51 protein-coding genes and 9 tRNA genes (2 of these 60 only partly in view) are annotated in these 55,362 nt (G+C 62.2%); 25 read left to right on the forward strand and 35 right to left on the reverse strand.

All coding sequences use genetic code 11. From position 1 onward, the window contains the following. Together ACW5W7_RS08580 and ACW5W7_RS08585 are read left to right on the forward strand one after the other, a co-directional pair. Window positions 1-190, forward strand: the 3' portion of a protein-coding gene (locus ACW5W7_RS08580; protein WP_456501428.1) for a LysM-like peptidoglycan-binding domain-containing protein. The gene continues 476 nt to the left of window position 1, outside the view; 190 of the gene's 666 nt are visible here — the last part of the coding sequence; its start codon lies off the left edge, out of view; its stop codon occupies window positions 188-190. Window positions 191-483: 293 nt separating this feature from the next. Further along, the gene (locus ACW5W7_RS08585; protein WP_005327092.1) at window positions 484-693 is read left to right on the forward strand and encodes a cold-shock protein; all 210 of its coding nucleotides are present in this window, start codon (window positions 484-486) and stop codon (window positions 691-693) included. 249 nt (window positions 694-942) lie between these two features. On the opposite strand, the gene ACW5W7_RS08590 is transcribed toward ACW5W7_RS08585, so the two are convergent. The 8 genes from ACW5W7_RS08590 to orn all read right to left on the reverse strand — a co-directional run bounded on the left by ACW5W7_RS08590 (window position 943) and on the right by orn (window position 2,376). Next, window positions 943-1,018 (reverse strand) — tRNA-Gly (locus tag ACW5W7_RS08590). A 24-nt stretch (window positions 1,019-1,042) separates the two neighbouring features. Next, window positions 1,043-1,118: transfer RNA gene (locus ACW5W7_RS08595), tRNA-Gly, on the reverse strand. A gap of 38 nt (window positions 1,119-1,156) precedes the next feature. Continuing rightward, a tRNA-Gly gene (locus ACW5W7_RS08600) sits at window positions 1,157-1,232 on the reverse strand. 24 nt (window positions 1,233-1,256) lie between these two features. Then, window positions 1,257-1,332: transfer RNA gene (locus tag ACW5W7_RS08605), tRNA-Gly, on the reverse strand. A 36-nt stretch (window positions 1,333-1,368) separates the two neighbouring features. After that, window positions 1,369-1,444 (reverse strand) — tRNA-Gly (locus ACW5W7_RS08610). 33 nt (window positions 1,445-1,477) lie between these two features. Then, a tRNA-Gly gene (locus ACW5W7_RS08615) sits at window positions 1,478-1,553 on the reverse strand. 24 nt (window positions 1,554-1,577) lie between these two features. Next, a tRNA-Gly gene (locus ACW5W7_RS08620) sits at window positions 1,578-1,653 on the reverse strand. A 177-nt stretch (window positions 1,654-1,830) separates the two neighbouring features. Then, the gene (gene orn / locus ACW5W7_RS08625; RefSeq protein WP_349919341.1) at window positions 1,831-2,376 is read right to left on the reverse strand and encodes an oligoribonuclease; all 546 of its coding nucleotides are present in this window, start codon (window positions 2,374-2,376) and stop codon (window positions 1,831-1,833) included. A gap of 91 nt (window positions 2,377-2,467) precedes the next feature. Here orn and rsgA point away from each other — a divergent pair, with 91 nt between their 5' ends. Genes rsgA through ACW5W7_RS08650 form a run of 5 tightly spaced genes read left to right on the forward strand, consistent with a single transcriptional unit; the run spans window position 2,468 to window position 5,316 of the window. After that, window positions 2,468-3,502: a small ribosomal subunit biogenesis GTPase RsgA gene (gene rsgA, locus ACW5W7_RS08630; RefSeq protein WP_456501429.1), complete on the forward strand. Its 1,035-nt coding sequence runs from the start codon at window positions 2,468-2,470 to the stop codon at window positions 3,500-3,502. Between the two features lie 30 nt (window positions 3,503-3,532). Beyond that, window positions 3,533-4,405: an archaetidylserine decarboxylase gene (asd, locus tag ACW5W7_RS08635; RefSeq protein ID WP_456501430.1), complete on the forward strand. Its 873-nt coding sequence runs from the start codon at window positions 3,533-3,535 to the stop codon at window positions 4,403-4,405. Then, window positions 4,402-4,668, forward strand: a complete 267-nt coding sequence (locus ACW5W7_RS08640) for a VF530 family protein (protein ID WP_456501431.1) — start codon at window positions 4,402-4,404, stop codon at window positions 4,666-4,668. Before asd ends, ACW5W7_RS08640 begins: the two co-directional genes overlap by 4 nt. After that, a complete protein-coding gene (locus ACW5W7_RS08645) occupies window positions 4,658-4,909 on the forward strand; it encodes a DUF2960 domain-containing protein (protein WP_349919346.1) in 252 nt (83 codons plus the stop codon). Before ACW5W7_RS08640 ends, ACW5W7_RS08645 begins: the two co-directional genes overlap by 11 nt. A 2-nt stretch (window positions 4,910-4,911) precedes the next feature. Continuing rightward, on the forward strand, window positions 4,912-5,316 hold the full coding sequence (locus ACW5W7_RS08650; protein ID WP_456501432.1) for a hypothetical protein: 405 nt from the start codon (window positions 4,912-4,914) through the stop codon (window positions 5,314-5,316). A gap of 165 nt (window positions 5,317-5,481) precedes the next feature. Here ACW5W7_RS08650 and ACW5W7_RS08655 read toward each other — a convergent pair whose 3' ends face one another. Further along, a complete protein-coding gene (locus tag ACW5W7_RS08655) occupies window positions 5,482-5,811 on the reverse strand; it encodes a carboxymuconolactone decarboxylase family protein (protein WP_102948417.1) in 330 nt (109 codons plus the stop codon). A 112-nt stretch (window positions 5,812-5,923) separates the two neighbouring features. On the opposite strand from ACW5W7_RS08655, the gene ACW5W7_RS08660 reads away from it, so the two are divergent. Beyond that, window positions 5,924-6,838 carry a cupin domain-containing protein gene (locus ACW5W7_RS08660; RefSeq protein WP_456501433.1) on the forward strand — a complete coding sequence of 305 codons (915 nt, stop codon included), beginning with the start codon at window positions 5,924-5,926 and terminating at the stop codon, window positions 6,836-6,838. A 66-nt stretch (window positions 6,839-6,904) separates the two neighbouring features. Here ACW5W7_RS08660 and ACW5W7_RS08665 read toward each other — a convergent pair whose 3' ends face one another. Next, entirely contained in the window at window positions 6,905-7,399 is a 495-nt protein-coding gene (locus ACW5W7_RS08665; RefSeq protein ID WP_349919350.1) for a hypothetical protein, read from the reverse strand. 168 nt (window positions 7,400-7,567) lie between these two features. Between ACW5W7_RS08665 and ACW5W7_RS08670 the strand changes: the two genes are divergently transcribed. Next, window positions 7,568-9,541, forward strand: a complete 1,974-nt coding sequence (locus ACW5W7_RS08670) for a putative bifunctional diguanylate cyclase/phosphodiesterase (RefSeq protein WP_456501467.1) — start codon at window positions 7,568-7,570, stop codon at window positions 9,539-9,541. Window positions 9,542-9,702: 161 nt separating this feature from the next. Here ACW5W7_RS08670 and rraB read toward each other — a convergent pair whose 3' ends face one another. Beyond that, window positions 9,703-10,038 carry a ribonuclease E inhibitor RraB gene (gene rraB, locus ACW5W7_RS08675; RefSeq protein WP_456501468.1) on the reverse strand — a complete coding sequence of 112 codons (336 nt, stop codon included), beginning with the start codon at window positions 10,036-10,038 and terminating at the stop codon, window positions 9,703-9,705. 477 nt (window positions 10,039-10,515) lie between these two features. Between rraB and ACW5W7_RS08680 the strand changes: the two genes are divergently transcribed. From ACW5W7_RS08680 to ACW5W7_RS08690, 3 genes are all read left to right on the forward strand, one after another. Continuing rightward, complete coding sequence (locus ACW5W7_RS08680) at window positions 10,516-12,747, forward strand: immune inhibitor A domain-containing protein (protein ID WP_456501434.1); 2,232 nt, start codon at window positions 10,516-10,518, stop codon at window positions 12,745-12,747. 193 nt (window positions 12,748-12,940) lie between these two features. Further along, a tRNA-Phe gene (locus tag ACW5W7_RS08685) sits at window positions 12,941-13,016 on the forward strand. Window positions 13,017-13,021: 5 nt separating this feature from the next. After that, window positions 13,022-13,097: transfer RNA gene (locus ACW5W7_RS08690), tRNA-Asn, on the forward strand. 63 nt (window positions 13,098-13,160) lie between these two features. Here ACW5W7_RS08690 and ACW5W7_RS08695 read toward each other — a convergent pair. Then, entirely contained in the window at window positions 13,161-13,382 is a 222-nt protein-coding gene (locus ACW5W7_RS08695; protein ID WP_349919355.1) for a hypothetical protein, read from the reverse strand. A gap of 550 nt (window positions 13,383-13,932) precedes the next feature. On the opposite strand from ACW5W7_RS08695, the gene ACW5W7_RS08700 reads away from it, so the two are divergent. The 3 genes from ACW5W7_RS08700 to ACW5W7_RS08710 all read left to right on the forward strand — a co-directional run bounded on the left by ACW5W7_RS08700 (window position 13,933) and on the right by ACW5W7_RS08710 (window position 19,795). Next, complete coding sequence (locus tag ACW5W7_RS08700) at window positions 13,933-15,210, forward strand: alpha/beta hydrolase (protein ID WP_456501435.1); 1,278 nt, start codon at window positions 13,933-13,935, stop codon at window positions 15,208-15,210. 95 nt (window positions 15,211-15,305) lie between these two features. After that, on the forward strand, window positions 15,306-18,869 hold the full coding sequence (locus tag ACW5W7_RS08705) for an ATP-binding cassette domain-containing protein (protein ID WP_456501436.1): 3,564 nt from the start codon (window positions 15,306-15,308) through the stop codon (window positions 18,867-18,869). Between the two features lie 137 nt (window positions 18,870-19,006). Continuing rightward, window positions 19,007-19,795 (forward strand): helix-turn-helix domain-containing protein, encoded by a 789-nt coding sequence (locus ACW5W7_RS08710; protein ID WP_456501437.1) that lies wholly within the window; start codon window positions 19,007-19,009, stop codon window positions 19,793-19,795. Here the strand turns inward: ACW5W7_RS08710 and ACW5W7_RS08715 are convergent. The 7 genes from ACW5W7_RS08715 to trmB all read right to left on the reverse strand — a co-directional run bounded on the left by ACW5W7_RS08715 (window position 19,765) and on the right by trmB (window position 25,730). Further along, entirely contained in the window at window positions 19,765-20,400 is a 636-nt protein-coding gene (locus ACW5W7_RS08715; RefSeq protein WP_456501438.1) for a LysE family translocator, read from the reverse strand. The two genes, ACW5W7_RS08710 and ACW5W7_RS08715, sit on opposite strands and share 31 nt — an antisense overlap. Further along, window positions 20,387-21,691 carry a hypothetical protein gene (locus ACW5W7_RS08720; protein WP_456501439.1) on the reverse strand — a complete coding sequence of 435 codons (1,305 nt, stop codon included), beginning with the start codon at window positions 21,689-21,691 and terminating at the stop codon, window positions 20,387-20,389. The genes ACW5W7_RS08715 and ACW5W7_RS08720 overlap by 14 nt, the downstream gene beginning before the upstream one ends. Window positions 21,692-21,897: 206 nt before the next feature. Continuing rightward, window positions 21,898-22,170, reverse strand: coding sequence for a YgdI/YgdR family lipoprotein (locus ACW5W7_RS08725; protein ID WP_349919369.1), 273 nt, complete (start codon window positions 22,168-22,170; stop codon window positions 21,898-21,900). Between the two features lie 142 nt (window positions 22,171-22,312). Next, the gene (locus ACW5W7_RS08730) at window positions 22,313-23,605 is read right to left on the reverse strand and encodes a rhodanese-like domain-containing protein (RefSeq protein ID WP_456501440.1); all 1,293 of its coding nucleotides are present in this window, start codon (window positions 23,603-23,605) and stop codon (window positions 22,313-22,315) included. A gap of 34 nt (window positions 23,606-23,639) precedes the next feature. After that, a complete protein-coding gene (gene glsB, locus ACW5W7_RS08735; protein ID WP_349919372.1) occupies window positions 23,640-24,560 on the reverse strand; it encodes a glutaminase B in 921 nt (306 codons plus the stop codon). 94 nt (window positions 24,561-24,654) lie between these two features. Then, on the reverse strand, window positions 24,655-24,987 hold the full coding sequence (locus tag ACW5W7_RS08740; protein WP_349919373.1) for a YggL family protein: 333 nt from the start codon (window positions 24,985-24,987) through the stop codon (window positions 24,655-24,657). Between the two features lie 29 nt (window positions 24,988-25,016). Continuing rightward, window positions 25,017-25,730, reverse strand: coding sequence for a tRNA (guanosine(46)-N7)-methyltransferase TrmB (trmB, locus tag ACW5W7_RS08745; RefSeq protein WP_349919375.1), 714 nt, complete (start codon window positions 25,728-25,730; stop codon window positions 25,017-25,019). 260 nt (window positions 25,731-25,990) lie between these two features. On the opposite strand from trmB, the gene ACW5W7_RS08750 reads away from it, so the two are divergent. After that, window positions 25,991-27,058 (forward strand): M28 family metallopeptidase, encoded by a 1,068-nt coding sequence (locus ACW5W7_RS08750; RefSeq protein WP_456501441.1) that lies wholly within the window; start codon window positions 25,991-25,993, stop codon window positions 27,056-27,058. Between the two features lie 249 nt (window positions 27,059-27,307). Further along, window positions 27,308-28,489: an aminotransferase-like domain-containing protein gene (locus ACW5W7_RS08755; RefSeq protein WP_349919377.1), complete on the forward strand. Its 1,182-nt coding sequence runs from the start codon at window positions 27,308-27,310 to the stop codon at window positions 28,487-28,489. 94 nt (window positions 28,490-28,583) lie between these two features. Here the strand turns inward: ACW5W7_RS08755 and ACW5W7_RS08760 are convergent, their stop codons facing one another. After that, window positions 28,584-30,119, reverse strand: coding sequence for an EAL domain-containing protein (locus ACW5W7_RS08760; RefSeq protein WP_456501442.1), 1,536 nt, complete (start codon window positions 30,117-30,119; stop codon window positions 28,584-28,586). Between the two features lie 288 nt (window positions 30,120-30,407). Here ACW5W7_RS08760 and ACW5W7_RS08765 point away from each other — a divergent pair, with 288 nt between their 5' ends. Beyond that, the gene (locus ACW5W7_RS08765; RefSeq protein ID WP_349919381.1) at window positions 30,408-31,313 is read left to right on the forward strand and encodes a TIGR01777 family oxidoreductase; all 906 of its coding nucleotides are present in this window, start codon (window positions 30,408-30,410) and stop codon (window positions 31,311-31,313) included. Between the two features lie 114 nt (window positions 31,314-31,427). Here ACW5W7_RS08765 and ACW5W7_RS08770 read toward each other — a convergent pair whose 3' ends face one another. Together ACW5W7_RS08770 and ACW5W7_RS08775 are read right to left on the reverse strand one after the other, a co-directional pair. Next, window positions 31,428-33,869 carry an ABC transporter permease gene (locus ACW5W7_RS08770; protein WP_456501443.1) on the reverse strand — a complete coding sequence of 814 codons (2,442 nt, stop codon included), beginning with the start codon at window positions 33,867-33,869 and terminating at the stop codon, window positions 31,428-31,430. Beyond that, a complete protein-coding gene (locus ACW5W7_RS08775) occupies window positions 33,866-34,579 on the reverse strand; it encodes an ABC transporter ATP-binding protein (RefSeq protein WP_456501444.1) in 714 nt (237 codons plus the stop codon). Before ACW5W7_RS08775 ends, ACW5W7_RS08770 begins: the two co-directional genes overlap by 4 nt. Before the next feature lie 240 nt (window positions 34,580-34,819). On the opposite strand from ACW5W7_RS08775, the gene ACW5W7_RS08780 reads away from it, so the two are divergent. Beyond that, window positions 34,820-35,443, forward strand: coding sequence for an arylesterase (locus tag ACW5W7_RS08780; protein ID WP_456501445.1), 624 nt, complete (start codon window positions 34,820-34,822; stop codon window positions 35,441-35,443). 107 nt (window positions 35,444-35,550) lie between these two features. On the opposite strand, the gene ACW5W7_RS08785 is transcribed toward ACW5W7_RS08780, so the two are convergent. From ACW5W7_RS08785 to ACW5W7_RS08795, 3 genes are all read right to left on the reverse strand, one after another. Continuing rightward, on the reverse strand, window positions 35,551-36,495 hold the full coding sequence (locus ACW5W7_RS08785; RefSeq protein WP_456501446.1) for a chemotaxis protein CheV: 945 nt from the start codon (window positions 36,493-36,495) through the stop codon (window positions 35,551-35,553). Between the two features lie 342 nt (window positions 36,496-36,837). Continuing rightward, window positions 36,838-37,938: a porin gene (locus tag ACW5W7_RS08790; protein ID WP_349919388.1), complete on the reverse strand. Its 1,101-nt coding sequence runs from the start codon at window positions 37,936-37,938 to the stop codon at window positions 36,838-36,840. Between the two features lie 324 nt (window positions 37,939-38,262). Beyond that, window positions 38,263-38,673, reverse strand: coding sequence for a CBS domain-containing protein (locus ACW5W7_RS08795; protein WP_434663945.1), 411 nt, complete (start codon window positions 38,671-38,673; stop codon window positions 38,263-38,265). A 154-nt stretch (window positions 38,674-38,827) separates the two neighbouring features. Here ACW5W7_RS08795 and ACW5W7_RS08800 point away from each other — a divergent pair, with 154 nt between their 5' ends. From ACW5W7_RS08800 to ACW5W7_RS08810, 3 genes are read left to right on the forward strand one after another with little or no spacing between them, the layout of a single operon-like run. Beyond that, window positions 38,828-40,738, forward strand: a complete 1,911-nt coding sequence (locus ACW5W7_RS08800; protein WP_456501447.1) for an ABC transporter ATP-binding protein — start codon at window positions 38,828-38,830, stop codon at window positions 40,736-40,738. Beyond that, window positions 40,731-41,192, forward strand: a complete 462-nt coding sequence (locus tag ACW5W7_RS08805) for a DUF2390 domain-containing protein (protein ID WP_456501448.1) — start codon at window positions 40,731-40,733, stop codon at window positions 41,190-41,192. The genes ACW5W7_RS08800 and ACW5W7_RS08805 overlap by 8 nt, the downstream gene beginning before the upstream one ends. Then, window positions 41,186-42,040 (forward strand): 23S rRNA (adenine(2030)-N(6))-methyltransferase RlmJ, encoded by an 855-nt coding sequence (locus tag ACW5W7_RS08810; protein WP_456501449.1) that lies wholly within the window; start codon window positions 41,186-41,188, stop codon window positions 42,038-42,040. Before ACW5W7_RS08805 ends, ACW5W7_RS08810 begins: the two co-directional genes overlap by 7 nt. 15 nt (window positions 42,041-42,055) lie before the next feature. Here ACW5W7_RS08810 and ACW5W7_RS08815 read toward each other — a convergent pair whose 3' ends face one another. After that, a complete protein-coding gene (locus tag ACW5W7_RS08815) occupies window positions 42,056-42,346 on the reverse strand; it encodes a hypothetical protein (protein WP_456501450.1) in 291 nt (96 codons plus the stop codon). A 179-nt stretch (window positions 42,347-42,525) separates the two neighbouring features. Between ACW5W7_RS08815 and ACW5W7_RS08820 the strand changes: the two genes are divergently transcribed. Together ACW5W7_RS08820 and ACW5W7_RS08825 are read left to right on the forward strand one after the other, a co-directional pair. Beyond that, window positions 42,526-42,888: a DUF2061 domain-containing protein gene (locus ACW5W7_RS08820; protein ID WP_349919396.1), complete on the forward strand. Its 363-nt coding sequence runs from the start codon at window positions 42,526-42,528 to the stop codon at window positions 42,886-42,888. Between the two features lie 106 nt (window positions 42,889-42,994). Further along, the gene (locus tag ACW5W7_RS08825) at window positions 42,995-43,588 is read left to right on the forward strand and encodes an MliC family protein (protein ID WP_456501451.1); all 594 of its coding nucleotides are present in this window, start codon (window positions 42,995-42,997) and stop codon (window positions 43,586-43,588) included. A 76-nt stretch (window positions 43,589-43,664) separates the two neighbouring features. On the opposite strand, the gene putP is transcribed toward ACW5W7_RS08825, so the two are convergent. From putP to ACW5W7_RS08865, 8 genes are all read right to left on the reverse strand, one after another. Continuing rightward, window positions 43,665-45,173, reverse strand: coding sequence for a sodium/proline symporter PutP (putP, locus tag ACW5W7_RS08830; RefSeq protein ID WP_349919398.1), 1,509 nt, complete (start codon window positions 45,171-45,173; stop codon window positions 43,665-43,667). A 272-nt stretch (window positions 45,174-45,445) separates the two neighbouring features. After that, entirely contained in the window at window positions 45,446-46,372 is a 927-nt protein-coding gene (locus tag ACW5W7_RS08835; RefSeq protein WP_349919400.1) for a L,D-transpeptidase family protein, read from the reverse strand. A gap of 159 nt (window positions 46,373-46,531) precedes the next feature. After that, window positions 46,532-47,788, reverse strand: a complete 1,257-nt coding sequence (locus tag ACW5W7_RS08840) for a mechanosensitive ion channel family protein (RefSeq protein ID WP_456501452.1) — start codon at window positions 47,786-47,788, stop codon at window positions 46,532-46,534. Between the two features lie 133 nt (window positions 47,789-47,921). Then, window positions 47,922-49,121 carry an acetate kinase gene (locus ACW5W7_RS08845; RefSeq protein WP_456501453.1) on the reverse strand — a complete coding sequence of 400 codons (1,200 nt, stop codon included), beginning with the start codon at window positions 49,119-49,121 and terminating at the stop codon, window positions 47,922-47,924. A 219-nt stretch (window positions 49,122-49,340) separates the two neighbouring features. After that, complete coding sequence (locus ACW5W7_RS08850; protein ID WP_456501454.1) at window positions 49,341-49,811, reverse strand: YhcH/YjgK/YiaL family protein; 471 nt, start codon at window positions 49,809-49,811, stop codon at window positions 49,341-49,343. 298 nt (window positions 49,812-50,109) lie between these two features. Next, window positions 50,110-51,216 carry a 1-acyl-sn-glycerol-3-phosphate acyltransferase gene (locus ACW5W7_RS08855; RefSeq protein WP_456501455.1) on the reverse strand — a complete coding sequence of 369 codons (1,107 nt, stop codon included), beginning with the start codon at window positions 51,214-51,216 and terminating at the stop codon, window positions 50,110-50,112. Between the two features lie 157 nt (window positions 51,217-51,373). Continuing rightward, a complete protein-coding gene (locus ACW5W7_RS08860; protein ID WP_349919409.1) occupies window positions 51,374-51,925 on the reverse strand; it encodes a GNAT family N-acetyltransferase in 552 nt (183 codons plus the stop codon). After that, window positions 51,922-52,479: a GNAT family N-acetyltransferase gene (locus tag ACW5W7_RS08865; protein ID WP_434663960.1), complete on the reverse strand. Its 558-nt coding sequence runs from the start codon at window positions 52,477-52,479 to the stop codon at window positions 51,922-51,924. The genes ACW5W7_RS08860 and ACW5W7_RS08865 overlap by 4 nt, the downstream gene beginning before the upstream one ends. Window positions 52,480-52,829: 350 nt before the next feature. On the opposite strand from ACW5W7_RS08865, the gene ACW5W7_RS08870 reads away from it, so the two are divergent. Continuing rightward, complete coding sequence (locus ACW5W7_RS08870) at window positions 52,830-54,599, forward strand: M4 family metallopeptidase (protein ID WP_456501456.1); 1,770 nt, start codon at window positions 52,830-52,832, stop codon at window positions 54,597-54,599. A 62-nt stretch (window positions 54,600-54,661) separates the two neighbouring features. On the opposite strand, the gene ACW5W7_RS08875 is transcribed toward ACW5W7_RS08870, so the two are convergent. Beyond that, on the reverse strand, window positions 54,662-55,362 hold the 3' portion of the coding sequence (locus ACW5W7_RS08875; RefSeq protein ID WP_456501457.1) for a LysR family transcriptional regulator. The gene runs 193 nt beyond the window's last position; the window shows 701 of its 894 coding nt (coding positions 194-894); its start codon lies off the right edge, out of view; it ends in the stop codon at window positions 54,662-54,664.

Raw genomic sequence — 55,362 nt, forward strand, 5'->3', positions numbered from 1 at the left:
GGGGGCCGAGCTTAGCCGCCTGATCGCCATCGAGGGGCCGGACAGGCCGCTGACCCGATTGCAGTCCGGCAAGTCGGTGTTCGTGCTGGTCGATGCAGGCCGCCGCATCCAGCGGGTCGAGGTTCGATCCTTCGGGCAGGTGAACTACCGCTACGATCGGCAAGGGGAAGGGTTCGCGCTCAAAGAGTGAGGTCCGGCCTGACTTTATCAATGCAAACGGGAGGCGCCATGCCTTCCGTTTTTCATCCCGCCGCCCGAAATACCTCGTTGATGCGTCAATACTTTTAGCTTGCTCAAAAAATGAAAAGTGCCAAATTGACAAGGGATCGACCTTACGTACAATCGTTTGTGCTTTAAACAGGGAAGAACTACATCCGGCTGGAACACATCGACGTAGTCAGTCATGGGTAGGCCCCTGCTTTCCTAAGCAAATGCTGCCCAACAAGGCGTTAGTTTCATTTTGTTATAGATAGGACTTAGCACATGTCTGACATTCGCACCGGCCAAGTAAAATGGTTCAACGAAACCAAGGGTTTTGGCTTCATCGAGCAATCCCAGGGACCGGACGTATTCGTTCACTTCTCCTCCATCCAGAGCACAGGTTTCAAGACCCTGGCTGAAGGTCAAAAAGTCCAGTTCACCGTGACCCAGGGCAAGAAAGGCCCCCAGGCTGAGAACGTCACCCTGCTCTAAGCCGCGTCCGTGAACCCGTAGGAGGAGCCTTGGCCCCTCCTATTTTTTTGCCCGCCATTTTCCTGCCAGCACGAGCCAGTGCCCCCATCCACCGCGCAGATCGTCTTATAGACAGAGATAAGGACAGTGCTCACCAAACGCCGGATACGACAAATCATCGCGGCGCGATGTGATGTGATGTGATGGGTAATACAAATGGAGGATGGGGACTTCGAGGAGAGATTGAATTCGAAGAAATCAAAGAGAGATTGGAGCGGGAAACGAGACTCGAACTCGCGACCCCGACCTTGGCAAGGTCGTGCTCTACCAACTGAGCTATTCCCGCAACAGGGTGTCGTCTGCACATGATTGGAGCGGGAAACGAGACTCGAACTCGCGACCCCGACCTTGGCAAGGTCGTGCTCTACCAACTGAGCTATTCCCGCAACGGAATATCATTTGCAGCACTTCGATAAGACAAGTTTGGAGCGGGAAACGAGACTCGAACTCGCGACCCCGACCTTGGCAAGGTCGTGCTCTACCAACTGAGCTATTCCCGCAACAGGATGTCTTCTGCACATGATTGGAGCGGGAAACGAGACTCGAACTCGCGACCCCGACCTTGGCAAGGTCGTGCTCTACCAACTGAGCTATTCCCGCATCGGAATATCATCTGCAGTACTTCAACAATAAGCTTGGAGCGGGAAACGAGACTCGAACTCGCGACCCCGACCTTGGCAAGGTCGTGCTCTACCAACTGAGCTATTCCCGCTACACAGGTTGTCTTGAGGTGTTTGCTGATGATTGGAGCGGGAAACGAGACTCGAACTCGCGACCCCGACCTTGGCAAGGTCGTGCTCTACCAACTGAGCTATTCCCGCATCGGAACATCATCGGCAAATTTTTGGAGCGGGAAACGAGACTCGAACTCGCGACCCCGACCTTGGCAAGGTCGTGCTCTACCAACTGAGCTATTCCCGCAATTACCTTAAAACGGCCGTACAGCATTTGGTTGCTTGCGCTACTGTACGGGAGCCGAATTATAAGAGCAGTCATTCCAATTGCAAGGGCTTTTTTGTCACCCTGCGGCCGTTCGCTCAAAAGCTGGCCGAACTGCCGATTTTAGCAACCGGGCGATGGCAAGCCCTTGCTGCCGGCTCAGATTTTGAAGACGTGAGCGCGGTAGAACTGCAGCTCGGCGATGGATTCGCGGATGTCATCGAGGGCCTGATGGGAGCCGCTTTTCTTGAACTGATCCAGCAGTTCAGGCTGCCAGCGGCGCACCAGCTCCTTGATGGTGCTGACATCCACGTTGCGGTAGTGGAAGAAGGCTTCCAGATCCGCCATGTGCTTGACCATGAAGCGGCGATCCTGGCCGATGCTGTTGCCGCACAGGGGGCTGGTACGCTCGGGCACCCACTGGCGAATGAAGTCGAGGGTCTCGGCCACGGCTTTCGCCTCGTCATATTCGCTGTCCTTGACCCGGGCCACCAGACCGCTCTTGGTATGGGTGTTGACGTTCCAGTCATCCATCTTGCCGAGCTCTTCATCACTCTGGTGGATGGCGATGACCGGCCCTTGCGCCAGCACGTTCAGGTCCTTGTCGGTGACGATGGTGGCGATCTCCAGTACCACGTTTTGTTCGGGGTCCAGGCCCGTCATCTCCATGTCGATCCATACCAGGTTCTGCGCGCTGACTGTCATGATTGCTCTCTCTATTGGGAGGAATGGCGGAATTTTGCCAATTTGCATGTATCATACTGGCTTTGGATCTGTTCATAAACCGGCAAACCCCGTGGCAAAGAAAGCAAAACTCAATCTGGGTCAACAGCGACGCGTCCAGGCCAACCGCGAGCGGCGACTGCAAAAAGAGCACAGCACTGTGGTGGATGACACCCTGTTCGGCCCCGCCATCGAAGGGGTGGTGATCAGTCGTTTCGGTCAGCACGCGGACGTGGAAGCGAGCGATGGCGCCATTCACCGCAGCAACCTCCGTCGCAGCAGCATCAGCAGCCTGGTGTGCGGCGACAAGGTGGTCTGGCGTCCCGGCCTCAATGCCGCCACCGCCGGCGTCATCGAGGCGGTGCATCCGCGCCACTCGGTGCTGACCCGGCCGGACTTCTACGACGGGGTCAAACCCATCGCCGCCAACATCGACCAGATCATCATCGTCTCGGCGGTGATGCCGGAGTTCTCCACCAACATCGTCGACCGCTACCTGGTGGCGGCGGAAGACGTGGAGATCGCCCCCCTCATTGTGCTGAACAAGGTGGACATGCTCGATACCGCCGCCCGCGCCCGCATCGAGGAGCAGCTCACCGCCTATCGCAAGCTCGGCTATCCGGTGCTGCTGGTGAGCTGCGAGAGTGGCGAGGGGCTCGAAGAGCTCAAGGCGGCCCTGACCGACAAGATCAGCATCTTCGTCGGCCAGTCCGGGGTCGGCAAGTCGTCCCTCACCAACGCCCTGATGCCGGGGCTGGACGTGCTCACCGGCGAGATCTCGGAAAACTCCGGCCTCGGCCAGCACACCACCACCACGGCGCGGCTCTACCACTTCCCGAGCGGTGGCGATCTCATCGACTCCCCGGGGATCCGCGAGTTCGCGCTCTGGCACCTGGAGTCGGACCGCATCACCTGGTGCTTCGTCGAGTTTCGCGATTACCTGGGTGGTTGCAAGTTCCGCGACTGTACCCACAAGGACGACCCCGGCTGCGCCCTGCGCACGGCGGTCGAGCGCGGCGACATCAGTGCCGATCGCTTCCACAACTATCACCGCATCCTGGAAACCATGCAGGAAGCCCGCCACGGTCGGCAACAAGCCCGGCTGTGACCCATTCAACTCATTCCTTAGATGAAGATCATGAGCATCACTGACAACCTGAAAATTGCCGGTCAATACTGCCTGCCGAAACACGCCCTCTCCCGCCTGGTGGGCAAGCTCGCGGCCGCCGAAGCCGGCAACCTCACCACCAAGGTGATCGAGGCCTTTATCAAGCAGTACCAGGTCAACATGAGCGAGGCCCTGCACGAAGATCCGGCACACTATGCCAGCTTCAACGCCTTCTTCACCCGTGAGCTCAAGCCCGGTATTCGCCCCGTGGTGGACGATGTCATGACCCTGGCCCTGCCGGTGGACGGCACCGTCAGCCAGCTCGGCCCCATCCATCAGGGTCGCATCATCCAGGCCAAGGGCCACGACTACAGTGCCCGCGAGCTGCTGGGGGGTTATGAGGATCTGGTGGCGCCGTTCAAGGATGGGGATTTTGCCACCATCTATCTGGCCCCCAAGGATTATCACCGCATCCACATGCCGCTGGACGGCGTGCTGGAGAGCATGGTGTTCGTGCCAGGGGATCTCTTCTCCGTCAACCCGCTCACCGCCGAAAACGTGCCGAACCTGTTCGCCCGCAACGAGCGGGTAGTCGCGACCTTCCGCACCCCTCACGGCCCCATGGCCCTGGTACTGGTCGGCGCCACCATAGTCGCCAGCATCGAAACCATCTGGGCTGGCAACATAGCCCCAACCAAGCAGAAGGAAGTGGTGCGCTGGGACTATCGCGGCGATGAGGCCATCACCTTGCAAAAAGGCGCCGAGATGGGCCTGTTCAAGCTCGGCAGCACCGTCGTCTGCCTGTTTGGCCCCGGCATGCTGGCAGGCTTCGAGCCTCATCTGGCCAACGGCGTGACGACCCGCATGGGACAACCCTTCGCCAAGCTGGCATCTGCAGAATGAGTGACCAGAAAAGCGCCACCCAGCCAAAGAATCCACTGCACGGGCTGACCCTTGAGGCGATAGTCACCGCCCTGGTGGCCCATTATGGCTGGGAAAAACTGGGCCAGGAGATCGCGATCCGCTGCTTCACCCAGGATCCCAGCATCAAATCCAGCCTCAAGTTCCTGCGCAAGACCCCCTGGGCCCGGGAAAAGGTAGAGAGCCTCTATCTCTACGTCCAGCGCAAGCAGGCGAAACAGAAGGAAGCCCCAGATGGCCTTTAAGATCACTTACACCTACAAGAAGCAGGCCAAAGAGATTGGCTATGCCAACGACAAGTTCAACAGCATCTACGACGCCATCGCCCATGCCGAGGGGATCAACCTCGCCAGCTTCCACGCCATGGAAGCCCAGCTGGCCCAGGTGTGCCGCCGTGACAAGAAGAGCGTGAAGGATTATCAGGAGAACTACTTCAGGGAACTGGGTTTCTCCAACATCGTCATCGAACGGGATCTCAAGGAGTAAGCATGCGCACCCTGACCCTGATGGCCGCCTCCCTGCTGCTGGCGGCCTGCAGCACCCCGACCCAGCCCCTGGTGGGCAACGATCAGGATGACCACGGTTGCCGTGCCAGCGCCGGTTACCAGTGGTCGGCATTGACCAACCAGTGCGTACGGCTGTTCGAGCAGGCCATCCGCCTGCAACCCCTCGCATCCGGCGAGACCGGCAGCGCCTTCGTGCTGTTCAACGGCGATCAGAGCCAGGCCGAGCTGACCCTGCCTGATGGCGAGCAGGTCCGGCTGGTGCGTCAGGGGGAAGAGGGCAATCACTCCTGGCAGGGCGGTCGCTACCAGCTCTTCCCCTGGAAGGGTTATGTGCTCAAATCCGGTGAACAGGCGCTGTTCCACGGTGACAGCGGCTTGCAGCCCTGAGCGCCACAGCACCTATCCAAGCCCCGGCTCCTGCCGGGGCTTTTTATTGGACGCCTCATAAAAAAGCCACACCCGAAAGGGTGTGGCAAACAACAGGCTGGATTACTCAATCAACGCTGATCAGCGGCCTCAAGACGCTGGCTACGTCGAGGCTGCCGGGACACCTCAGCGATCTATGGCGTCCAACACCCGGGCGGAATAGACCATGGCGGCCCCGGTGTTCATGGCGATGGCGACGCCGAGGGCATCGGCGATCTCCGCCCGGCTGGCGCCCTGCTTGAGGGCGGATTCGGCGTGCACCGCGATGCAGCCATCGCAGCGGGTGGTGACCGCCACCGCCAGGGAGATCAGCTCGCGGGTCTTGCCATCCAGGACACCCTCCTTGCTGCCGGCGGATGAGAGCAGCTGGTAACCCTTGAGGGTATCCGGGCTCAGGGTGCCCAGCTCCATCACGCGGCCGGTCAGTTCTTTACGGTATTGTGCCCAATCTTGCATCTTGACTCTCCTCTGGGGTGAACGGGCACCTGCCCGTTCGATGGAGCCAGTATTGCATCGGGAAGTGATTCAATTAATACTTAAAAGACGCAAATAAACACCATATCGAATCATGAGTGACATAGATCAGTTGATCGGCCAGGCCGGGATCCGCGGCTCCTTCGATGTGCGCTGCCTCTATCGCGGCGGCTTCGCCCTCCCCCACCCGCAGAGCCCGAGCGGGGTCATGCCCTTTCATCTGCTGATGAAGGGGGAGATCCGGGTCAGTACCCAACAGGGTCAGGAGGTGACCCTGCAACCGGGAGAACTGCTGCTGCTGCCGGGGGGAGAGCCCCACACCATCTGGCGGGGCGGCGACCCCCTGGCGGACATCGAAGATGACGCAGGCCTGTTGCCCGTTCGTGGCGACGGAGGGGATGAGGTGGAGTTTCTGTGCGGCGAGTTTCATTACCAGGGCCCCCTGCGCCCTCTGCTGCTGGACGCCCTGCCAAGCCCGCTGTGCATCCCCCTGCTGGCCAGCGAGTCCCGCGAGGCGCTGGCCCTGGTGCTGGCCCTGATCCGCCAGGAGCTGACCCGCGAGCAGCAAGGATCGAGCGCCGTGCTGACGGCCCTGAGCCAGGTGTTGCTGGCCATGGGGCTGCGCGCTCACGCCAGCGATCCTGGCGGAGCGCTTGGCCTCATCGGCGCCCTGCAGGATGCGCGGCTGGGTCGCTCCCTGCAAGCCATGCTGGCCAATCCCGCCCATCCCTGGAGCGTGGACGAACTGGCGACCCTGGCCGCCATGTCGCGTGCCACCTATTTTCGCCATTTCCGCCAGCGCCTGGGGTGCAGCGTCTGGGAGTTCATGGTGCGGGTACGCATGGTGCGGGCGGCGGAACTGCTGCGCCTGCCGGATCACCTGCCCATCGGTGAGGTGGCCCAGCGGGTGGGTTATCAGTCCGAGGCGGCTTTTGCCAAGGCCTTCAAGCAATCCACCGGGCTCGCCCCAGGCAAGTTTCGCCAGCAGGGGCAGGCCTTCGGGGAGTGACGGGCAAAAAAAGACCCCGCTGCACGCAGCGGGGTCTGTGATCGTCAGGCTGCCCGGTGAGCGGGATCAGTTGCTGAGGGTTGCGAACAGGCTCTGTTCCAGGCTGCCGCGGGAGACGCAGACCGGCGTGATGGAGGGAGCCAGTACCCGTTCACCCGAGCCTTCGACGAAATAGAGCTGGGTGTTGCCCTTGACGTTGACGGTGGCGACGCTGTTGTTGCCGCTCTGGGTGATGATCAGGTTGATCTGCAGATTGGGGTTGCCCAGCGCCACTTTGGAGCCCATGGTGCCACAATCCAGCCACTCCAGGCCGTCGGCCGAGTTCTCAACGTTGGCGGTCATCAGGCCGGAACCACGCTGGCTGTTCTCGATGTTGAGGCCGTGATCCCCAAACCACTTCTCGGCCCGGGCCCACACCAGATCCACCGGGATCTGCATCTCCTGGGTATTGTTGGTCGCCTTGGCAACCGGCGGGGTATAGCGATATTGCTCGCCACCGTTGTTGTCACTGGCACAACCGACCATCAACAGGGCCAGGGCGCCCCCCATTATCTTCTTCATGCTGCTTCTCTCGTCCATAAGGCCACCACAGGCCAATCGGCGACTATTATGAGGCCGGCGCGACAGGCTGTCAGCAGGGATCGGCACAAATGATCGCCATTAACCCAAGCTTTACAAAATTGGCTTGTTATCATAGATTTGCTCGAAATCTCCCCGGTGGACGCCCACGTGCCTTCCTCGCTCAACCTGGCTCTGCTCCAGCAGATCATCGACCAGTTGCCCATGAATATCTTTTGCCGGGATGCCAGCGGACGCTACCTGTTCGCCAACCAGATATTCGCGCAAGAGGCCGGGCTGCAGCACCCCAGCGAGCTCATCGGCAAGACGGATGCCGAGATGCCGTGGGGAGATCTGTTCAGGGAGGAGGATCAACGTCTGCTGGCCGAGGGCCACCCCTTGCTCCACCAGCAGCTGCACTGTCATAGCGGCGAGCACACCAGCTGGATGGAGATCCACAAGGTGCCCCTCTATGACGAGCAGGGCAATCCCCTCGCCCTGTTTGGCATGGTCAGCGCCATCGATCAGCGCAAGGAGCTGGAGCAGACCTTCCGCCAGCAACAACTGCTGCAACGCCGCCTGCTGGATGCCATCCCGGATCTCATCCGGCTGGAAGACCACCAGGGGGTGCTCATCGACTGCAATCAGGCCTTCCTCGATTTCATGGGGCTGACGGCGAGCGAGGCCATCGGCCATCGCGTCACGCCGCACCTGCCGGTGAAACAGACCATGGGACAGGGCGAGTACTGCCTGATGGATGCGGAGGGTCAGGGTCGCCATCTGGAGATCACCCGCATCGAGGTGCCGGACGAAGAGGGCAATGCCCTCGGCATCCTCACTCTGGGCCGTGACATCACGGGGCTGCGCACCACCCAGGCCCAGCTGCAGCAGGAGCAGCATTACGACAGCCTCACCGGCCTGCTCAAACTCTCCCACTTCCTGCAGACCAGCCGTCATCTGGGCGCCCGCAAGGCCAGCCTGCTACTGCTGGACTTGCAACATTTTCGCGAGATCAACGATCGCTTCGGCATCCGTGTCGCCGATCGCCTGCTGAGCCAGGTGGCCCGCCGCCTGCAGCGGCTGGCGCCTCCCAACTCCCTGCTCTGCCGGGTCGCCGCCGATGACTTCGCCCTGCTGCTGCCGGAGCTCCCCATTCCCTTGAGCGACTGGGGCCGCAACCTGCAGCAGGAGCTGATGATCCCCTATCAGGTGGAGGAGCACAGGATCCAGATCCCGGTCTTCCTCGGTATCGCCCACGGCAAGGCCAAGGATGCCGAGCGTCTGCTGAGCCACGCCGAGGCGGCCCTCGCCCAGGGCAAACGCCAACAGCAGCACTGGACGCTGTTCGACCCCGAACTCGATGCCAAACTCAGGCGCCGCCAGCTCATCGCCGCCCAGTTGCCCCTTGCCATCAAGTCGGCCCAGCTGACCGCCGTCTACCAGCCCATCATCTGCACCCACAACAACAAATTGCACGGCGCCGAGCTGCTCTGTCGCTGGCCCCACGCCGAATTGGGAATGATCTCTCCCGATGAGTTCATCCCCCTGGCCGAAGAGCTCGGCCTCATCGGCCAACTCGGCCAGCTGATGCTGGAGCAGGGCTGCGCCCAGCTGGCCCATTGGCAACAGGTGGCGCCGGATCTGGTGCTCTCCGTCAATCTGTCACCGCTGCAATTTCGCGATCCCGAGCTCTGCCCGCAGATCTTCGCCTGCATCGAGCGCCACGGCCTCGCTCCCTGGCAGCTGGAGCTGGAGATCACCGAAGGGGTGTTGATGGAGAATGCCGACGAGATCGAGAGCAACCTCGCCAGCCTGATCGAGGCGGGCTTTCACCTCGCCATCGATGACTTCGGCACCGGCTACTGTTCGCTGGCCTACTTGCCGAGGCTCCAGGTCGCGACCCTCAAACTGGACAAGAGCTTCACCCAGGGCTTGGCCACCAACCAGGCCACCACCGCTATCGTGCGCTCCGTCATTGGGCTGGCCCACGAGCTCGGCATCAAGATCACCGCCGAAGGGGTGGAGACGCCGGAGCAGCAGTCCTGGCTGGCCCAGGCCGGTTGCGACCGCCTGCAGGGCTACCTGTTCAGTCGCCCCTTGCCCCCCGACGAGTTTGCCCTCAGCTACCAGTTACCCCAGCGCTGACGCTCACAGCAACAAGGCCACCCGAGGGTGGCCTTGTTGTGTTGGCAGAGGGCGACAGTGGCACGCTGACTCCTGCAAGCCGGTGCCCCAACAGTCGTCATCCGCCCCGTCTTTTGCAAGCAAGCGGGCAGCGTCTTCCCGACAAGGTTGGGATGCGCGCCTTACTCCTGGAAGTAGGTGCCCCAGCCGTCGTAATCCACCCCGTATTTCTCAAGGATGGGCAGCATCTTTTCGATGTCGGCCAGGATGGGGTCAATCTCCAGCTTGCGTTCGACGGTGGCATCGAAGCAGAAGATGGTGGCGCCGTCATCCAGCTCCATCTCTTCGGCATCGGTCACCTCGAAGCCGGCCTTGAACAGATCGACCGCCGCCTTCTCCAGCAGATCGAAATCCTGGCAGGCGAAGTGGTGCTCGATCTCGTAGTCCACATCCGGATTGCTGCCGTCGGCCAGCAGCTCGTTGACGATGGCGGTAGTCTCTTCGCGCCACTCCTGCATATTGATACTCATATAAACCCCTGACGCTCTTGGATGGATGTCGACACCTGGCCGCGGCGCCGCGCCAGTGGGTGCGACTCGCCCGCCAGGGCACAGTTGCGGCCAAGCATACTCGCAGAGCCCGGTCGGCTCAATGCGGCAACCCAAGATAAGTGCCGGGCCCCCTCCCTCCCAAATGGTGGTGGCCGGAAAAAGGCGCAAACAGCGCAATAAACCAGCGCTGAAAACCCCGTCAACAGATCCAGCCACCACGATCGCCAGCAATGGTGCACGGACCCAGTGGATCGTAAATAAAGCAGTCTCTTTCACCACCGACGCCGGAGTGACAAACCTCCCCCACGCAGGTATCAAGGGACGCGGGTGAATCACTACCCGTCAGGAAAGCGGAGCCCCGTGGGCTCCCTTTTTGATCATGTGAAGGAGCACATAGTCATGCCCAAAAAAACAATAATGAGCCTGCTTGTCGGCTCGACCCTTATGATTGGAAACCACGCCCTGGCCGCCCCGGCCCACGGCCCCTTCGATGCCCCCCTTGCCGACGAGGTGAAGGTGCTGGAGATGCTCAAGAAGAGCGGCCGCATCCCGACCCTGGCCTCGCCGGAGCAGGAGCAGGCCGCCCTGGCCCGCTACTACCGCGAGAAGGCTCGCACCTACCCTGGCAGCAGCGGCAGCCTGGCCCAGAAAGAGGGCAAGGTGCGGGAGACCATCCTCAAGAAGATCCGGCTGAACGGCACGGCGCGCCCCGGGGATCGGGTGCCCACCCTGCTGCTCAAGTCCATCGAGAAGGAGACCTACAGAGGCAAGATGCGCAAGGACAAGATCCTCGCCATCCTGGTAGATTTTCCCGACTACCCGAAGAACAGCCTGAGCCCGGAGCTCACCAAGATGTACTACCCGGACTACAACCCGGCCCACTACAACGACCTGCTGTTCTCCGCCAAGGGCTATGCGGGCCCGAACGGCGAGCGGTTCATCTCCATGCGCCAGTTCTACGAGCAGCAGTCCGGCCAGAGCTACAGTGTGCGCGGCCAGGTGGCGGGCTGGTATACCGCCGAGAAGAGCGCCACCTACTACGGCAGCAACAAGGATGAGACTGCGGTACGGGAGCTGGTGAAGGAGGCTCTGATCCAGGTGGCCGGGGATCCGACCATCGACCTGTCCGAGTTTGATCAGGAGGATCGTTACGATCTCAACGGCAACGGCAATCGCAACGAGCCGGACGGCCTCATCGACCACCTGATGATCTTCCACTCCAGCGTGGGGGAAGAGGCAGGTGGCGGCGATCTCGGCGAAGACGCCATCTGGGCCCACCGCTGGAACCTGGGAAGCCCCTACCCCATCCCGGGCACCAGCAGCCCGAACGGCAACTTCGGCGGCCAGTATGCGGCCTACGACTACACCATCCAGCCCATAGACGCGGCGGCCGGGGTCTGCGCCCACGAATATGGCCACGATCTGGGGCTACCGGACGAGTACGACACCAAGTACAGCGGCAAGGGCGAGCCGGTGGCGACCTGGTCCATCATGTCATCCGGCTCCTGGGCCGGGGTGATCGGCGGCACCGAGCCCACCGGTTTCTCCGCCTGGGCCAAGGAGTATCTGCAGGCCTCCCTCGGCGGCAACTGGCTGCACGGCAGCAACGTGCACGTCGACGAGCTGAACGGTCGCGGCAACGTCTACATGCTGGATCAGGCCAACGACAAGGGGCGCAACGACGATGTGGTGCGCATCAACCTGCCTCCCAAGCAGATCCCCCTCAATCCCCCCTACGCCGGCCAGTACCAGTACCACGGCGGCAAGGGCAACAACCTGGACAACCGCATGAACCTCGCGCTGGATCTCAGCGGCAGGCAGAGCGCCAGCCTCAGCTTCAAGGCCTGGTACCAGATTGAGGAGGGCTTCGACTACGCCAGGGTACTGGTCAACGGCGAGCCCATCCCGGGCAACCTGACCCGCACCGACGATCCGAACGGCGTCGGCTTCGGGGTCGGCATCACGGGGGATTCCGGCGGCTGGGCCGATGCCGACTTTGACTTGAGCCCCTGGGCCGGCCAGCGCATCACCCTCAGCCTGCAATACCAAAGCGATGCGGGTGTGGCCGAGAACGGCCTGTTCGTGGATGAGCTGCAGGTCATCGCCGATGGGGAGACCCTGCTCAGCGACGGCGCCGAGGGAAGCAGCGCCTTCACCCTCGCCGGTTTCGTGCAGAGCAACGGCAAGGAAGCCAAGGATCACTACTATCTCGCCGAGTGGCGCAACCACGCCGGGGTCGACAAGGGGCTGGCCCACATCAACGTGGCGGATCAGCTGATGCGCTACGAGCCGGGCCTGCTGCTCTGGTACGTGGACAACAGCCAGAGCAACAACTGGGTCGGCCAGCATCCGGGTGAGGGTTTCCTCGGGGTGGTGGACGGGGATCAGCGCACCCTGCACTGGAGCGATGGCGCCGTCGCCGGCACCCGCTACCAGATCCACGATGCCACCTTCAGCTTAGGGTTCCAGCGTCCTCTCGATCTCACCCATCCGAGCGGTGCCCTGCTGCGAGACTTCTGGGTGACGCCGAACCGGGTCTTCAAGGACTCGCGCAGCTATCAGAGCGAGGCGATCCCGGACGCAGGTCGGCTGCTGCCCGAATATGGCCTCAAGATCAGCGTCACCGGTCAGGCCAGGGACATGAGCACGGGTCGCATCATCGTCAGCCGCCACTGAGACAGATCGAGACGATGGGGGCCAATGGCCCCCTTTTTCATGACAAGTGGCTGAAAAGTCGTGCACTCTGGCTCTCTGCCAGGGTAAAAATCCCCCACAAGAGGCTGGATTGTTCGGTTATCGAGCGAACGGCACCACAATCTGCACCCCGTGGTTGACACCTCAGTCCAGAAGAGGTTTAATGCGCGCCGTTGCCCAGATAGCTCAGTCGGTAGAGCAGGGGATTGAAAATCCCCGTGTCGGCGGTTCGATTCCGTCTCTGGGCACCAACAATTCCTCCTTAGTTCAGTCGGTAGAACGGCGGACTGTTAATCCGTATGTCACTGGTTCAAGTCCAGTAGGAGGAGCCAAATTTGAAAGGCCCGCTCATCTGAGCGGGCCTTTTCGCATTTCGTCATCCTCGTCGTGCCTCCCTAATAGCGGTTCTCGTCCCCGTGCCAGACATGTCCGGCGGAGCAGGCCCGCGCCACCTCGTGGCAGGGGTCATCCGCATGACTGCGAAAGAAGTGCTGATCCTGCTGTAGCAGGAGCGAGCTCATCGAGTGGCTGATGCCGGCAAGCGCCTCCCCGGCAGTCAATCCTGCCACCCGGTGATCGGTGGCCAAATGAGCCAATACTTTTTCACGACTATTCATGATCGCCTCCCTCGATGAACTGAGCCGTCTCTTGACCATAGCAGTCCCCCTTCCCATCCCGCAAACCCGCGCCGACAAAGGGTTTCAGGCTAGTCCTGCGATGGCGGGCGAGGTGCGGCCCATGTAAAAGGCCCGCTCAGGAGAGCGGGCCTTTTACATTCATGGCTAGCCGCCGTTACAGGCCGCCAGCAGCAAGGTGGCCCCACAGGTGGCGCTGAACATCAGCAATCCAGCCTGCAACACCCCTTCGGGATCCGTCGGTTTCTTTCTCTTCCTGAACCTTATCCATCTAGGCTTCATCGAGCCCACCTCATCCTTTGGTGCACCAGGGTGCGCATCCCCTGCCCTCCTCGGCAGGCGGCTCATCTTTGACCGGCCAGGGTCCTTCGTCAATGGCCCCTGGCGGATAAATTTTCAGCTATGAGCCGGATGAAACCAATGGATGCTAACCCCTTATCAGCAATGCGTTAACAATCCAGAAAACCGGCGTGACCCGATCGCGAGCCAGGGCTATGATGAGGCCGACGTTTTCATCCCAGAGAGATCCCAGATGAGCAGCCCCTTGCATTACGTGCTGGATGGCATCCATTGCGAGCCACACTTCTTCACCGTGCCCCTCGACCACCAGCAGCCCGATGACGAGGCGAGCCTCACTCTCTTTGGTCGCACCCTCTGTCGCAAGGACAGGCTGGACGATGACCTGCCCTGGCTGCTCTACCTGCAAGGGGGCCCGGGCTTTGGCGCACCGCGCCCCAGTGCCAGCGGCGGCTGGATCAAGCGGGCCCTGCAGGAGTTTCGGGTACTGCTGCTCGATCAGCGTGGCACGGGCCACTCCAGCCCCATCCACGCCGAGTGGCTGACTCACCTCAACCCTCGCCAGCAAGCCGACTACCTCAGCCATTTTCGCGCCGACAGCATAGTGCGGGACGCCGAGCTCATCCGCGAGCAGCTCAGCCCGGATCGCCCCTGGAGTCTGCTCGGCCAGAGCTTCGGCGGTTTTTGCAGCCTCACCTACCTCTCCCTGTTCCCCCAGAGCCTGCACGAGGTCTACCTCACCGGCGGCGTGGCCCCCATCGGCCGCAGTGCGGACGAAGTCTATCGCGCCACCTATCAACGGGTCGCGGACAAGAACCGCGCCTTCTTCGCCCGCTTCCCCCACGCCCAGGCCATGGCGAACCGGCTGGCGAAGCACCTGCACAACCACGACGTGCGCCTGCCTAACGGCCAACGGCTGACGGTGGCGCAATTGCAGCAACAGGGACTGGATCTCGGGGCCAGTGGCGCCTTCGAGGAGCTCTATTACCTGCTGGAGGACGCCTTCATCGGCGAGCGGCTCAACCCCGCCTTCCTCTATCAGTTGCAAGCCATGCAGCCGTTCAACACCAACCCGGTATTCGCCATCTTGCACGAGGCCATCTACTGCGAAGGCGCCGCCAGCGACTGGGCGGCCGAGCGGGTAAGGCGCGAATTCCCGGCCCTCGACTGGGCCCCCGGCCAGGATTTCGCCTTCACCGGCGAGATGATCTTCCCCTGGATGTTCGAACAGTTCCGCGAACTCATCCCTTTGAAAGAGGCCGCCCATCTGCTGGCCCAGAAAGCGGACTGGGGTCCCCTCTACGACCCGGCGCAGCTGGCTCGCAACCCCGTGCCGGTGGCCTGCGCCGTCTACGCCGAGGACATGTACGTGGAGTTCGACTATTGCCGCGAGACCCTCAAGGGCCTTGGCAACAGCCGCGCCTGGATCACCAACGAGTACGAGCACAACGGTCTGAGGGTCGACGGCGAGCAGATCCTGGACAGGCTCATCCGGCTGAATCGGGATCGCTGAGCCCGGCAGGCAACCACTGCCAACAATAACGATAGAGGGCGGACAATAAGCCGCCCCATCCCCTGGAAGCAGCACAAAATAATAAGGAACATCCATTGGAACATCCGGAAATATCGGCCGGCTGGCTAAGCCGTCTCTTTTATCACTGGACCGGTCCCCTGCTGCGAAAGGGGCTGAGCCAGCCTCAGGTCAGCCTCGACGATCTCTATCCCCTGCTGCCGGAAGACAGGCGCGACCAGCGGGCCGATGCCTTCCTCGCCCTCACCGCCAAGGCCCCGGTGCGCCCCTGGCCCATCACCGCCTTCATCTGGCGCCACTATCGCGGACGCATCGGTCTGCTCACCCTGTTGCAACTGCTCGGCATGCTCGCGACTCTGGCCAGCCCCTGGCTGCTCAACCACAGCATGACCCAGCTCGGTGCAGGCGCCGATACGAGCCACAAGCTGCTACTGGCCCTGGCCCTGTTCGCCTCGGTGCTGGCATCCGGCATGCTGGCGGAGCATTCGCTGCAACTGGCCCTCAAGATGCACGTGCCCATCCGGCGGCTGCTGGCGGAGTCCCTGCTCGCCAAGGTGATGAAGCTCGGCGGCAAGAGTTTCGACGACAGGGCCGGTGGCCGGGTGCAAAACCTCATCAACCGGGACGTGTGGGACATCACCTGGATCCTGGCAGATCCCGCCATGCCGCTCACCATGGCCCTGCAACTGGGGGGCACCATCGCCCTGCTGGTGTGGCAGGTGGGCAGCGCGGGCCTGGTGGGCTTCGCCGTGCTGGCCCTGCTGCTGCTGGTCTCCACCCGGGTGGTGCGCCGCATGAACCAGCAGGAGCAGCAGCTCAAACGCAGACAGGACGAGCGCAACGGCATCCTGGCGGAATACATCAAGAAGCTGCGACTGGTGCGCCAGAACGGCCTCGGCGCCTTCTTCACCCGGGCCGCCAACGACAAGCGTCAGCAGGAGCTCGGCGTACTCGGCCGAGTGCTCAAGCTCGATGCCATCAACAGCTTCCTGATGATGAGCACCCCGCTCCTGGTGACGCTGGCCACCTTCACCACCTATCTCGCCTCGGGCCAGAGTCTGACCCTGCCCCAGGTCTTCACCACCATCGCCCTGTTCGCGGTGCTGCGCATCCCCATGATGCGTCTGCCCTATCTCATCCGCACCCTGATCAACTTCAACACCGGTTTCAACCGCCTGTGCGAGTTTCTGAACAGTCCGGAGCAGCACCGGGATCTCACTGACCCCAGCCTGCCGCTCGGCAGCCTGCACCTCTACAAGGTCACCGCCCAGCACCAACAAAAAACCGTGCTGCAGGAGATCAGCCTCGCCATAGCGCCTGGGGAACTGGTGGGGATCACGGGCGCCACCGGCGCCGGCAAGAGCTGCCTGCTGCACCTGGTCGCCGGTTTTGACAACGACTTTGCGGGCAGCATCCGCCGCCACGGCCGGGTCGCCCATCTGGGCCACAAGCCCTGGCTGATGAACGACAGCATTCGCAGCAACATCCTGTTCGGCCAGCAATGGGATGAGGAACGCTACCAGTGGGTGCTCGGGGCCTGCGCCCTCGGCGCCGATCTGGGGCTGCTCAGCCACGGGGATCAGACCCTGGTGGGGGAACTCGGCACCCGTCTCTCCGGCGGCCAGCAGCAGCGGGTCGCCCTGGCCCGCGCCCTCTATGCCAGGGCCGACATCCTGCTGCTGGACAACCCGCTGTCGGCACTAGATCCCATCGTCTCGGCCCAGGTGCTGGAGCAGGGGCTGGCCTTCAAACCGGGGCCGACCCGGCTGCTGGTGAGCCACGACCCCGACGTGCTGGCCCGCTGCGATCGAGTGATCCGCATCGAGCAGGGGCAGTTGGTGGAGCTCGATGCCCACCAGCTGGCGGATCTCGCCGTGCACCCGCAACCCACCCCGACGCTGGCCCCGCAAGAGGCTGAGTTGTTCAGCGAAGAAAAAGTGGTGGAGGGCAAGGTGGACTGGGGACTGTTTGGCTTCATGTGGCAGCGTCTGGCCGCCCCCGGTGCCATCCTGATCGCCCTGCTGCTCACCCTGGGCCAGGAGGGGCTGCGCATCGCCTCGGATCTCTGGCTCGGCGGCAAATCCGAGGTGAGCGACGTCGGCTCACTGCTCGGCATCTATGTGCTCTTGGGGGCCGGCTCCCTCGTCTGCATCATGGTGGTCCGGGTCATCAACTACAAACTCGGCCTCAAGCTGGCCTGGACCCTGTTCGACGGCATGCTGGGGCGCATCAGCCGCGCCCCCATGGCCTTCTTCGACAAGGTGCCTCAGGGGCGCATCCTCAACCGCTTCGACCGGGATCTGGGGGAAGCCCAGGAGGTGCTGCTCTCCATGCTGATGGGACTGTTCGCCATGCTGATCTCCGTGCTGTTGCAGGTGGTGGTCATCGGCATCAACATGCCCCTGCTGCTGCTCATCGCCCCTCTGGTGGGTTGGGCGCTCTATGTGCTGCAACGCCGCTACCGGGCGGTACAGCTCAAGCTGCGGCGCCAGTCATCGGTGCTGCGCTCCCCGCTCTACATCAGCATCAGCGAGACCATTCGCGGCGCCCCCGCCCTGCGCCTGGCCGGAGCCGAGCGCTTCGCCCTGGATCAGGTGCTGCTGCACTATGACAACAACCTGCGCAGTTGGTACACCACCACCTCCATCAACCGCTGGCTCGGCATGTACCAGACCCTGCTTTCCGCCGCCCTGGTGGGGGCCGTGGCGTTGATGGTGGCCTTCAGCAGCAGCTCCCTGCTGGGAGCCGTGGCCATTACCTACGCCTTCACCGCCTCCGCCATGCTCAACTCCCTCATCCGCAACTTCGCCGAGGTGGAGCAGGTGATGAACGCGGTGGAGCGGGTGCGGGAATACAGCGAGATAGAGAGTGAGCGCCAGACAGGGGAGACTCTCGCCACCTCCCATCCGGCCGTGCGCTTCGACAACCTGGGGCTGCGCTATCCCGGTGCCAGCCAGTGGGCCCTGCACAAGGTCAGTTTCGTGCTGGCCCCCGGCGAGAAGGTCGGGGTGTGCGGGCGCACCGGCGCCGGCAAGAGCTCGCTGCTCGGGGTCATGCAGGCCATGTACCCCAACGCCCAAGGAGAGATCTATTACGGCGATCAGCCGCTCTCGGCGCTGGCCCCCGAGGCGGTGCGGGATCTTTACGACACCGTCTCCCAGATCCCCCTCACCTTCTTCGGCACCTTGCGTGCCAACCTGGCGCCGCTGACCGAGCAGGACGACGAGGCCCTGAAGCAGGCGCTGACCCGGGTGGGCCTCGCCGAGCGCTGTGCCGATCGGCTGGACGAGGATCTCGACAAGTTGCAGCTCTCCGCCGGCGAGACCCAGCTGCTGGTCATCGCCCGCATCCTGCTGTCCCGCCGCCCGCTCATCGTGCTGGACGAGGCCACCTCGGATCTCGATCACATCGGCATGCGCAAGATGGCGGAGCTGCTCTATCGCTACCGGCCGGAGGCTAGCTACCTAGTCATCGCTCACCACCTGGAACCCCTGCTGTCGGTCGACAAGGTGGTGGTGATGGAGGCGGGGACAGTGGTGGAACAGGGGGCCCCGGTCAGCCTGCTCGCAAACCCGGGCTCCCGCTTCCACCAGCTGTTCGCCGGCCAGGTGAATCGCCAGGTGGCGCAGATAGACATCTAACTCCCATCACCATGCAAAAGGGCAGCCCGCGGGCTGCCTTTTTTTTCATCAAAAAATGATTCTCACTCGAATACCTTGTGCTGGATGATTCTGCTATAACAGGAGCCTTGTCATCCCCAAGTGCACAAGGATGTGCCATGTCACCAAGAATGGAGGTGGTTGCTCGCCAACCACAGCTGGAACTCGCCCTGATCAGCAGTCAGGGAGGGGGCTATCCCCGCCATACCCACGAAGAGTATGTGCTGTCGGCCAACCTCAGTGGACGCGAGCATATCTGGTTCGACGGCCGGGAGCAGGTGGTCGAACCCGGCCAGGTCACCCTCTACAATCCGCTGACCATGCAAGCCTCCCGTTTCGAGGGGGAGACGCGCTTCATCAGCCTGCATCTGGGGACCGAGTGGGTGAGCCGCCTGCTGGAGGAGGCCGGGTTGCTGATTGGACGAACCGCTCCGGCCTTTCAGGAAGGAGCCCACCGTAATCAGGCCCTGTTCAACGCCCTGCTGGCTCTTCACCGATCCCCATCCGCCAACCAGCAGGAAGAGGGGCTTGTTCGGCTATTGGCGGCCCTGCAACGCATCGCCCCTCCCCACCCCAGGCTGCTGCAAGGGCGTCTGCCACAGTTGCTGGACTACATGCGCGCCCACCTCAGCCAGGAGATCAGCCTGGATGACCTGTGCCGGATCGCTTGCTGTTCCAAGTTCCATCTGGTGCGCAGCTTCCAGCACGTTTTCCATGTCCCTCCCATTCACTACTTCAACCAGTTGCGACTGATGGAGGCGCGCCGTCGACTGTTGCAAGGAGAAAGGCCCGCCCAGGTGGCCCTGACGCTCGGCTTCTATGATCAGAGCCACATGAGCAATGCCTTTCGCCGTGTCATGGGGATCACTCCCAGCCGTTACGGTGCTCCCAGCACAAACTCCCCATAACCCTGGTAGATCACGTAGCAGGCGAAGTAGGCGAAGATCAGGGCCGATGCCAGGTAGGAGAAGCGCACCATCTTCTCCCCCAGCAGGCGCCCGCCCTGATAAGCCAGCGTGCAGAGCACCAGGGCCCAGAAGATCCCGGCGGTGAAGAAGCCAGAGAGGAAGAGCCCCGCATTGAGTGGATCCGCCCCCTGCCGCGCTATGATGGCGCCCCCGACGGCGGCAAACCAGAGGATGGCGCTGGGTGAGGAGAGTGCCAGCACCATGCCCCGACCGAACAGGCGCCAGCGACCGCCGGCCTGGGCCATGCCATTGAGCTCTCCCCCCTGAGCCCTCAGCGCCGAGAGCCCCATCTTGACCGTCAACCAGAGGAGAGTCACCGAACCGAAGATCCAGAGACTCCAGCGTACCGCTTCAAATTGCAGCAGTATCGCCATGCCCGCCATGGCGAGCATCGCATAGATGAGATCACCGACACAGGTGCCCACCCCGAGCCAGAAACCGTGGGAAAAACCGCGAGACATGGCCAGCGTTATCATCGCCATGTTGGCCAGCCCGATGTCCAGACACAAGGAGAGGCTCAATAAAAAACCATTATAAAATGCCATCTTGCGACACCTCCATGAAGGGTTGATGGTAGGCCAGCACCCGATCACAGGGGCCCAACCCAAAGTAGAGATCCCGGTCGGCTGGCTGCAGATGAGGTGCATAACGGTGAGAAAAGTCGGCAAACGCCGCCACATTGCCGCTCATCACATGAGCCAGCAGTTGCCCGGCGATCTCCCACATCCCTCGTTCAAGCCTGTGCTCATCGATTCGCAAGGACTCCCCCTCTCGCCACAAAATGCCCTGCTCAGCCAACAAGGCCAGTTGTACATAGGCGGAACCGGCATCGGGGAAATCGCACGGCCCTCGCCTCAAGTAACGCAGCAGCTCAAGGCAATAGAAACGGCAGAACTTACCGCGATCCAGCCCCAGGCTGCTGGCGATAGAGGGATCGCAGCAGAGCAGGAAACCAAGGGTGTCTGCCACCGCCTCCTGCATCACCATGGAGCCCCAGCGGTCATGGCGGCTCAGGACAGCGTAATCCGTCTGCGGCAGCACCAGCCCATGCCCCAGATCGTGCCCCCTGAACCAACCGAGCAGATAGCGATCCAGCTCCCGGGTATCAGGGAGAGCGCTTGCTGACCATCCCAGTTGCCCAGCCAAGGGCGCCCCCGCCATCAGATGCAGTTGGCGATAGGTGTTGGCAAAGACAATGGTTCTCTTGTCGGCTGCATATTTGATCCCCTGATCTTCGGGCATGAAATAGGCGAAGTGCTTGGGAAAGCCATTGGCCTCTCCCGCAATGGCAAACAGATCCACCACCTTGTAGGCGCAACTAGGCAGAACGATCAGTCCAGCGCAAAGGCGCTCACAGAGGCGTGGCAAGGCATGCAACAACCCGGCATCGACACAGTCTGACCAAGACTGCAGCTCGGGATTGGGCGTCGCGAAAAATGCCGACATCCAGGTTTGACGAGACTTGCCAAGCCAGGTGGCAAGCGGACCGACATGGGCCACCAGCTGTTGCTCATCCCCTTGCACCATCCTGGCAGCCACCAGACGTGCACTCTCCCCACTGCTCAGACTCTCGGCCAGGGTACCCAACAGCCTGGCCACTTCCGGCTCCTCGGCTCGATTCGCCATGTCGCTGAGCTGTACCATCAAGGCCCTGTGCAGACTGCTTTTCAGAGCATCCGTTCCTGCTCCCCCTTCCTCCAACTGACGCAGCCCTGCCACCATGCTCAATACGAGACGAATATCTTCCCGTAGCTTGAGTGAGAAGCCAGAAGGCAGTAACAACGTCATCATCTCGACGCTGTGTCCGGCTCGTCTTGGCCAAAAAACCGTATCCATCCATGACCTCCTTGTAAGAAAGAGCTCATATGAAATCACCCCCGTATGAATAGGTATTGGAAAAAGTTGCCTTTTTATTTAACAAAGAATTCACACGTCTCTACTCCCAGCCTCCCGCTCGCGGACCCAGGTTCCGAAACGCAGCACCGAAATGAAAAAGGGCATCTTCTCTCGAAGATGCCCTCGGGCTCGCGGCCAGCATGACCTCAGCGCTCCATGATTTGCGTCACGTCGTCTTTCTTGATCAGCATCTCCCGGCCCTCTTCGTCGTAGTAGCGGTACATGCCGGTGCTGTCATCCAGCTTGGGTTTGCTGTCGGTGGCTATCATGCGTCCGTCCTTGGTGCTCATGATGTATTGGGAGCTGCACCCCGCCAGGGCCAGCGTGCACACCAGGATCGTCATCAGTCGTTTCATCTTCGCCTCTTCTCCCTCGCCATCCTCGGAACGAGGATGCTGCTTGAAGCCTAGCTCAGTCATGCCCTCCCGAATAAGCTCACCATGTTCATCGGAAATACCTGTTTACTTCACTGTTCAGCATCTTAAAAACAGCACAAAAGACACGTAAAAACAAAAAAGGCCGGACATCCGTCCAGCCTTTTCACTCGGGCAACGGGGGTCGTCAGCTGTTGGGCTGACGCTCGCCGGTGATGGTGGGATTCTTGGGATCCATGCTCCACTCGTACCAGCCGCCGTCGTAGACGCTGATCCGCTTCCAGTCCATCAGCCAGGCGTAGAAGAAGGCCTCGGAGGCGCGCCAGCCGGTACCGCAATAGAAGGCGGCCTGCTGGGTCGGTTCGATGTCCCACTCATCCCACATGGCGAGGATCTCGCGGGCGGGCTTCATGGTGCCATCCGGGTTGTGGAAGTCGCTCATGCTGTTGGCATCCACGCCACCCCGACCCCACTTGGCGCCGGGAATGTCACCCTTGGGCTTGATGTAGCTATAGCCGGATGTCTTGCCGACGAACTCGTCCCAGGTGCGTACGCTGACCAAGGCGCCATCCGGCTGCTTGAGCAGCGCCTTGGCCTGGTCCAGGGAGGTGAGGTATTCCGGGTGAGCCGGTATGGTCACGCCGAAATCCTTGGCCGGCTTGAAGGTGTTGGCCAGACCGGTTTCGGTGCGCAGGTGCTGCATGAACCAGGCGTCGAGGCCGCCATCCAGCAGGCGCACGTCCTCCACCCCCGCATACATCATCAGGTGGGCGGCACGGGCCGCCGCCATGGTGTTGCGACCATAGAGGATGACGGTGGTGTCGTGGCGGATGCCGTTCTCCAGCAGCAGCTTCTTGAGCGCCTCGTCAGAGACCTTGTTCCAGAGCGGCTCCTCTTCGAGGCCATTGGTGTCGATGTAACCCGCCCCCGGGATATGGCTCAGCAGATAGGCCTTGGGCGCGCCCCACGCCACTTCGAACAGCTTCCAGTCTCCCTTGGGTGCGGCCACCACCGGCTTGCCGGCTTGCAGGTCCGCCAGCCAGAGGGGGTGGACCAGCTGCTGCCAGCGGGCCAGGTGCTCACGCGGAGCGCTCTTCCAGTCCTGCAGCTCGAACAGCTGCTTGATGCCCTGCTGGCGCAGCAGGCGGGCCACCTCGGCCACACCGCGGGATTCCCCGTAGAGCGCCACCGGCTTGTCCGCCGACAACCCCTTGTCCTTGAGCGCCTTCACCCACTCCTCGTCACTGTATTTCCAGTCGGCGGAGAGGTTTTCCGCCCCCGCCACATGGCCACCCTGCTGCTCATCCGCCATCGGCCAGCCCTGATAGAGATAGCTCGGACGGGTATCCAGGATAACCGTCCCCTTGGCCGTGGCATCGGCCACGGAGAGAAGGGGCAATTCAGCGGCCAGCACCGGCAAGGCACTCCACAACGACAGGGTGGCCAGAGCAGCCCGCAACAGCGTCATTACTCGTTTCATGGTGATTCTCGTCTTCAAAGTGAACAATCAAACATCAAAAAATGGAGCGTCCGAGCCGCTCGGCCAGCAGCTCGAGGGCAGCCGTGCCCGCCAGGGAGTTGCCGGCCTTGTTGAGCTCGGGTGACCAGACACAGACACACAATTCGCCGGGGATGAGCGCCATGATGCCGCCGCCGACCCCGGATTTGCCCGGCATGCCAACGCGATAGGCAAAATCTCCCGCCTCGTCGTAAAGACCGCAGGTGGCCAGCAGGGCATTGACCTGTTTGGCGGTGCGGGCCGGCAACAACGGCGTGCTCTCACCGAGCGGCACCCCGCGGTTGGCCAGATAGATGAAAGTACGGGCGAGATCGGCGCAGCTCATGCGGATGGCGCAAGCATTGAAGTAGCTTTGCAGCACCTTGTCCACTTCGTTTTCGAAGTTGCCATAGGCCTTCATCAGATAGGCGATGGCGGCATTGCGGGCGGCGTGCTGATACTCGGAGCGCGCCACCACCTGATCCGCGATGATGGCCGGGTTGCCACTGAGGCGACGAACCAGCTCCAGGGTACGCTGACGCGGGGCGGTGAGCCGGGTCTCCAGCAGATCGCTCACCACCAGGGCGCCGGCGTTGATGAAGGGATTGCGCGGTATGCCCTGCTCGAACTCGAGCTGGACCAGGGAGTTGAACGGCTGGCCGGAGGGCTCCTTGCCAACCCGGCGCCAGATCTCCTCCTCCTGATAGAGGGTCAGGGCCAGGGTGAGGCTCAGGGCCTTGGAGATACTCTGAATGGAGAAAGGCTCGAAGGCGTCACCGGCGGTGAACAGCTCTCCCTCCACGGTGCAGACCGCGATGCCCAGCCTGTCGGCCGGCACCTGGGCCAGTGCGGGAATGTAATCGGCCACCTTGCCTTGCCCCAGCAAGGGGCGAACCTGCTCAAGAATGCTGGCCAGTAATTCGGATGACAACACCATCGACGATTCCATGACAAAAACCGGTGAGCCTGCGCCCACCGACAAAAATCCCGCCGGTGGCGGGATTTTCCTGTTGCCCTGCGGGCGGTTTGACTCAGGCCGGCTCGCCGTACCAGAGGTCAAACAATTCGGTGACCACCACGGCTTCCAACCCCTTGCCAGCCAGCCAGGACTGGACGGCGGCGCGGTCTTCCTCGGTGCATTTGCCGAGTTGCTGGGTGCAGATCATGCCTTCCCAGGCCAGATGGCCGGAGCCGGCAAAGGCCAGCTTGCGGGGCTCGATGACCTCGTCGATGAAGGTATCGACCACGTTATCGATGGTCTCTTCGGCGGTGCCGACCGGGAAGTTGAAACTGATGTCGAACCCCATTTCCTGGAATTCATCGACGCGCAGTTTCTTACGCAGACGGCGACTACGATTGGCCATGACAGCTCCTTAGGTTAGTTGACGGGTGATTAGCTAACGCGCTTGAAAATCAGATCCCAAACCCCGTGCCCCAGACGATGGCCACGTTGTTCGAATTTGGTCAGGGGACGCCACTCGGGACGGGGCACCCAGTTGCCGCTCTCGGCCGTGTTCTCGTAGCCTTCGGCGGCGCTCATCACTTCCAGCATGTGCTCGGCATAGTTTTCCCAGTCGGTGGCCATGTGGAAGACGCCACCGATGGCCAGCTTCTGGCGAATATCCTGGGCAAACGCGGGTTGCACGATGCGGCGCTTGTGATGACGGCTCTTGTGCCAGGGGTCCGGGAAGAAGAGCTGCAGGCAGGCGAGCGAACCGTTCGGGATCATGTGCTCAAGCACCTCCACCGCATCGTGGCAGATGACGCGCAGGTTGGTGACACCTGCCTCCTGGGCGGTACCCAAGCAGGCACCCACGCCCGGGGAGTGCACCTCGATGCCGATGAAGTTCTTCTCGGGGGCATTCTTGGCCATCTCCACCAGGGAGGCGCCCATGCCAAAGCCTATTTCCAGCACCACGGGTGCCTCGCGGCCAAACAGCGCCACCATGTCCAGCGGCGCCGGTGCAAAATCGATGCCCATGACCGGCCAGAGTTCTTCCAGGGCCTTCTCCTGCCCCTTGGTCAGGCGGCCTTCGCGACGGACGAAGCTGCGAACCTTGCGCATGAACTTGCCGTCTTCGTTAAACACATCTTGGGTCACAGACATAGTAAATAGCTCGTTATCTCATCGCGCTGGATCCCAGGCGACATTAATGGATTGCTCGTTATTGCATCAGTGCGCAAAAACCGGGGAGCGAATTATCCCAAGATAGGCCCAAGGCGCAAGTGTTTCGCGCAACAAATCCCCCGTCATCGACCATTTCCGCCCTCCTGATTGACAAATGCCGCCCCCCTCACAGAATCTGCCAGGGGTCGGGTGCATCCTGACCGCTGATAATAAAGCCATACACAACAAAGGATTGCAGTATGAAGAAAACCCTGCTGACCCTGGCCATCGCGACCCTGCTGGCCGGGTGCAACCCCTCGGACAACGACTCACAGCCTCCCGCGCCCGCCCATCAGGCCCATGAGTATCTGGTGCAGCTGAGCTCCGGCGCCGAGGGCATCGGTGCCCGTCCCACGGGCACGGAGGCGGAGACCCGCGCTGCCGCCTGGATCCAGGATCTCCTGACCGGCTGGGGCTACGAGGTGCAAAACCAGCCCTTCACCTACACCCGAAGCGGCGCCAGCAAGAGCTCCCAGAACATCGTCGCCGAACTCAAGGGGCAGAGCGACAAGGTGATCCTCATCGGCGCCCACTATGACAGCACCGGTGAGAAGAAGGGTTCTGAAGGCGCCACCGACAACGGCGCCGGGGTGGCGGCCCTCCTGGCGGTGGCCGAGGCCCTCAAGGGCCAGACCCTGCCCTACACGGTCCGCTTTGCCTTCTTCGGGGCGGAAGAGAACGGCCTCAACGGCTCCAAGGCCTATGCCGCCAGCCTGGACGCGGCCGCTACCGCCCGGCTGCTCGCCATGGTGAACTATGACACCATCGCCGGCGGCGACATCGTCTACGTCCACTCCGCCCACTCGGACGTGGCCGAGTACAGTTGCGCCGATCCGAGCCGCTACAGCTTCGATCCCAAGGTGCGGGATCGCCTGCTGGCGCTCTCCAAGAGCACGGCGACCCCCTTCGCCATCCACCCGAGCTACCCCGGCTATCCGGAAGGGGAGACCGGCAGCTGGTCGGATCATGCCCCCTTCGCCTGCCTCGGGGTGCCCATCGCCTACGTGGAGGCCACCAACTTCACCATCGACGGGGAAGATGGCTACGACGGCTACTCCCAGAGCACCCATCCGGCGCTGTGGGACTGCTACGACGAGGCAACCAAGAGCGCCTGCGATCGGGACAGCGAGACCCAATGGGGCAAGATCTGGCACACCGAGCACGACCGCCTCGACAAGATGGCCGAACTGTTCCCGGGCCGGGTTGAGCAGCAGCTCGGCGCCAACACGGATCTGATGATCCGCTTCCTCAAGGAGCCCGGGCTCTGAACGCTGGGCGATGATCCGCCCCCGCCTGCCAGCGAGGGCTGAGCGGTGAACGCCCATCGCTTGAGCAAGCCCCCCGACAGAGGGATTGACCCTCTTTGGGCCGGGGGAAGCCATAAAATATGGGCAGGTGCCAAACCTGCCCTTTTTTATGGATTTTTGTGACAGCCATTGCCTCATTTCTCAAATCTGATACAAACGGATAACGTGGCGGTTGAATGGAATGACCGCCCCCTAGTCAGAGAGAACCTTATGCAGCCGTTTTTCGCCCAGCGCTTCGAGAAAGTCGAGCCCTCCTTCATCCGTGAAATCCTGAAAGTTGCCGCCAATCCGGAGATCATCTCCTTCGCCGGCGGCCTGCCCAATCCCCATCTGTTCCCGGTCAAGGCCATCGATCAGGCCTGCCAGGACGTGTTGCGCGAGCAGGGTGCTGCGGCCCTGCAATACGCCACCACGGAAGGCTTCGCCCCCCTGCGCCAGTACATCGCCGACCGTTACCTGAGCCGCCACGGCATGGAAGTCAATCCGGACAACATCCTCATCACCAGCGGCTCCCAGCAGGCGCTGGACCTGCTGGGCAAGGTACTGGTGAACGAGGGGCAGGATCTCATCATCGAGGAGCCGGGCTACCTCGGCGCCATCCAGGCGTTTTCCGTCTACCAGCCGCACTTCAAACCCATCACCCTGGGCGAAGAGGGACTGGATCTGGCCGCGCTGGATGCACTGCTGGAGCAGGGCTCGAACGCCAAGCTGCTGTACGGCGTGCCGAACTTCCAGAACCCGAGCGGCGTTTCCTACAGCCGCGCCAACCGCGAGGCCCTGGCCGAGCGACTGGTGCGTCACGAGCTGCTGATGGTGGAAGATGATCCTTACGGCGAGCTGCGTTTCGAGGGGGAACACCTGCCCCCCATCGCCAAGCTGGCACCGAACAATACCGTGCTGCTCGGCTCCTTCTCCAAGACAGTGGTGCCGGCGTTTCGTCTCGGCTGGATGCTGGTGCCGGACTGGCTGCGCAAGAAAGTCACCATCGCCAAGCAGGCCACCGATTTGCACAGCAACGCCTTCAGCCAGCAGGTGCTGCACCGCTTCCTGACCGACAATTCCCTCGATGCCCACCTCGAGAAGATCAAGGAGGTCTACGGTCGCCAGCGCGCCGCCATGGAGGCCGCCCTCGGCCGTCACTGCCCGCCTGGGGTCAGCTACACCCGGCCGGAAGGGGGCATGTTCCTCTGGCTGACCCTGCCCAAAAGCGTCAGTGCCATGGCCCTGTTCGACGAGGCCATCAAGGAGAAGGTCGCCTTCGTACCCGGTGCCCCCTTCTACGTTCGCCCCGAAATTCAGAACACCCTGCGCCTGAGCTTCTCCTGCGTAGATGAAGCCACTACGGAAGAGGGCATCAAGCGGTTGGCCCGCGCCCTCGCCCGCATGCTCTAAGCACGCCTCGAATGCAAAAAGCCAGCGACCTGATCGCTGGCTTTTTTTATGGGCACCCGGGCCGGCAGCCGGGGCCCATACCCCCGTTATCAGTTTATCGAGGGGTCAGCTGGCTGATGAAATCCGTCATCGGCATGGGTCTGCCATAGAAGTAACCCTGCTGGAAGGTGACCTTGTGGGCCTGCAGGTAGGCGGCCTGCTGCTCGTTTTCCACCCCTTCCGCCACCAGTTGCAGCTCGAGCCGGGTCGCCAGATCGACGACGTTCTCCACGATGTGGCTGGAGAGGGCATCCGAGCCAATCATGCCGACGAAGCTCTGGTCGATCTTGAGGAAGTCGACCTGGAAGGCCTGCAGATAGGCCAGGCTGGAGTGGCCGGTGCCGAAATCGTCGATGGCGATGAAGACCCCGAGGGCGTGCAACTCGGCGAACAGCCGATCCGTGGTCTCGTCCGCCACGATCAGCTCCCGTTCGGTCAGCTCCAGCACCAGTTTGATGGGGTTGGCCTTGAAGGCATCGATGAAGTCACGGCAATCCTCCACCAGGCTCAAGTCCTTGCAGTGGCTGGCGCTGATGTTGAAGCCGAAGTGGAACCCCTTGGGCAGGATATGCACCCGGCCGGCGAACTGCTCGCGCACCTGCTTCATCAGGGAGCGGGTCATGGGGACGATGAGGCCGCACTCCTCCGCCATGGGAATGAAGCGATCCGGCGAAATCATGCCCTGGCGCGGGTGTTGCCAGCGCATCAGCACCTCGCAGCCGCTCCAGTGAACGTCTTCACCCGTCACCACGGGTTGCAGATAGGGAATGAACTCCTGCTTGTCCAGGGCGCGCCGAAACTCTTGCTGCGGTGAGGCGGCACGCCCCGTCAGCCAGAAGGCCCAGCAACCAAACAGCAGACTCAGCAGGGGATAGAGGATCAAACTGACTTTGGAGTAGTCCCAGACATGGGCGACATAGTCTTGGTTCGAAATGGCGGTGACCACCTTGAAGGGATACTTCCCGGACGCGAGCTCCATGTAGCCCTGAGTGTCAGGGGTGAGCAGTTGCTCGGTGAGCTGGCTGTCGCGCAGCAGCATCTGCGGACCCACCACCAGCCCGAGCGGCGAGTTGCGGCTCATCATATCCAGAATATTGAGCAGGTAGTAGCCATCCACCCCCACCAGCACACTGAACTTGCCCACCTCCTGGCGGTAGACGATGAGCGGCCGCTTCGGCGTCACCGGGTTGCCCCGCATGAGATCGAGCTTGCCATCCACATAGTCGTCAAGATCTATCTCCCCCTTGACCGGACCATAGAGAGAAGTGCAATAGATGGTCTCGCCCTCGGTCAGGTTGACGCTGCGCACATCCGGCACCGTCGCCACCTGATCCCTCAGTCCCTGCATGACCTCGAGACAAGGTTTGCCCGCGCTCCCCATCACAGCCGAGGCGGCCAGACTGGCATTGTCCAGGGTGCGATCAAACATGTCTCGAGCATGCAGCAAACGTTGTTGTGCATCCTGTGTCACCCCGTTCATGGTCTGCCAGATAACAATTGCAATCCCAAGCACCATGGGCAGCAAGCCAGCCAGCACGGAAAACACCAGACGGCGATAGTATTGGCGCACTCTCAGACGATGAAACGGCATAATCCCCCACAATCAAAACGGCGAAAAAAACAGCCAAGTTTACAGCCTGACATCGCCTTGGCAAGGAAGAACAGGTTCAACCGCCAGCTCGACTGTCATGAAGCGCTCCTCAAATACACCTTGTAGACATATCTTTCCCGGCCAAATGCAATGAGTTCAACCCCTGTTGCAAGGCCGGACCAGTGAAGTACCCAACTCCATGAAAAATCATAACACTCGCAAAAACAGCCGCTTGTTCATCGAGGCCTGGCCCTCTAGAGTAGAGTCAACGACATCGGGAGGCTCGGCATGAAGATACTGATCACGGGGGGGACAGGGTTTATCGGCCGTCGTCTCGTGGCACACCTCAAGGTTGCCCACGAGGTATGGGTACTGACCCGCCAGGGCAGCCGCGCCTACGAGCTGCTCGGCCACGACGTCAAACTGCTGGACAACCTGGACCGGCTGGACGATCTCAACGACGTGGACATCGTCATCAACCTGGCCGGGGAACCCATCGCCGCAGGGCGCTGGAGCGAGCAGCGCAAACAGCAGCTGTGCAACAGCCGCTGGCTGCTCACCGAGCAGCTGGTCGATCTCATCAAGCTCTCCAACCGGCCGCCCCGGCTGCTGCTCAATGCCTCCGCCATCGGCTGGTATGGCCGCCAGGATGGCACTGCGCTGGATGAGAGCTGCCAGCAGCCCCATGACGAGTTCACCCATCAGCTCTGCCAGCGCTGGGAGCAGCTCGCCCTGCGGGCCAAAAGCCCCAGGACCCGGGTCTGCATCGTGCGCATCGGCCTGGTACTCGGCCAGGATGGCGGCGCCCTGCCCAAGTTGCTGCCCCCCTATCGTCTCGGCCTCGGCGGCCCCATGGGCTCGGGCAAGCAGATGATGAGCTGGATCCACGTGCAGGATCTGGTGCGCGCCATGCTGTTTTTGCTGGAGCACGACGAGTGCGAGGGCATCTTCAACGGCACGGCCCCCGGCCCCGTCGACAACAACAGCTTCAGCCTGCGTCTGGCCCAGACCCTGCGCCGCCCGCACCTGCTGCGAGTGCCGGCCGCCGCCCTGCGCCTGCTGATGGGAGAGGCGGCGGATCTGCTGCTCACCGGCCAGCATGTGCTCCCCGCCCGCCTGCAGCAGGCGGGGTTCCATTTCACCTACCCGGCCCTGCCCCAGGCGCTGGAGAATCTGCTGCGCACCCCACGCTGAACAGACAAAAAATCCCGGCGCGTGCCGGGATTTTTTTATGTGACGAACATCGGTGAATAGACAGCACCTGAGCCCGGTAGCGGATGGCCGCCCAGGCCATCCGCACGGGCTTCGCTAGAGCAGCCCCTGCCCCAGTCCCCTGAGCCTGTCGCTCAGGGTCCCCGCCAGCAGTTGCCGCCGCATGCCCTGCCCGGCCAGGGTCACCAGCAGCGCCCCGAGCAGGGGCAGACCGGCCCAGATGGCCCAGTGGAACTGCCACTGGCCGTCGAACCACCACCACTGCAGACCGAAGGAGCAGAGCTCCACCACCATGGCGGCGCAGAGTCCCGCCAGCAGACCGCTGGCCACCAGCTCCCAACGCAGCATCTTCTCAAGCAGTTTGCTGCCTGCCCCGAGAGTGCGCATCAGCAGCAGCTCCCGGCGCCGGGCGGCCATGCTGGCCTGGGTCTGGGTCAGCAGCACCAGCAGGGCGGCGACCGTCACCAGCCCCAGCATCAGCCCGAGGGCACGGCTCACCTGATCCGAGACCACGGTGAGGCGGGCGATCAGATCCTCCACGTCGATGAGGCTCACCGTGGGATGACGGCGGATCAGCTCCACTTCGGCGCCCTTCCCCTCCGCGGGCAGGCGATAGCTGCCGAGCCAGGTCTGGGAGAAGGGGGCCAGCACGTCGGCGGAGAAGATCATGTAAAAATTCGGCCTCATGTTGTCCCACTTGATGGACCTCAGGCTGGTCACCCTGGCCTCGAAGTCGCGCCCCTCGATGGTGAAACTGAGGATGTCTCCCAGCGCGATGCCCAGCTGACCCGCCAGCACCTCGTCCACGGAGACCTCCCCCTTGCCGCTGAACCACTGGCCCTCGGTCACCTCGTTGTCGGGGGGCAACCCCGCCGTGGTGGTGAAGTTGAGCTCCCGGTTCACCCCTTCCCGCGCCGCGTCCTCCCCCACCGCCTGACCGGCGATCTGGGTCAGGCGCCCGCGCACCATGGGATAGAAGTCCGAGGTGACGGCACCGGCCCGGTGCAGATCCGCCACTATGCCCTCCCGCTCCTCATCGGCCACGTTGACCAGGAAGCGGTTGGGGGCATCCGCCGGCAAGCGGGCGGAGAAGTCGTCGAGCAAATCTACCCTGGCCGCCCACAGCAGGCCGAACAGCATGAGCGCCAGCGCGAAGCCCGCCAGCTGGAACAGACCACTGCCTCGCTCCCGGGAGAGATGGTTGATGGCGAGGCGCAAGGCATGGGGCCCCTTGACCCGGCGGCCGAGGCGCAGCAGGCCGGAGGCGAGCAGCGCCAGCAGCAGCATCAAGACTCCCATGCCGCCGATGAGGCCGAGGGAGAGCCTGGCATCGGCGGTGAAGCCCCACACCAGTCCAAACAGGCCGAGCAGCCCCACCGGCACCGTCAGCCAGGGGGGGATCCCCGCCTCCAGCTCACGGCGCAGCACCCGCAGCGGGGGCACCTTGAGCAGGCGTAGGAAGGGGATGAAGGCCAGTAGCAGGGTGATGAAGAAGGCCACCGCCAACCCCAGGGCAAAGGGACGCCAGGAGGGAGGCGGCAGATCAGAAGGCAATAGATCCCCGAGCAGTTGCAGGGTCAGCCACTGCATGGCGCTGCCCGCCACCAGCCCGATGAGGGCCCCGATCAGGGTCAGAGAAAACAGCAGGCTGCCCATCAGTTGCCAGAGGGTGCGCCGGGAGGCGCCGAGGGTCTTGAGCAGGGCCACCATATTGGTCTGGCGCTCAGCGAAGTGGCGCACCGCTATGCCCATGGCCAGGGCCCCGAGCAGCACGCCCGCCAGTGAGGCGAGGCGGAAGAAGCGCTCCGCATTGGCCAGAGACTTGCCCACCTGGGAGCCCTGATCGTCCGGTTTGATCAGCTTCTGCCCAGCGCTCAGCTTGGGAGTGAGCCAGGCCTCATAGCTCGCGATAGCTTCTCGCGGCCCCTTGATGAGATAACGCCACTGCTGGCGGCTGCCCGGCAAGAGGGCGCCGGTCGCCTCGATGTCGGCACTGTGGATCAGCGCCCGCGGCGCCATCTGGAAGGGGCTGAAGCCCTGATCCGGCTCCTGGCCGAGTTCACCGGCGACCCTGAGGGTCGTGTTGCCCACCTCGAGCTCATCCCCGAGCCTGGCACCGAGCAGTTTCATCACCCGATCGGAGAGCCAGATTTCGCCGGGGGCAGGCGCCCGTTGCGGGCTGAGTTCCAGCTTGCCGTAGAAGGGAAAGTCCGCCGGCACGGCCCGGATGGAGGCCAGTTGCAGGTTGTCACCGTGAAACAGCATGCTGTTGAAACTGACCGTGGTCTGCACCGCCAGACCGTCCCGGGCGGCCTGTTCGAGCCACTCCCCCTGCGCCGGGGTGGCCGTGCGCAGCACCCGGTCAGCACCGATGAAGTCCCGCCCCGAGGCCTTGAGCCCCGCATCCAGCCTATCGGCCACCAGCGCCACACTGAGCACGCAGGCCACGCTCAGGGCCAGGGCCAGCACGAACCAGCGCAGTTCACCGCTGAAACCTTCCCGGCGCAGCAGTTTCAAACCCAGTCTCCACCTGCTCATGACGACTCCCTGACGCGGGCCACTTGTGACATGACCTCGGCCTCCAACCGTCCCGCCGCCATCACCAGCTGCCGCTGGCAGCGCTGGGCCAGCTCATGATCGTGGGTCACCACCACCAGGGTAGTGTTATGTTCTCTGTTCAGGCGAAACAGCAGTTCGATCACCTTCTCCCCCGTCTTGCTGTCGAGGTTGCCGGTGGGCTCATCCGCCAACAGCAATTGGGGACGGGTCATGAAGGCCCGGGCGATGGCCACCCGCTGCTGCTCACCGCCGGAGAGCCGGGGCGGCAGATGATGCAGCCGCTCGGAGAGTCCCACCTCGGCCAGGAGCTCGCGGGCCCTGGGCTCGCAGTCCACCTCCCCGCGCAGCTCGGCCGGCAGCATGACATTCTCCAGGGCGCTCAGGGTCGGCAACAGCAGGAAGGACTGGAAGATGAAGCCCACCTGCTCGGCCCGCAGCCTGGCGCGCCCCTCCTCATCGAGCCGGGTGAGGGACTGGCCGAGGATCTCGATGTCGCCGCTGCTCGGCAGATCCAGCCCGGCCAGGAGCCCGAGCAGGGTGGATTTGCCGGAGCCGGAGGCACCGACCAGCGCCAGGGTCTCCCCCGTGTTGACCTGCAGATTGATCCCCTCGAGGATGCAGAGGCTCTCCTGGCCGAGGCTAACCGTCTTGCCCAGCCCGTTGACTGTGATGATGGGGGTTGAACTCATGTTGCGTTTCCTGTGTGCTTGGGCCCTGAATGGCGGTGAATGATGAGCGTTGAATTCATGGCATTATTCCTGTTTACTCGGACCCTTGCTGAAAATCCATACCGGCGAAGCGGCAGGGTCATCATGACCAGGTCACGGGCGTGTCGACGCCATGGCAGGGTGGCCGTCATCCTGCCCCTTGCCGATAATCCATAGCGCCTGATGAATCGGGCCTTGCATGACATGATGGGAGTTGAATCCATGGCGCGTTTTCTGCTGGCCTTGAGTTGCCTGTACTGCTGGGTGTCCTCGGTGCAGGCCCAGACCCTGCTGGTACTGGGAGACAGCCTGAGTGCCGGCTATCAGATGCAGGCCGAGCAGAGCTGGCCTGCCCTGCTCAATGAGAAGTGGCAGCAGCAAGGGGGCGAACACAGGCTCATCAACGCCAGCATCAGCGGCGAGACGACCCAGGGCGGTCTGGCCCGCCTGCCTACCCTGCTCGAGGAGCACAAGCCGGACTGGGTGCTGATCGAACTGGGGGCCAACGACGGCCTGCGCGGCTTCGCCCCGGCCATCACCCGGGCCAACCTGAGCAAGATGCTGGCGCTGACCAAGGCCAGCCAGGCCCAGACCGTGCTGACCCAGATCCAGCTGCCCCGCAACTACGGAGCTCGCTACCTGCAGCAGTTCGAGCAGATCTTCCCGGATCTCGCCAAGGCCAATGCGCTGCCTCTGATGCCCTTCTTTCTGGATGATATTGCGCTGCGCCCTGAACTCATGATGAATGATGGGCTGCATCCCACCGCAGAAGCCCAGCCGCAGATCCGCGATCGGGTCGCGAGTTTCATCGAGCCCCTGCTGGCCCAGTCACCCGCAAAAGGCTAGTCCGCTCGTCGTCACGGCCAGCAAAAAGCCCCCGCCAAGGCGGGGGCTTTTTCATGTCGCAACTTCATGTTGCAACACTATGTTGCAACCTAGGCGCCAGCGCGGGGTCAAGCCCCCAGGATCTGGCGCAGTCGCTCCTGGGCCACCCCCACCAGCAGGTCCGGCTGGAACTTGGAGATGAAGCGATCGCAGCCCACCTTCTTCACCATGGCCTCGTTGAAGTTGCCGCTCAGCGAGGTGTTGAGGGTGATGAAGAGATCGGCCATGCGCGGATCGCTGCGCACCTCGTGGGTGAGGCGATAACCGTCCATCTCCGGCATCTCCGCATCGGTGATCATCAGCATGATCTCGTCGGTCACCTTCTTGCCCGCATCACACCAGCTCTTGAGCAGCTTGAGGGCCTGCAGGCCGTCCTGGCACTCGATCACCTCGAGTCCGAGCTGGGCCAGGGTCTCGCGCACCTGGTTGCGAGCCGTGCTGGAGTCATCGACGATGAGCACCCGGCGCCCCTGCATCTGGGGCAGGATATTGCGGTCGAGCACCTCGTTCGAGATGCGGATGTCGTAGGTGATGATCTCCGCCAGCACCTTCTCCACATCGATGATCTCGACGATCTGATCGACGTCCCCCTCGGGGATGCGGGTGATGGCGGTCAGGTAGTTGGAGCGGCCGGCGGAGCGCGGCGGCGGCAGTATGTCCTTCCAGGTCATGTTGACGATGTGGGCCACCTGCCCCACCAGAAAGCCCTGAATGGTGCGGTTGTACTCGGTGATGATGAGGTTGGATTCGCTGTCGATGGACATGGGGCGCATGCCGATGGCGCCGCGCAGGTTGATCACCGGGATGGAGGCCCCGCGAATGTTCGCCACCCCGCTGATGTTGTGGTGGGCCCCCGGCATCTTGTTGAGGTGGGGCAGCTTGACCACCTCCCGCACCTTGAACACGTTGATTGCAAACAACTGCTGGGATCCCAGGCGGAACATCAGCAACTCCAGACGGTTCTCTCCCACCAGCTGGGTACGTTGATCCACTGAATCCAATATGCTCGCCATATAAAGCCCTTAGGTCCGTTGCCCGAGTGCCGCCCCGTCTCGGGACGCCAAGATATCAATAGGAGCCGCATTCTCCCCTGCCGGGGCAACACGGTTCCAGATAGAAATAATGAAAAAGGTCGAGGAAAGATAGGGACTTGCGCCAGGGGCGTGATCTTCACCCCATCGCCGGTATGGCGTTGAACAAGCAGGCCCCAGTTCCCGCTATCCAGGGTTATCGACCAGAGTGGCGCAATACTGAACCGGGGATTTTCAAACCCGGTACCTGTCTGCCGCGCGCCCATAAAAAAACCGGCCGCGAGGCGGCCGGTTCAAAAATACAGTAGGCAGTCAGGGAATGACTTAGAAGTTGTACTGCAGTGCTACCGCTACGATGTCGTCGGTAGACTTGCCCAGGCTGTTCTTGCCGGTGGAGCCGACTTCGTCCAGCAGGTTGATCTTGTAATCAACGTAGGCGTTGAAGTTGTCGGTGAAGTTGTACCAGGCACCCACGGAGACGTACTCGGTGGAGGTGTCATCGATACCGTGGGCATCGTCTTTCACGTCAGTACGCAGGTAAGCCAGGGACGGCTTGAACTTCGGCGTGATGTTGTACTGCACGACGGCTTCGTAACCATCCATCTTCTCGGCGTAACCGCGCATGGCGCCGGTATCGACGAACATGTGGTCTTCACCGTGGGAGTAGGTGGCCGCCATGTAGAGGTTGCCGGCAGAGTACTTGGCGCCCACACCGAACAGCTTGGCATCGTCGTTGCCGCCGAAGCTCACGTTCTCGGACTGCTCGTCGGTCTTGCCAGCCTGGTTGTAGGCGGCACCCAGGCTCAGGCCCATGTCGAAGTCATAGTTGGCAGACAGGGCGTAACCTTCGGAAGAGCCTTTCGGGTTCCAGGTGCCGTTCGGGCCAACACGTTCGCTGCGGCTTTCGTTCTGCGGATCATTGTTGCCGGTGAACTGGGCGCCCAGAGTCAGGCCCTGCCAGTTGTAGATGTACTGAGCCAGGGCGTTGTTACGACCGGTACCGAACACGTCGGTGTCCTTGCCCAGGCCGTCACCACCCCACTCAGGCAGCACGTCGGTGTAGTTGTTCACCGCTTTGGTGAACAGACCGTCCTGGCGACCGTAGCTGAAGGCACCGAAGCGATCGTGCTTGATACCGGCATAGCCATAACGCAGCTCGTCGTTGTCAGAACCGGACACCGGCAGGTTGTACTCGGCGAAGCCGAATGCGGTCAGCTCGTCGTCAATCTTGGTCTCGCCGGCAATGTGCAGACGCAGGTAGCTGGCATCGCCTTCGGCGTCGTTGTCATCGGTACCGTAGTACATGCCGTTGACACGGCCGCCGATGTCCAGCTTGGAGCCATCTTGATCGTAAACAGTGGCAGCTTGGGCGCCGCCAGCCAGCAGCAGGCTGGAGATGGCCATGGTCAATGCTGTCTTTTTCATTATTAGTTCCTCTGGTGTAAACACTCTCTATCAGACCTGTGCTCGGTCGTTTGATCGGGTTTATGTTCCGATGACCTAGGGTAGATCCGGAAACCTTGACTGGAACTGAAGCGACGGATGATTAATTCGAAAACACCACGGGAAGGCTATTTTTTCCGACACAAAGTGTCGCCACCATTGACATGTGTCGACATTTAAATCTAAAAAAATGAATTTAATCGAAGCAAATGAATAATTAAGAAAGGAGATGGCAGTCGTTTATATCGACAACCATAGCATCCCCATGGTGAGAAAAGCATCTCCTTTATGATGTCCCCTCGCCATTCAGATAGGCTCCCATGCCTGCATGACGCCGAGCAGATCTTTCCAGCTGACGATCCCCACCAGGGCGCCCTCTTCCAGCACCGGCAGACAGGAGACATGTTTCTCCAGCATCAGCCTGGCGGCGGCCTGCAGGGTCTTGTCCGGGGAGATGGTGACGGGGTGGCGGCTCATGATCTGGTGGGCGCGACGATTGAGGGTTTCGGTATCGCGGGTCATCTCCGCATCGGTATCCAGATAGGGGCTGATGGCCCGCAGCATGTCTCTGTCCGAAATGACCCCGACCAGCACGTCCTCCTCCAGCACCAGCAGGTGGCGAAAGTGGGCCGCATCGAAGATCTCCTTGATGACATTGAGCCTGTCATCCATGGAAACCGTTGCGATCCGGGTCGTCATGATCTCTCTCACCAGCATGCCTGCCTCCTGCTACCTGACTGATGTCTCTGTTATGGCACGTTTTTCTGTCCGCAACCAGTCGGCGCCCCCCGCCTCCAGTGCATATTGGTGCCATTTCACGTAAAATCCGCGCCAGTTTCTCCCTTTCATTCGAATCAAGCAGATCCAACCCATGATAGTTGCCAGTCAAATCGAACTGATCCGCGGCGGCCGCACGCTGCTGGACAACGCCTCCGCCACCATACATCCCGGCCACAAGGTGGGTCTGGTGGGCAAGAACGGCTGTGGCAAGTCCACCTTCTTTGCGCTGGTGCGGGGTGAGCTGGCCATCGACAACGGCAGCTTCAGCCTGCCCGCCGGCTGGCAGATTGCGGGGGTGGCCCAGGAGACCCCGGCGCTGGACTGCTCGGCCCTCGAATACGTGATCGACGGCGACAGGGAGTTTCGCGCCCTGGAAGCCCGCCTCGCCCAGGCAGAGAAAGATGACGATGGCCTGGCGGTGGCAGAACTGCACGGCAAACTCGACACCATCGGTGCCTACAGCATCCGCGCCCGCGCCGCCGAGCTGCTGCACGGCCTCGGCTTTGGGGGCGATCAGCTCGCCTCACCGGTGAAGAGTTTCTCCGGTGGCTGGCGCATGCGCCTGAACCTGGCCCAGGCCCTGCTGTGCCGCTCCGATCTACTGCTCTTGGATGAACCTACCAACCACCTGGATCTCGACGCCGTCATCTGGCTGGAGAAGTGGCTCAAGGGCTATCAGGGCACCCTGGTGCTGATCTCCCACGACCGCGACTTCCTCGACTCCGTGGTGAATCGCATCATCCACATCGAAAACGGCAAGCTGAACGAATACAGCGGCGGTTACTCCGACTTCGAACTGCAGCGAGCCGAGCACCTCGCCCAGCAGCAGTCCATGTACGAGAAGCAGCTGCGGGAGATGTCCCACATGCAGGCCTATGTGGACCGCTTCCGCTACAAGGCCTCCAAGGCCCGTCAGGCCCAGAGCCGGTTGAAAGCCATGGAGCGGATGGAGAAGATCCTGCCCGCCCACGCCGACTCCGAGTTCAGCTTCGAGTTTCGCGAGCCCTCAGCCCTGCCGACCCCCCTCATCGCCATGGAGAACCTCTGCGCCGGTTACGGTGACAAGGTGATCCTGGAGAAGATCAAACTCAACCTGGTGCCGGGTTCGCGCATTGGCCTCTTGGGGCGCAACGGCGCGGGCAAGTCCACCTTCATCAAGATGCTGTCCGGCAGCAACCCGCCCCTGTCGGGCAAGCTGGAGGTGAGCGCCGGGGTCAGCATCGGCTACTTCGCCCAGCATCAGCTCGAAACCCTGCGCCTCGATGACACCCCCCTCGATCACCTGGCGCGCCTCGCGCCGGACAAGACCGAGCAGGAGCTGCGCAACTACCTCGGCAGCTTCGGCTTCCACGGCGACAAGGCACTGGACAAAGTCGCCCCCTTCTCCGGCGGCGAGAAGGCGCGGCTGGTGCTGGCCCTCATCACCTGGCAGAAACCCAACCTGCTGCTCCTGGATGAACCGACCAACCACCTGGATCTGGAGATGCGCCACGCCCTGACCATGGCGCTGCAAGGCTTCGAAGGGGCCATGGTGGTGGTCTCCCACGATCGCCACCTGCTGCGCACCACCACCGATGACTTCTATCTGGTGCACGGCGGCCGGGTCGAGCCCTTCGACGGGGATCTGGACGATTACCACAAGTGGCTGGGCGAGCAGGACAAAGAGTCCAGCGCCAGGCAAGGGGACGCCCCCGCCTCTGCCAACTCGGCGGTGGCGCGCAAGGATCAGAAACGACGCGAGGCGGAATTCCGGCAAGCGACGCGGCCCCTTCGCCAGAAGCTCGAGAAGCTCGAGGCCAACATGGAGAAGCTGCAAGCCAGGCTCGCCGATATCGAGAGCCAGCTGGCGGATCCCGCCATCTACGAGGAGAGCGCCAAGCCCAGGCTCTCCGAGCTGCTCAAATCCCAGGGGCCTCTCAAGGAGGAGCTGGAAGGGGTGGAACTCGAGTGGATGAGCCTCTCGGAAGATCTGGAGAGCCAGGAGCAAGCCTTCTTTGCGTGACACGGCGACCATGACGGACGAGCGGGTCCCCTGCCACGCGCTGCCGAGCCCCGTCGACTTCTGGCACTGGAGCGGCAAGCATTACGGCCAGCGCAGTCAGGACTGGTTGCAGGTGCAGACACTCGGCGGCAACGTCAACCTGGCCCTGCTGCTGCACCGGCTGGACCTGGACGGCATAGTCGTGGATCTGGGGGCCCTGCAGCCGGCCCTGATCCAGACGGAGGCGGTGCTGACGCCCTGGCGCACCCTGCGCCAAAATGCCAAGTCCCGGCTCGATGAGACTGAGTACCAGACCATGCTGGCCCACGAGCTGGAGCTGGAGCGGCTGCAACAGGGCGTCTTGCTGCAAACCCTGCGCGCCCTGCCCCTGTATCGGGGAGAGAGCCACAACCTGTTGAACTATCTAACGATATTGGGGGCCCAGCAGGGTCCCCTCAGAGACCTAATATGCTGAGCTATCGCCACGCCTTTCACGCCGGCAACCATGCCGACGTCCTCAAACACGCCATCCAGGCCCTGATCATCGAGTCCCTCAAGAAGAAGGAGAAGCCCTTCATCGTGCTGGATACCCATGCCGGCGGCGGTCTCTACGATCTGCGCGGCGACTGGTCCCAGAAGAAGGCCGAATATGTCGACGGCATAGGCCGGCTGTGGGACGAGCGGAGCCAATGGGCCGCCATGGCCCCCTATCTGGGCGTCATCGGGGAGATGAACCAGAGCGGTGAGCTGCACACCTATCCCGGTTCCCCCGAGCTCTCCCGCCGTCTGCTGCGCGAGCAGGACAAGCTGGCGCTGATGGAGCTGCACAACAACGAGGTGGAGGACCTGCGCGCCAACATGGGTTATGACCCCCGCGTCGCCGTGCACCACCGTGACGGCTTCGAGGGACTGGTGGCCCTGCTGCCGCCGACTCCGCGCCGCGGTCTGGTGCTGATCGATCCGCCCTATGAGCTCAAGGAAGACTACTTCGCCGTGGTCGATACCCTCAAAAAGGCACAGAAACGCTGGGCGACCGGCATCTATGCGCTCTGGTATCCCATCCTGGGGCAGGAGGCGGACAAGTCCCGCGACATGCTCAAAGCCATCAAGCGGGAGAACTTCGGCAATGTGCTGGTGGCCGAGCTGGAAGTGGCGGGTCAGACCGCAGATTGGGGCATGAACGGCTCCGGCATGTTGATCATCAGCCCCCCCTGGATGCTGGCCGAACAGATCGAGGCTTTCTTGAAGCCCCTGTGCGCCAAGCTGGCCCAGGGCGCCGGCGCCCAGTACAGGGTGGAGTGGCTCAACAAAATCGAGGAATAACGCCTCGCCTGCACGTCAAAAAGCCCCTCGCGGGGCTTTTTTATTGGCCTGGGTTTCTTGGCTCAGCCTCATTGCAGTCCTGACGATTGAAGCACCGGCTTGTCCCGCCACAGGGCCAGGATCACCAGCGCCAGCAGCGCCATGGGCGGAAACAGGCAGAGGATGACGCACAGAATGGTGATGAGCTTGGGATGCTCGCTCTTGCGGCGCGCCAGCCGATAGGCGATAAAGCCGATAGGCGATAAAGCCGACGATCACCATCAGCAGCAGAATGAAATATGCAGCCAAGGTAGAACTGATATTCATGAAAACTCCTTTTTTCATGGAAAAAACCAGTGTAACAATCAGCGCTCCCCCGGCAAGCCCCCATCTGGCAGCCACCACCAGGCCGATAGTTTTTCCCTATCACAACAATAAATGAGAATTATTTTCATTTAACTAATTTCCGAGGCATACTCTTCTCATCACCAGAGGGAGTCATCATCATGCTCAAGACCATCAGCTTCGCCTGCCTGCACTTCACCGTCGCCTTCACTTTGGCTTACCTGCTGACCGGTGAGCTGCTGACCGCCAGCCTGATCGCCCTCGTCGAGCCCGCCGTCAACACGGTCGCCTTCTACTTCCACGATCTGGGCTGGCACAAGTTCAAGCCCAATCACAGCCTGCAGGCCAAGACCAGCAGCTTCGCCGTCGTCCACTTCTCGGTGGCCTTCGGGGTCGCCTACCTGCTGAGTGGCGAACTGCTCACCGGCGGTGTCATGGCCATGCTGGAACCCACCGTCAATACCGTGGTGTTCTTCTTCCACGAGCGGCTGTGGCGCGCCCGCCAGCAACCCGCCCTGGCCTGATCCTCCCCTTTCGCAGCAAAGGCCGCCTGGGGCAAGAAAAGCCTCGGCGGCCCCGCCAGATTGTGCTCTAGTATGCGGGTCGTCCCTCACGTTGGAGCCTTTTCTCATGAACAAGCTATTGCTTGGCACCCTCTTGCTGATGCCACCGCTCACCCAGGCCGCCACCCCCTCCTTCGACTGCACCAAGGCTCACGGCAGCGCCGAACAGCTTATCTGCCAGGATGCCGGTCTGGCCGCCCTGGACAACGAGCTCGCAGCTCTCTATCCCAAGGCCATCGCCAACTTCTCCCCCGAACAGGTGAAGACGGAGCAGGCGCTGCAGCGCGGCTGGATCAAGGGACGCAACGAATGCTGGAAGGATACGGACCCCGGCAAGTGCATCGAAGCGAGCTACCAGACCCGCATCACCGAGCTGCAGATAAAGGGAGGCCAGCAGACGGTACCCGCCCCCATCCTCTACCAATGCGGCAAGGATCTGACCGTGACCGCCTACTTCTACAACGACACCAAGTTGCCCGTCTCCGTCATCAACCTGGGGCCGGATCAGCAGGTACTGGCCTATCAGGTGCCCAGCGGCAGCGGTGCCCACTACGAGGGACAGAACCTCAGCTTCTGGACCAAGGGCAAGGAGGCCATGCTCGAACGCTATGGCGAGCCCAAGCTCTCCTGCCAGGAATTGGGCAAGGGCAGCGATGAATAGACAACGCCATCACCGGCATGAAAAAGCCCCGCAGTGCGGGGCTTTTTGTTATCGACATTGACCTTGGCAAGCGGGGTTATTTCACCGCGACCGGCTCGAGGGCAGGCGTGTTGAACTCGCGCTCAGCTTCGTCGAAGCGATCCAGCATGGCCTTGGAGGGAGCCTTGTCCAGCAGGCTGAACACCACGATGGCCAGGGCGGAGAAGAGGAAGCCCGGGATGATCTCATACAGACCCAGCCAGCCGAACTGCTTCCAGACGATGACGGTCAGGGCACCGACCAGCATGCCCGCCAGGGCGCCGTTGCGGGTCATGCGTGACCAGAGCACGGAGAGCAATACCACGGGACCGAAGGCGGCACCGAAACCGGCCCAGGCATAGCTCACCAGACCCAGTACCCGGTTCTCCGGATTCACGGCCACGGCGATGGCAATCACGGCGATCAGCAGCACCATCAGGCGACCGACCCAGACCAGCTCCTTCTGGGAGGCGTTCTTGCGCAGGAAGGGCTTGTAGAGGTCTTCCGTGATGGCGCTGGAGCAGACCAGTAATTGACAGCTGAGAGTACTCATCACCGCCGCCAGGATGGCGGAGAGCAGCACGCCCGCAATCCAGGGGTTGAACAGGATCTTGGAGAGCTCGATGAAGACCCGCTCCGGGTTGCCGGTGACGCCGGCCGCCTGCTCGGTGAAGGTGCTGAAGTAGGAGAGACCGAAGAAGCCGATGGCCACGGCGCCGCCGAGGCACAGCACCATCCAGGTCATGCTGATGCGACGGGCGCTGGCCATGGAGTGGTGGGAATCCGCCGCCATGAAGCGCGCCAGGATGTGGGGCTGGCCGAAGTACCCGAGGCCCCAAGCCATCAGGGAGATGATGGCGATGAAGTCCAGGTTCTTGAACATGTCGAGGTTGCTGGCGTTCTGCGCCGCCACCTGCACCATGGCGGTGTCGATGCCGCCGACGGCGATGATGACGAACACCGGGGTCAGGATCAGGGCGAAGATCATCAGGGTGGCCTGCACCGTATCGGTCCAGCTCACCGCGAGGAAGCCGCCGAAGAAGGTGTAGGTGATGGTGGCCGCGGCACCGACCCAGAGGGCGGTGTTGTAATCCATGCCGAAGGTGCTCTCGAACAGGCGAGCACCGGCCACCACGCCGGAGGCGCAGTAGATGGTGAAGAACAGCAGGATCACCAGGGCGGAGAGGATGCGCAGCACCCGGCTCTTGTCTTCGAAGCGGTAGGTGAAGTAGTCCGGCAGGGTCAAAGCGTTGCGGTTCTTCTCGGTGTGAACCCGCAGCCGACCGGCGACCCAGCGCCAGTTGAAGTAGGCGCCGATGACCAGGCCGATGGCGATCCAGCTCTCGGAGATGCCGCCGATGAAGACGGCGCCCGGCAGGCCCATCAACAACCAGCCACTCATATCGGACGCACCGGCGGAGAGGGCGGTGACCCAGCTCCCCATGCGGCGTCCGCCGAGAATGTAATCGTCGAAGTTGCGAGTGGCGCGATAGGCGATGAAGCCGATCAGCACCATCCCGAGGATGTACACCAGGAAGGTGATAAGCATTGGGGTGCTAGCTGTCATGCAAAAACTCCGTAATGTGACTTTGTACCCGTTCTGACGACGGGCTCTTCCTTAAAAAACCGGCCTAGAGTAATCAGCAGATCCCATAAGCTCAACTGTTTTTAACAAATAAAAAACACAATAAAAACGTTTTCACACTAACTAATTAACCACTCAGGGATGAATTAGCCAGATATTATGCCACTGCCACAATGACTTATCCCAGCAACCCGGCTGGATGGACATAAAAAAGCCCCGGCCAGAGGCCGGGGCTTTTTGTTGCGCTGTTGGGATCAGCGGTTGATGGCGATGGGCATGCCACTGCGCTGTTCCAGCGCCTGTTTCACCAGCTGGGAATCGCTGTCGGCGTGAGCGATGAAGCGAGTCACTTCAGGCGTCATGGGCAGGGGGGCCGGCATGCTGGAGTTGAACTCGGCCTCATCCCGGGAGAGGGGCTGGTGCACTTCCAGATAGCGGTGACCATCGGGTTCGAGGGATGCCTTCATCGGCTGGTTGATGAACTGCACGCGCGTACCGACCGGCACCTGCTTGAACAGGTACTCGATGTCATCGTTACGCAGGCGCACGCAGCCGTGGCTCACCCGCAGGCCGATGCCGAACTGGGCATTGGTGCCGTGGATGGCGTACATCTTGCCGATGTAGAGCGCGAACAGCCCCATGGGGTTGTCCGGGCCCGCCGGCCAGACCGCGGGCAGAGTCTCGCCACGGGCGGCGTATTCGGCGTGCATCTTGGCAGTCGGGGTCCAGGTCGGGCCCTCTTTCTTGCGCTGCACGCTGGTCACCCAGTTCTCCGGGGTATCGGTACCGAGCTGGCCGATGCCGATGGGCAGCACTTCCACCACCTTCTTGCCCTTGGGGTAGTAATAGAGGCGCATCTCCGCCACGTTGATGACGATCCCCTCCCGCGGCGCATCCGGCAGGATCAGCTGATGAGGTACGACGAGCTTGTCACCGGCCTGCACCAACAGGGGATCCGCCTTGGGGTTGGCTTCCAGCATGTTAGTCAACCCCAGCTGGAATTTGGCCGCCACCGTCTCCAGGGGCTGGCCGCCTTCCTCGGCGGGCACCACGTACTCCGTGTTCTCGCCCACCAGACGGCTGTTGGCCGCAGGCAGGACATACTCGACGGCCAGGGCGGGTGCCGCAGCCAGGATGAAACTGCAGCAGAGCGTGGCGGCAGTGGCGTGAAGAAGCTTCATAGGATTCCCGTCATGGATAAGGTGAGTCAGTGCTCCGGTCCGATTGGGCGCAACAGGGCGCTCCAGGGGCCCGGAGAAGGCCGCCATTTTTCTCCCATGCGGGTAAAAATTCAACCGGCAAATGCGCGGATATTAAGCGCTGACCCATAACCCCGTCCCCTAGTCGTTGCCTGCCATCTCCCGTTGCCAGAGGCGCATATCATAACCTGTTGGCGATTGGTGCAACCGCAGATGAAACTGCCCAATAATGGCAAATAGGTGGTCGAAAATATCGGCCTGTATCCCTTCGTACTCGGCCCAGGCGGTGGTCGCCGTGAAGCAGTAGATCTCCAGCGGGATCCCCTCGCTGGTCGGGGCCAGCTGGCGCACCATCAGGGTCATGTCCTTGCGGATATTGGGATGAGCCCGCAGATAGGCATCCAGATAGGCCCGCAGGGTCCCCAGGTTGGTGAGGTGACGGCCGTTGATGGGGTAGTTGATCGCCTCGCTGAGCTGCTGGTTGTAGCTGCTCAGCTCCTGCTCCTTGCGACTGAGATAGGGGGCCAGCAGCTTGGCCTGCTTCAAGGCCACCTGCTCGTCCGGCGTCAGGAAGCGCACGCTGGTCATGTCAATGTTGACGCTGCGCTTGATGCGACGCCCGCCGGACTCCGTCATCCCCTGCCAGTTCTTGAACGAATCCGAGATGAGGGCATAGGTGGGAATGGTGGTGATGGTCTTGTCCCAGTTTGACACCTTGACCGTGGTGAGGCCGATGTCGGTCACCTCGCCATCCGCCCCGTATTTGTCCATCTGCAGCCAGTCGCCGACGCTGAGCATGCGGTTGGCGGAGAGCTGGATGCCGGCGACCAGACCCAGGATGGGATCCTTGAACACCAACATCAATACCGCGGTCATGGCCCCCAAGCCGCTGAACAGGATCACCGGGGACTTGCCCAGCAGCAGGGCAATCATCAGGATGCCCACCAGGATGCTGCCCACCAGTTTCACCCCCTGGAAGATGCCGCGCAGGGGCAGATCCCGCCCTATCCGGGTGTTGCGGCTGAGGGAGAGCATGCAGTCGAGCAGGGCAAACAGGGAGAGCAGCAGGAACAGCAGGATCCAGAGCTGAGTTACGGTCTCGATCAGCATCAGGCTGTCGGAGGCCCGTGGCAACCAGATCTCCGCCTGACCGAACAGCACGGCCCCCTGCAGCACGAAGGCGAGGCGGTGGAACAGGCGCTGCCGCAACTGGGGTGGCAACCACATCTGCTTGGTCTTGCCGAGCAACGCCACCAGGCGCACCAGCAGCACCCGGTGCAGCACCAGATGCAACACCAGCGAGGTCAGGAGAATGAAACTCAGGGCAATCACCAGGGCCATCAGATTGCTGACTTCGATCCCCATGCTACCCAACCAGTGAAAAAACGCGTCTTTCATCCCAACCTCCACTCATGAAACAGCCTGTCAGGGTACTTATCTCGCCCGTCATGTCAAATGACAAAACGCTCAGGCCGAGCCCAAAACGACAACGCCCGGCACAGGCCGGGCGTTGTGATTCAGCAAGATGGCATCAGCCAACCAGGCTCAGGGCATCGCGGGCGATCACCAGCTCTTCGTTGGTGGGCATCACCAGTGCCAGCGGGCTGTCTGCGGTGGTGATGCGACCCTCCCCACCCAGCACGGCGGCGTTGTTCGCCTCCTTGTCCACCTTGAAGCCGAACAGGGCCAGACGGGCCAGCACCATCTCGCGCACCATGGCGGCGTTCTCGCCGATGCCGCCGGTGAACACCAGGGCATCCAGACGACCGTCCATGGCGGCGGCATAGGCGCCGACGTACTTGGCCACCCGGTAGGTGAACACGTCCAGCGCACGCTTGGCCCCGTCATCGGTGGCGTAGTTGGTGGTGACATAGCGGCAGTCGCTGCTCGCCTCCGTCATGCCCAGCAGGCCGGATTCGCGGGTCAGGCAGTGGTTGATCTGATCCACGCTGTAACCCAGGTTGTCGTGCATGAAGAACACGATGGCAGGATCGATGTCACCGCAGCGGGTGCCCATGGCCAGCCCTTCCAGCGGGGTCAGCCCCATGGAGGTATCGACCGACTCGCCGCCACGGATGGCGCAGACGGAAGCGCCGTTGCCCAGGTGGCAGTTGATCATGTTGAGCTCGGACAACGGTTTGCCCAGCGCCTTGGCGGTCTCTTCGGCGATGAAGCGGTGGGAGGTACCGTGGGCGCCGTAGCGACGGATGCCGTGCTCTTCATACAGCTTGTAGGGCAGCGCGTAGAGGTAGGCCTCTTGCGGCAGGGTCTGGTGGAAGGCGGTGTCGAATACGGCCACGTTCTTCTCGGCCAGGGCCGGGAACACCTTCAGGGCGGCACGGATGCCAATGAGGTGAGCCGGGTTGTGCAGGGGGGCGAACGGGATGGCGGCTTCGATACCGGCGATCACGCCGTCATCGATGCGCACGGAGCGGGAGAACTGCTCGCCGCCATGCACGATGCGGTGACCGATGGCCACCAGTTGTTCGGCCAGGGCAGGGTCCTGGGGCAGGATCTGACCCACGATGTGGTCGAGGGCTTCCTGGTGAGCGGCACCCGCTCCCAGCATGGCTTCGCCCTTGACCCCGTGGAGTTTCCACTTGATGCGTGCATCATCCAGGTTGAAACATTCGGCCAGGCCGGACAGCATGTCCTCGCCTGTTTCGGCGTCCATTACGGCAAATTTCAGGGAAGAGCTACCGCAGTTAAGGATCAATACCAACTTGCTCATGTTCTACATCTTCCTGTGCTTCGGCTTGATGCCGACAGTGTCGTGTCATCCAAACAAGGATGGGATTCCCCTGCCGGGGGCTTATGGTCGCAGGAAAGTGCGTCCAATTTTTCAATTCGCTCGGTGCAGGCCGCAGGCGCGCTGCACTCATGAGGGGCTGGGCGAGCCACTGACGGCGGCCTCGTCCCGGGCGGGCACCTCGGCACCCGCGACTGGCGGCTACAGGCCTGCCAGCAGATCCTTGTGAACCTTGACCACCAATTTTTTCACCAAACCCGGGGTGGTCAGGGTACAAAGAGGGCGATGCAGTTCTCCCGGCCAGAAGATGGCGAAGTGGCCGGGCTGCAACGCCAGATAACTGGTCTGTTCGTCGTCGACGAACCAGAGATCGGGATGGGGATGATCGGCCCCTTCACATTCATAGGCATGAGGGCCTACTCCGATCCACTCTTCACCGCGCAACAGCAGCTGGATGTCCAGATACTGCTCGTGAAACTCGCCGCGGCGCGCTGTGACTGGCTCGGTCAGCTCCTCACTCACCAGGCAGAACAGCCGCATGCCATCGATCTCGGTCTTGCCGAGGGGAGCCTCCAGCCAGTGCGGGACGCTCTTCACCACGTCCGCCATGATGCGGGCCAGGGGAGCGGGCAAGGGAGTGCGTTGCAAGGTATCCAGACTGCCGGTGATCATCGCGGTGCTTCCTTAGGTGTATTCGCCGTCTATCTTCGTCTGCCAATAAAAAAGGACCCGTCAAAGGTCCTTGTCCAGCGCCGTCTGCTATCCGTGCAGACCAGAAGGAGCATGTTCATCAAATGGGCGCCGGATCACTGTTGCACAGTTTTTCGACGTTTGCCAAGAAATAACCGCTCACTCGCCAGATGATCGTACCAGCTGAAACAATATTATTCACTAGCGAATTGCCCCCGACTTTGACCAGACGCAAAAACGGGAGCATCAGCTCCCGTTTTTTCTGTCCAACCAGCCTCATTCAAGCCTTTTTGGCATTCTCGACCGGTTTCGCATACATCTGACGCCAGATGTGCTTGTACTCTTCTGGCACCTCTGACTGGCGAGTCAGGAAGGCGGTCTGCTCGATGGTGCTGGCCTTGCCAGGCACATCTGCCGCCAGATAGTTGCCGGGGAAGAGTAGATAGCTGCCCCAGATGGCCTTGTCGATCAGGGCGGCGAGTTCGTCCGGATCGCTGAAGCCCTCGGTGATGGGGGCGCCGAAGGAGACATGAACCCGCCCCTTCTGGCCGACGATACCGGCGACGATGCTCTCGATGTCCTCGAACTCCCCTTTCTCGTAGCTGCCGTTGACGGACTTCTCGTACAGCTCCCGCGCCTTGGCCTTGTCGGTGGGATCCAGCTCGTAGCTGATGCTGACCGGCACTATGTTGAGGCTGCGCATGTAGTCGACGAACTCGATCTTCTGCTTCTTGCCGTCCACGTAGAACATCTTGAGGATGGCGGGATCCGTCTTGTCATCCCCGTCCTTGGCACGACCCTCTTTCTGGGCGATCCAGATGGAGTGCCCCTCGTGCACCGACTGGCCGATGTAGGCCGACAGCTCCCCGAGCATCTTCATCATCTCCCGCGGCCCCTTGGCGGAGCGTTTGACGATGAAACTCTTGTTCAGCTTCATCAGCTCGGTGGCGCAGGGCTTGCGCAGCAGGTTGTCACCGATGGCGATGCGCACGGTATCGAAACCGTGGGTGTGCAGCCCCCAGTTGACGAAGGCGGGATCCATGGCGATATCCCTGTGATTGGAGACGAACAGGTAGCCCTGCTCCTTCTTCAGGTGCTCGAGGCCGGAGAAGGTCACCCCCTGGGTGGAGGTCGCTATCATGCGGCTCATGTAGCGGGTCACCCCCAGCTGCACCTGGCGCACCGTGGTCACCTTGGCCCACTTGTGGCGCAGGAACTGGCGGATCAGCGGGCGAATGGCCCAACCCAGCCAGCTCATCAGGGAGCCGAAACGGTATTTGGCGATGGCACCGATAAACTCATCATCCTGGATCAGTCGCTCGATGGCTGCCGGCACTTCGTCATCGCGATAGGGGCGAATGTCCGCGAATCTGTCTACGTCAGTCACAATGTCAGCCTTGCAAGTATGGGATCGCGGCCAGCAGCAGCTGGCCGGGCAAAAATTCAGGGCGCAATTTTACACGCTTTTGGGGTCAGGGGTATGAGCAGCGCACAGATAGTGCGACCGATCCCGAAAAAGCCAGGATCAGGCCCCGTTTTCGGGCTTAAACCGCGGGATTGATCAGCGCCGTGAGGACGTGATCCTCCCAGCGGCCGTTGATCATCAGGTAATCCCGGGCATAGCCTTCCCGCTCGAAACCGAGGCGCGCGAGCAGGGCGCCGCTGCGCTCATTCGCTGGCATGTAGCTCGCCATGACGCGGTGCAGGCCGAGCTCGCGAAACAGATGCTCGATAGCGGCGGCCACCACCTCCTGCATCAACCCCTGCCCTTCGTGAGCCTTGTCCACCGCATAGCCGAGATGGCAGGCCTTGAACATGCCCATCACGATGTGGGTGAAGTTGCAGGTGGCGAGCACCCGCTCCCCCTTGGGGTCGAGCGCCACCAGTTGCAGAGCGCTGCCATCGAAGAACTGGCTGTAGCCGTCCCGCAGCCGCAGGCGCCAGTGATCCAGGGTATAGAAACTCTCGTCCCGCGCGGGCTCCCAGGCCTGCAGATGGGTGCGATTGCGCAGATAGAAATCCAGCATCAGATCGGCCCGCTCCGGGGTCAGCACGGTCAGCCGGGTGCGGGCGGTCTGGATGACGGGCAGACTCATGGATGCTCCCGCTGGCGCAGCCAGTCGTCCCGCAAGAGGCCATAGTGGACGTGATCCACCACCCTGTCGGCCAATCGCTCGGCACGGCGGATGATCCCCTCCTGCTCCATGCCAAGCCGCTCGCATACCGCCCGGCTGGCGTCGTTCTCGGTGGCGGCGCTGATCTCCACCTTCTCCATCCCCATCTCCTCGAAGGCGTGATGGATCATCGCCTGGCAGGCCCGGGTGATGATGCCGTTGCCCTGCCAGCGCTCCGCCAGCCAGTAGCCGATGGTGACCTTGCCGAGGGCGGCATCGATCTGGTTGTAGCCGATAATCCCCACCACCTCCCCCTGATACTCGATGGCGGTAGTGAGCCCCTCGCCGCGGGCGAACTTCTCGATGGCGTGGCGAATGAAGGTGGCCGTGTCGGCCGGTTGCTGGATATAGGGCACCCAGGGCAGCCATTGGGTCAGGTAGTCACGGTTGCGCTGGCAGAGGCCGAACAGCTCGCTGGCCATATCGGGCTGCAGAAACAGCAGCGACAGCTCATCATCCAGTTGCCATGAAAACATCCGTTTTCTCCTCCCTTGTGGCTCCCCATGAGCCGTCATGAGGGCCAATGTAGTCAATCAAGCCATTGTCTGCCAAGGACTTTCAGTACGAGAACCCGGCCGGCAACCCCCATATGGACACCCCCATCCGGGCCAGGATTCGACGCCCAGATCACTGCCCCTCTTTTTTGGAACAAAAAACCAGCAATTTGGCATATGGCAGATTTAGTAGGTGGCAACAGTCACTTTCACTGCCTATTTATGCTGCCCTGTCACAACTAACAGGGCGCAATTTCAAACCGTCCCACTAGTGTAGGAATGCCGGGCAAGAGACCCGGAATGCACTCTTCATCGACTTAAGGAAAGACGAGATGAACAAAGTTTATTTGGCCGTGGTACTGGCCTGCTGGGGAAGCGCCGCCATGGCGGCAGAACAGGTGGAAGTGAATCAGGTTGCCGGCATCCAGGGGGCACCAAGCGGGGCCGCCGGTGTCGGTGCCCTGGCCGGAGAGGGGGAGTACCGCCAGGTGCGGGTCGTCAAGCTGCCCAACGGCCAGCAACGGGTGCGCTATGAGCAGACCTGGCGCGGCATCCCGGTCTGGGGCCAGGTGCTGGTCGCCGAGCAGTCTCTCGGTGGCCAGGTCAGTCAGGTGTCCGGCCAGATCCTGCGCCAGATAGACGCCGATTTGGCGAGCCCCGCTGCCACCCTCACCCCCGCCGATGCCGCGAGCAAGGCCCGCGCCGGCGCCAAGGGCAGCAACGAGCGGGTCAAGCTGTTCGTGATGCAGGATGAGGCCGGTCAGGCCCGCCTGGTCTACCTGGTCTCCTGGCTCGCGGCAAGCGACGAGCCCAGCCGTCCCTTCGTGGTGATCGATGCCCAGAGCGGCAGCGAGCTCAAGCGCTGGGAGGGGATCAACCACAAGGACGCCACCGGCCCCGGTGGCAACACCAAGACCGGCAAGTACTTCTACGGCGCCGACTACGGCCCGCTGCAGGTGGACGACAGCTGCCGCATGAGCAGCGCGAACGTGGATACCATCAACCTGAACCACGCCACCTCGGGCGGTGCCGTGCACCAGTTCACCTGCCCGGAGAACACGGTCAAGGAGATCAACGGCGCCTACTCCCCCCTCAACGATGCCCACTACTTCGGCAACGTGGTGTTCGACATGTACCGCAACTGGTACAACACGGCGCCGCTGAGCTTCAAGCTCAAGATGCGGGTGCACTACAGCCGCAACTACGAGAACGCCTTCTGGGACGGCAGCCAGATGACCTTCGGTGACGGCGCCACCACCTTCTATCCGCTGGTGAGCCTGGACGTGGCCGCCCACGAGGTGAGCCACGGCTTCACCGAGCAGAACTCGGGGCTGGTCTACTCCGGCCAGTCAGGCGGCATCAACGAGGCCTTCTCCGACATGGCGGGAGAAGCGGCCGAAAACTACATGAAGGGCAGCAACGACTGGCTGGTGGGAGCCCAGATCTTCAAGGGCAACGGCTCACTGCGCTACTTCGAGGATCCGACCCGGGATGGCAAGTCCATCGGCCATGCCAGCGATTACTATGACGGCATCGACGTGCACCACAGCTCGGGGGTCTACAACCGTGCCTTCTACCTGCTGGCCAACACCAGCGGCTGGAATACCCGCAAGGCATTCGAGGTGTTCGTGCTGGCCAACCGCCTCTACTGGGGTGCCAACACCACCTACGATCAGGGCGCCTGCGGCGTGACCAAGGCGGCCACGGATCTGGGCTACAGCCTGACCGATGTGGCGGCGGCCTTCACCACGGTCGGGATCAACGCCACCTGTGGCGGCACCACACCGCAGCCCGGCAGCGTGCTGCAAAACGGTGTACCGGTGACCGGTCTGGCCGCCGCCAAGGGGGGCAAGGTGAGCTACACCATCGACGTGCCCGCCGGCAAGAGCCAGCTGGTGATCGCCAGCAGCGGCGGCAGCGGGGATGCGGATCTCTATGTGAAGTTTGGATCGGCCCCGACCAACACCAGCTATGACTGCCGTCCCTACAAGAGCGGCAACGCCGAGACCTGCACCCTGAACGCCCCCAAGGCGGGCACCTGGCACGTGCAGCTCAGCGCCTACAGCGCCTTCTCCGGGGTAACCCTGAAAGCCAGCCACTGATCCCGTCCCAAGGGATTGACTCACTCAGGCGCCGGACTTGTCCGGCGCTTTTCTTTTGGTGTTCAGCGTCCCGCCCAGCGCCTGGCCAGGGTGCGGGCAGCCTCCAGAACCCGCTCCTTCTCCCGGTTCGGTCGCTTGCCGCTGCGCCAGGCCATCATCACGTCCCAGTGATCCGGCGGCAAATCCACCACGTCCAACTGTACCAAGCGGCCGAACTCCAGATCCCGGCTGATGGCGAGCGCCGGCATCAGGGTGATGAAGCCGTGCTCCAGTGCCAGCTCCCGCGCCGCGCTGGCGGGCTGGATGGCATGCAGCGGGCTCGCCACCTGGCGCAGCAGCCGCAGCTGCAGGATCAGCTCGTCACAGCCGGTGCCCCATTGCTGGGGGGCCAGCCGCTCGTTGGCAATGTCCTGCAGGGTCAATCCCTGCTTGCCTGCCAACGGGTGACCGGCGCTGGCCACGGCGATGATGGGGGAGCGATAGAGCAGCTCGAGCTGGATGCCGGCGATGGCGGGGCATTTCAAGATGAAGCCCACATCGGTCTCACCGGTCAGCAGCTCCTGCATGATGACGCCGGAGTGATCCGTGTTGCAGCGGATCTCGAACGCCTCATCCACCAGGGCCAGCAGCAGTGGCCCGAAAACCACGGTGGTGAGAGACGGCAGGCAGGACAACTTGATGCGCGGCAGGGCGGGCGCTCCCTGCATTGCCAGCCTCCCTCCCTCCAGGGCGCTGAGGGCAGCGCTCGCGGCGGGCAGAAACT

This window comes from Aeromonas intestinalis (assembly GCF_054052485.1).

Bases quoted from the DNA above. Each gene is read 5' to 3' on its own strand.
- ACW5W7_RS08585 (WP_005327092.1), top strand. From the start codon at position 484: ATGTCTGACATTCGCACCGGCCAAGTAAAATGGTTCAACGAAACCAAG.
- ACW5W7_RS08650 (WP_456501432.1), top strand. From the start codon at position 4,912: ATGCGCACCCTGACCCTGATGGCCGCCTCCCTGCTGCTGGCGGCCTGC.
- ACW5W7_RS08715 (WP_456501438.1), bottom strand. From the start codon at position 20,400: ATGGCATTTTATAATGGTTTTTTATTGAGCCTCTCCTTGTGTCTGGAC.
- ACW5W7_RS08730 (WP_456501440.1), bottom strand. From the start codon at position 23,605: ATGAAACGAGTAATGACGCTGTTGCGGGCTGCTCTGGCCACCCTGTCG.
- ACW5W7_RS08860 (WP_349919409.1), bottom strand. From the start codon at position 51,925: ATGAGTCTGCCCGTCATCCAGACCGCCCGCACCCGGCTGACCGTGCTG.
- ACW5W7_RS08640 (WP_456501431.1), top strand. From the start codon at position 4,402: ATGAGTGACCAGAAAAGCGCCACCCAGCCAAAGAATCCACTGCACGGG.
- ACW5W7_RS08750 (WP_456501441.1), top strand. From the start codon at position 25,991: ATGAAGAAAACCCTGCTGACCCTGGCCATCGCGACCCTGCTGGCCGGG.
- ACW5W7_RS08680 (WP_456501434.1), top strand. From the start codon at position 10,516: ATGATTGGAAACCACGCCCTGGCCGCCCCGGCCCACGGCCCCTTCGAT.
- putP (WP_349919398.1), bottom strand. From the start codon at position 45,173: ATGACAGCTAGCACCCCAATGCTTATCACCTTCCTGGTGTACATCCTC.
- ACW5W7_RS08765 (WP_349919381.1), top strand. From the start codon at position 30,408: ATGAAGATACTGATCACGGGGGGGACAGGGTTTATCGGCCGTCGTCTC.
- ACW5W7_RS08790 (WP_349919388.1), bottom strand. From the start codon at position 37,938: ATGAAAAAGACAGCATTGACCATGGCCATCTCCAGCCTGCTGCTGGCT.
- ACW5W7_RS08720 (WP_456501439.1), bottom strand. From the start codon at position 21,691: ATGGATACGGTTTTTTGGCCAAGACGAGCCGGACACAGCGTCGAGATG.
- ACW5W7_RS08840 (WP_456501452.1), bottom strand. From the start codon at position 47,788: ATGAAAGACGCGTTTTTTCACTGGTTGGGTAGCATGGGGATCGAAGTC.
- ACW5W7_RS08825 (WP_456501451.1), top strand. From the start codon at position 42,995: ATGAACAAGCTATTGCTTGGCACCCTCTTGCTGATGCCACCGCTCACC.
- ACW5W7_RS08815 (WP_456501450.1), bottom strand. From the start codon at position 42,346: ATGAATATCAGTTCTACCTTGGCTGCATATTTCATTCTGCTGCTGATG.
- asd (WP_456501430.1), top strand. From the start codon at position 3,533: ATGAGCATCACTGACAACCTGAAAATTGCCGGTCAATACTGCCTGCCG.
- ACW5W7_RS08665 (WP_349919350.1), bottom strand. From the start codon at position 7,399: ATGAAGAAGATAATGGGGGGCGCCCTGGCCCTGTTGATGGTCGGTTGT.
- ACW5W7_RS08700 (WP_456501435.1), top strand. From the start codon at position 13,933: ATGAGCAGCCCCTTGCATTACGTGCTGGATGGCATCCATTGCGAGCCA.
- ACW5W7_RS08770 (WP_456501443.1), bottom strand. From the start codon at position 33,869: ATGAGCAGGTGGAGACTGGGTTTGAAACTGCTGCGCCGGGAAGGTTTC.
- ACW5W7_RS08800 (WP_456501447.1), top strand. From the start codon at position 38,828: ATGATAGTTGCCAGTCAAATCGAACTGATCCGCGGCGGCCGCACGCTG.
- ACW5W7_RS08710 (WP_456501437.1), top strand. From the start codon at position 19,007: ATGTCACCAAGAATGGAGGTGGTTGCTCGCCAACCACAGCTGGAACTC.
- ACW5W7_RS08655 (WP_102948417.1), bottom strand. From the start codon at position 5,811: ATGCAAGATTGGGCACAATACCGTAAAGAACTGACCGGCCGCGTGATG.
- glsB (WP_349919372.1), bottom strand. From the start codon at position 24,560: ATGGTGTTGTCATCCGAATTACTGGCCAGCATTCTTGAGCAGGTTCGC.
- ACW5W7_RS08760 (WP_456501442.1), bottom strand. From the start codon at position 30,119: ATGCCGTTTCATCGTCTGAGAGTGCGCCAATACTATCGCCGTCTGGTG.
- trmB (WP_349919375.1), bottom strand. From the start codon at position 25,730: ATGTCTGTGACCCAAGATGTGTTTAACGAAGACGGCAAGTTCATGCGC.
- ACW5W7_RS08775 (WP_456501444.1), bottom strand. From the start codon at position 34,579: ATGAGTTCAACCCCCATCATCACAGTCAACGGGCTGGGCAAGACGGTT.
- ACW5W7_RS08660 (WP_456501433.1), top strand. From the start codon at position 5,924: ATGAGTGACATAGATCAGTTGATCGGCCAGGCCGGGATCCGCGGCTCC.
- ACW5W7_RS08785 (WP_456501446.1), bottom strand. From the start codon at position 36,495: ATGGCGAGCATATTGGATTCAGTGGATCAACGTACCCAGCTGGTGGGA.
- ACW5W7_RS08820 (WP_349919396.1), top strand. From the start codon at position 42,526: ATGCTCAAGACCATCAGCTTCGCCTGCCTGCACTTCACCGTCGCCTTC.
- ACW5W7_RS08850 (WP_456501454.1), bottom strand. From the start codon at position 49,811: ATGATCACCGGCAGTCTGGATACCTTGCAACGCACTCCCTTGCCCGCT.
- ACW5W7_RS08835 (WP_349919400.1), bottom strand. From the start codon at position 46,372: ATGAAGCTTCTTCACGCCACTGCCGCCACGCTCTGCTGCAGTTTCATC.
- ACW5W7_RS08870 (WP_456501456.1), top strand. From the start codon at position 52,830: ATGAACAAAGTTTATTTGGCCGTGGTACTGGCCTGCTGGGGAAGCGCC.
- ACW5W7_RS08695 (WP_349919355.1), bottom strand. From the start codon at position 13,382: ATGAATAGTCGTGAAAAAGTATTGGCTCATTTGGCCACCGATCACCGG.
- ACW5W7_RS08845 (WP_456501453.1), bottom strand. From the start codon at position 49,121: ATGAGCAAGTTGGTATTGATCCTTAACTGCGGTAGCTCTTCCCTGAAA.
- ACW5W7_RS08755 (WP_349919377.1), top strand. From the start codon at position 27,308: ATGCAGCCGTTTTTCGCCCAGCGCTTCGAGAAAGTCGAGCCCTCCTTC.
- ACW5W7_RS08780 (WP_456501445.1), top strand. From the start codon at position 34,820: ATGGCGCGTTTTCTGCTGGCCTTGAGTTGCCTGTACTGCTGGGTGTCC.
- ACW5W7_RS08810 (WP_456501449.1), top strand. From the start codon at position 41,186: ATGCTGAGCTATCGCCACGCCTTTCACGCCGGCAACCATGCCGACGTC.
- ACW5W7_RS08865 (WP_434663960.1), bottom strand. From the start codon at position 52,479: ATGTTTTCATGGCAACTGGATGATGAGCTGTCGCTGCTGTTTCTGCAG.
- ACW5W7_RS08645 (WP_349919346.1), top strand. From the start codon at position 4,658: ATGGCCTTTAAGATCACTTACACCTACAAGAAGCAGGCCAAAGAGATT.
- ACW5W7_RS08725 (WP_349919369.1), bottom strand. From the start codon at position 22,170: ATGACTGAGCTAGGCTTCAAGCAGCATCCTCGTTCCGAGGATGGCGAG.
- rraB (WP_456501468.1), bottom strand. From the start codon at position 10,038: ATGCAGGAGTGGCGCGAAGAGACTACCGCCATCGTCAACGAGCTGCTG.
- ACW5W7_RS08740 (WP_349919373.1), bottom strand. From the start codon at position 24,987: ATGGCCAATCGTAGTCGCCGTCTGCGTAAGAAACTGCGCGTCGATGAA.
- orn (WP_349919341.1), bottom strand. From the start codon at position 2,376: ATGACAGTCAGCGCGCAGAACCTGGTATGGATCGACATGGAGATGACG.
- ACW5W7_RS08795 (WP_434663945.1), bottom strand. From the start codon at position 38,673: ATGCTGGTGAGAGAGATCATGACGACCCGGATCGCAACGGTTTCCATG.